Origin of the sequence: Paracoccus limosus (assembly GCF_009711185.1) — a bacterium.
GTDB classification, from domain to species: domain Bacteria; phylum Pseudomonadota; class Alphaproteobacteria; order Rhodobacterales; family Rhodobacteraceae; genus Paracoccus; species Paracoccus limosus.
The window spans coordinates 1-44,760 of the sequence record NZ_WMIF01000030.1; the positions used below are offsets into that span (position 1 = coordinate 1).

Consider the following 44,760-nt stretch of genomic DNA (forward strand, 5'->3'; position numbering starts at 1 on the left):
TCAGCATCCCGTGCTCGGCCTCCGATAATCATCGAAGGCACAATGGACCCAACCCCCGGTCGGTGGGGTCCCTTTTGGACGCCGATCACCCCAGAAGCGGGGTCCTTATTGCAAGCCGTTCAACAGTTCCAGCTCGGCGGCGCGTTGCAGCATGCGAGCCGCGACCCGAAGGCTGGGCTGATGCTGCCGCAGGGAGGGGTGGGACAGGATCTCGCAGATCGCCTCGATGGAGGTCTCGGACAGGGCACGCTTCGCGCCCTCGCGGCGCACGAAGGCCAGCAGTTCCGCAAGGATCAGATGACGCAGCCGGATCGGCGGGCACCGGCTGAGCAAGGGCCCGGGCAGCAGCCGGCAATCGTTCGAGGTCAGCACCCAGATCACCCAGCTCATGTCGAACTTCACCTGGTAATAGGGGCAGCTCCAGCGCTGTGCGGTCAGTGGTTCCAGCAGCGGCAGCAGCGCCTCGGCCAGACCGAAGGCCTGCCCGCTGGTGGATGTGGCCCGACCGGCCTTTTCGACCTCGTCGACCACCATCACCGGATTGGCGATGCGGCTTTGCAGCACCGTTTCGATCAGGCGGCCGGGATACGACCCGCCCCAACCGCGCTGCGAACCGACAATGCCGAACGATGCGTTTTCCCCGGTGGCCTCGATCACGGTGGTGGACGTGGACAGCAGCGCTCCGAGACGCCGGGCCCAATGGCTCTTGCCGATGCCCGGTGGACCGTCGAGCAGGAGCGGCGGCATCCTGAGGCCCGGCCAGCCCTCGCGCACCGAGCGGCGCATCGCGTGCCAAACCATCTCGGTGGCGGGGGCCATCCAGGGCATGTCCTCGTGCAGGGCCGCGGCCAGTTCGTCGGCGTGATGCTCATTCCGGATGGAGATCAGCCGGGCGCCGTCCTTCAGCACCTCAAGCCGCTCAAGGTCATCGCGCTTCAGATGTTCGAGGCCGGAGGCTACCTTGCGACATTCCAGGATCCGCTTGACCCGACGCTTGATGCGGGCCTCGTCGTCATCGCCGAACCTGATGATACCCATCAGATCTGCGTCCGAGATCTTGCCTGGCGCGTCGATCTCGTCGGGCGGGGCCGGAAGGTCCGGAGGGATCCTCCTGCAGCGCAGCTTGCGCAGACGCCGCATGAAGCGAGTTTCGAGCTCGATGCGGCCCTCGGCCGGGTTGAAGAAGCGGGCTTCTATGAAAGGGATGGTGGACATGGGAACACTCCGGGCATGAGGGGGCCATCGGCCGAGAGAGACCCGGCCGGGGAAGAGGGTTGGGGGGAATGGTGGTCAGGTGCCGGGGAAGATCAGGCCGCGCAGGAGAAGTTCGGCCTCACCGCCCTCGGGCACCTTGTCGGGATAGCCGAGCGAGACGTTGACAACCGGCGCGCCGCGGATGCGGGTGGAAAGCGGCCGGTGGGTATGCCCGAAGAACCAGTAATCAGGCCGGTGCGCCTCGATCCAGCCGTCAAGATCCGAGGTGAAGGCCGGGCTGATGCCGGAGATCGGACCGGAGACCGCCGGGCTTGGGGCGTGATGGGTGACGATCACGGTCTGCCCTTGCCAGGGTTTGGTGACCTCCCGCGACAGCCAATCGAGGTGATCTCGGTGAATCTCGACGGTATCCTCGGGGCGGATAAGCCCGCCCTCCGCCCGGCGGATCCGGGCGTAGTCCAGCATCCCCATTCCGGCGCGGACCATGGCCGCCTCCGGATCGCCGGTCAGCGCGAAGTCGGTCCAGAGCGTGCAGCACAGCAGGCGGCAGGTGCCGAAGGTCAGAACCTGCTTCTGGGCAAGGTGCACCCCGGCGGCTTTGGTAAGCTCGTCGAGCGGCCCATCATCGAGCGTGGCACCGTAATAGTCATGGTTGCCGGGGATCACCCAGATCCGGGCGGGCGAAACCAGCCGCGCGATCCGGGACAGCGTCCAGGGCCAATTCCGCTGCGGATCATTGGCCAGATCGCCCGCGATGATCAGCGCGTCGAGGTCACGCAGCACCGGCAGGATTCCGGCGAACGGATCGCGCCCGGCGCGGGCCCAGAGGTCCAGGTGCAGGTCGGCGGTGATCAGGATGGTCATTGGCCTCGTGCCCTTGCGGTCAAAGCGGGGTTGGACACCCCCCAACCCGGGCGTAGCGTGGTCGGCCATGGCCTGCGGAGTGATGGAGACCGGAGCGACAGCCTGGTTGTGCAAATGTTCGGACAGCATGGGATTACCCTTTGAATACAGGCATGATGGATCGGAGCCGTGGCACGAGATGCCCGGCGCTATGTGGATTGGAACCGGAAGGGATCTTCCGGCCTACAGGGTGCTCAGAGGAACGAGGGCTTGCGCACCGATGCCGCCGTCACGGCGCGCCAGTCGATCCCCTCGAACAGCGCGTCGAACTGCACCTTGCTCAGCACCACCGGACCGGCCTGCGGTTTCGGCCAGGTGAACCTCCCGCCGTTCAGGCGCTTCATGGTCAGCACCAGCCCGGTGCCGTCCCAGACCAGCAGTTTCAGCCGGTCGGCGCGGCGGGAGCGGAACACGTAGACGGCGCCATCGAAGGGATCGAGCTCGAAATGGTTGGCGACATGCGCCACCAGCCCGTCTATCCCCTTGCGGAAATCGACCGGCTCAGAGGCCAGAAAGATGCGGAAACGGCCGGCGGGGGAAATCACTGCGAGGCCCTCAAGAGGGTAGGGCGTGGCCGGCAGGCATGCATCAGGCGAACAGTCCGAGCAAATTCCGAAAGCAGACTTTCCAGCATCCTCGGGTCGATGGGCATATAGCCTGCGGCCTCGATCATGCCTATCTGGCGCGCGATGCCGTTCAAATGCGAGGGTGCCCGTGACCGTTGCTGGGCGAAGGAAAGACCCAGGCGGATCAAGCCCTGCAAGCTGCGGGCCCAGCCGTCAGATCGGTCAATCACCAGAAGTCGGGGTGTCAACACAGGGCGGCGCTCGAGGCAGGGATCATCCATCAGCACACCCCAAAGCGCAGGAAACCCTTGCATGGAAAGGCAGGGCTGCCAGGCCTCAAGGACCATCGCGTGTGCGAGATCGTTGGGGCAGGGCGGGTCTGCGCAAAGCAAGGCGAGAATGCGCCCGAAATGCTTCTCGAAGATCGATGCGCGGGCTGTTGTGACCTTTGAGTAACCGTGAAGGGATGGCGGCAGCGGCTCGGCAGCCGGAGCGCGTAAGTTGATAGAACAGGACAGCATCTTCAGCGGACCTTTCACCATAACCTGCCGTTCAGGGAACAAAGATTCTCCGGCGCAGCAGCGACAACATTGTAGCTGGCCAGCCAGTGCTCCGAGGCTATCGCTGGTCAGTGCCTGAGGTGTTGCTGAAATGTTCCCGCTGCGTCAATCGGGCCGAACGAGTATCGCAGTGGCCTCGGCCTCTGGTTGGAAGGGAAAGCGAGAAAGTCGGTCGTGACTGTAAGAGATTGAAATATATCAACATCGATCAGGTCGACGGTCCGATGGTAAACATTTGGCCAACCAATGGTCGCCGAAACGGGCCAAATGGCTTCTTTTTGGCCGTCGGTTCATCATCGGGTGTCAGGGCGGAGGTGATCATTCCACTTTACCTCTACAGATCAAAAACACGATAACCAGAGTTATGTAATCAACCTACCTCCAACCTCGCGATCCCGTCACCCGCACACCCATCCTCATTCACGCCACACGACTCAACCTCCCGTTCCCCGAGAATCATCTGCCCAACCCCGCAGCAGAATCCGCGTGCCCATGCCGCGCAGCGGGCTTCTGTGCCTGTAAACTGGGCCGGAAATGTCCAGCGCGGCATGGAGATCAGCGCATAAAACTTTTCTCTTTAAGAAATCTTGTTTCCTGATAATAATTCCAACAGTGACCTCGCAGCGATGGAGACGAAGATGTGCGGCATCGTTGGCCTTTTCCTCAAGAACGAAGGATTGCGGCCCAAACTCGGTGACATGCTGACCGACATGCTGATCACCATGACCGACCGCGGCCCCGACAGCGCCGGCATTGCGATCTATGGCGATGAGGCTGGCGCGTTGAAAATGACGGTGCAATCGGACACGCCCGATGCCACCTTCCACGGCCTTGATGTGGCGCTGTCGCATGCGCTGGAAGGGCCGGTGAACATGCGCGTGATCGACACCCATGCCGTGCTGACCCTGCCCGAAGGCACCGAGGCGCAGGCCCGCGCCTTCATGGTCGAAAAAGGCATTCGCATCATGGGTGCCGGCCATTCGATGGAGATCTTCAAGGAAGTCGGCCTGCCCAAGGACGTGGCAGCGCGGTTCCACCTGCGCCAGATGGGCGGCAGCCATGGCATCGGCCATACCCGCATGGCGACCGAAAGTGCGGTGACGACCATGGGCGCGCATCCGTTTTCGACCGGCGACGACCAATGCCTTGTGCATAACGGCTCGCTCTCGAACCACAATGCCATGCGCCGCGTGCTGACCGAAAAGGGCTTCGCGCCGCAGACCCATAACGATACCGAGGTCGCCGCCTGCTATATCTCGTCGCGGCTGGCCGAGGGTGCCAATCTGGGCGAGGCGCTGGAAGGCACGCTGGACGATCTGGACGGCTTCTTTACCTTCGTCGTCGGCACCAAGAACGGCTTTGGCGTCGTGCGCGACCCCATCGCCTGCAAACCGGCGGTGATGGCCGAGACCGAGGATTACGTGGCCTTTGGCAGCGAATACCGCGCACTCGCCAACCTGCCCGGCATCGAGACCGCCCGCGTCTGGGAACCCGAGCCCGCCACCGTCTATTTCTGGGAACGCTGAGCATGCAGAGCATCGACCTTGCCACCACGCCGTTGCGTGAACTCAACAGCGCCCTGCAGGCGCAGGCCGCGCTGACCAACCAGACCGAATGGGAAATCCTGAACCCCAAGGGCGCCCATGCCATCGCCGTCGGCCTTGACGCGCCGATCGAAGTCACGGTCAAGGGCTCGACCGGCTATTACTGCGCCGGCATGAACAAGCAGGCGACCGTCAAGGTGACCGGCTCGGCCGGGCCGGGGGTCGCAGAGAACATGATGTCGGGCACCGTCATCATCGACGGCGACGCCAGCCAATATGCGGGCGCCACCGGCCATGGCGGGCTTCTGGTCATCAAGGGCAATGCCTCGTCGCGTTGCGGCATCTCGATGAAGGGCATCGACATCGTCGTGCATGGCAATATCGGCCATATGTCGGCCTTCATGGCGCAATCGGGCAACCTGGTCGTGCTGGGCGATGCCGGCGACGCGCTGGGAGACAGCCTGTATGAGGCGCGGCTGTTCGTGCGCGGTTCGGTGAAATCGCTGGGCTCGGACTGTATCGAAAAAGAGATGCGCCCCGAACATGTCGAGATCCTTCGCGATCTTCTGGACCGCGCCGGGGCCGATGCCGATCCTTCGGAATTCAAACGCTACGGCTCGGCCCGCAAGCTCTACAACTTCCACGTCGACCACGCTGGCGCCTATTGATGAAGGACATCATGGACAAGACCCCGCAGACCAAGCCGCGCGACAGCTGGACCTACAGCCCCGAGATCAACGCCGAGATCCGCCGCGCCGCCGACACCGGCATCTATGACATCCGTGGTGGTGGCGCGAAACGCCGTGTGCCGCATTTCGACGACCTGCTGTTCCTTGGCGCCTCGATTTCGCGCTATCCGCTGGAGGGCTATCGCGAGAAATGTGACACCTCGGTCACGCTGGGCACGCGGTTCGCCAAGAAGCCCATTGAGCTGAAGATCCCCGTGACCATCGCCGGCATGTCCTTTGGCGCGCTGTCGGGTCCGGCGAAAGAGGCGCTGGGACGCGGCGCGACGCTGGCTGGCACCTCGACCACCACCGGCGACGGCGGTATGACCAATGAGGAACGCGGCCATTCGCAAAAGCTGGTCTATCAATACCTGCCCTCGCGTTACGGTATGAACCCCGACGACCTGCGCCGCGCCGATGCCATCGAGATCGTTGTGGGTCAGGGCGCCAAACCCGGCGGCGGCGGCATGCTTCTGGGCCAGAAGATCACCGAGCGCGTGGCGCGCATGCGCAACCTGCCCATGGGCATCGACCAGCGGTCGGCCTGCCGCCATCCCGACTGGACCGGGCCGGATGATCTGGAGATCAAGATCCTTGAAATCCGCGAGATCACCAATTGGGAAAAGCCGATCTATATCAAGATCGGCGGCGCGCGCCCCTATTACGACACCGCGCTGGCGGTCAAGGCCGGGGCCGATGTCGTGGTGCTGGACGGGATGCAGGGTGGCACGGCGGCGACGCAGGACGTGTTCATCGAAAACGTTGGCCAGCCGACGCTGGCCTGTATCCGCCCCGCCGTGAAGGCGCTGCAGGATCTGGGCATGCACCGCAAGGTGCAGCTGGTGGTCTCGGGCGGGATCCGCACCGGCGCGGATGTGGCCAAGGCGCTGGCCCTTGGCGCCGATGCCGTCGCCATCGGCACCGCCGCGCTGGTGGCGCTTGGCGAGAACGATCCGAAATGGGCGTCGGAATATGCCGCGCTTGGCACCACTGCCGATGCCTATGACGACTGGCACGAGGGCAAAGATCCGGCGGGCATCACCACCCAGAACCCCGAGCTGATGCAGCGCTTCGACCCGATCGAGGGCGCCCGGCGGCTGCGCAACTATCTTGCGGTGCTGACGCTGGAATGTCAGACCATCGCGCGTGCCTGCGGCAAGAGCCATGTCCACAATCTGGAACCCGAAGACCTCTGCGCCCTGACCATCGAGGCCGCTGCCATGGCCGGCGTGCCGCTGGCGGGCACCAGCTGGGTCCCCGGCCAGAGCGGTTTCTGAGCCCCCGGCTTCTGACTTGCGGCCAGAGGGCGGGGCCATGCACCCCGCCCCGGCCTGAACCCGAACCAACAGGGAATTCCCATGACGGATCTCGCTGCCTTCGCCCGGGACAAGGGCATCAAATACTTCATGATCTCTTATACCGACCTGTTCGGCGCGCAGCGCGCCAAGCTGGTCCCCGCGCAGGCCATTGCCGATATGCAGGAAAACGGCGCGGGCTTTGCCGGTTTCGCGACATGGCTGGACCTGACGCCGGCGCATCCCGACATGCTGGCGGTGCCGGATCCGACTTCGGTGATCCAGCTGCCGTGGAAACGCGATGTGGCCTGGGTCGCCTCGAACTGCGTCATGGCCGGCGGCGGGCCGCTGGATCAGGCGCCGCGCAACGTGCTGAACCGGCTGGTGGCCGAGGCGGCCGAGCTGGGGCTGGACGTCAAGACCGGGGTCGAGCCGGAGTTCTTTCTGCTGACTCCCGAGGGCACGCAGATTTCCGACCCCGCCGATACCGCCGTGAAGCCCTGCTATGACCAGCAGGCGGTGATGCGCCGCTATGACGTGATCGCCGAGATTTGCGATTACATGCTGGAACTGGGCTGGGAGCCCTATCAGAACGACCACGAGGATGCGAACGGCCAGTTCGAGATGAACTGGAAATACGACAGCGCCCTGGCCACCGCCGACAAGCACAGCTTTTTCAAGTTCATGACCCGGTCTGTCGCCGAAAAGCACGGGCTGCGCGCGACCTTCATGCCCAAACCGATCATGGGCCTGACCGGCAACGGCTGCCATGCCCATATCTCGGTCTGGACCCGCGATGGCAAGAACGCCTTTTCCGATCCGTCCAAGGAACTCAGCCTCTCGGACGAAGGGCGCAATTTCCTGGGCGGGATCATGAAACACGCCTCGGCGCTGGCGGCGATCACCAACCCGACGGTGAACAGCTACAAGCGCATCAACGCGCCGCGCACCACCTCGGGCGCGACATGGGCACCGAACTCGGTCACCTGGACGGGCAACAACCGCACCCATATGGTGCGCGTCCCTGGGCCCGGCCGGTTCGAGCTGCGCCTGCCCGATGGCGCCGTGAACCCCTATCTGCTGCAGGCCGTCATCATCGCCGCCGGTCTTTCGGGGCTGAAATGCAAGGCCGATCCGGGCAAGCGCTGGGACATCGACATGTATGCCGAAGGCCATACCGTCACCGGCGCGCCCAAGCTGCCGCTGAACCTTCTGGATGCGATCCGCGCCTATGACGAGGATCCGGGCCTGAAATCGGCGATGGGCGATGCCTTCTCGGCGGCCTATATCAAGATGAAGACGCAGGAATGGAACGCCTATACCGCGCATCTGACGCAATGGGAGCGCGACACCACTCTGGACATCTAGTGGCCTTTTGGTCGCGGTCTGGATCAGAACTGGATCAATTGGTTCCTTGATGGATGGCACTTCCGGGCCGGGCACGCTATGACAAAGGCGTGCCAGTCCGGGAATGCCGTCTTGTCTTCATTGCCGCAGTTACCGCTTCGCAATCTTGCCGATGCTTCGGCGGGAAGCTCGACCGTGCAGATGGTGGTTGAGGCACTCAGCCGCCGCATCGCCTCAGGCGATTACCCGCAGGGCAGCCGCCTGCCGTCCGAGCGCGCTTTGGCCGCCAGCCTGAACGTTGCGCGAAATACCCTGCGCGAGGCGCTGGAACAGCTTGAGAAAAGCGGCCTGATCCTGCGCCGCGCCGGTGCCGGCTCCTATGTCACCCAGCCCGAACATTGGGACAATGCCGCGCCGGTCATGGCCGCGACCGGGCCGCTGCATCTGCATGTCGTGCGCGGCATCCTTGAACCCGAAATCACCCGGTTGGCGATCCTGAACATGCCGCCGGTGACGCTGGACCTGCTGGCCCGCATCCATGAGCGCATGCAGACCGAAACCGATGCCGCAGGGTTCGCCCGGCTGGAAGAGGATTTTCTGGAGGCCTTGGCGCAGGGCACCGGCAATCCGCTGCTGTCGGCCTGCTACAATCTGGTCATCACCACCCGCCGCCAGCGCCACCGCAGCGCCATGTTGCGCCGCCATATGACGCCCGAACGCATCGACCAGCAGCGGCAGGGCTATGGCGCGCTGCTGTCGGCGCTGGCCGCCCGTGACATTGCCGAGGCCGTCGATCTGGTGCAGCAATTGCTGCTGGAGGAACAGCGCCTGTTTATGCAGGAGGACTGACCGGCCCGCGCTGCTGCCACAGCAGCCCCAGCGCGCGCATCTGCGCGATCAGCTCGGCCTCGTGCCGGTCCAGCCAGCCCAGAACCGAGCCAAAGCTCTGGATTCGCGCCCGTCCTTCGACCACCCGCACCACCGGCCAGCTGCCGACCAGCGCATTGTCGATGCCGAACAGCGCTTCGCCATGCCAGCGCGCCGGGCCAAAGACCTGCATCATCTGGCCGCCGCGCTTCATCGCCTCCAGCACCGTCAGCGGATCTGTGGTGCCTGCAATTTCGACAGCTGCGTGCCAAAGGTCCAAAACGGCGGCATATTCCCAGCTGACCGCCGACCATTGTCCCGGAAAACGGTCGTGATAGCTGGCGTGAAATCCCGCCGGCTGGCGGAAAAAGAACGCCGTGCCGGCCAGCGCCGGATCGTCGAAATCCGGGAAATTGAAGGTGAAATTTTCCATGAAACTGGTTGAAGTTCGCGCGACAAGCCTTTGATAATTATCTGCTGTCGCGCTTAGAATCGGGCCGTCGAACCCGGCGCGCCATGCGGCTTCGGTCAGGGCGTGGACCATATGCGGCTCGGCCGAACACCAGCACAGCACCTCGGGGCGCGCCTCCAGCATGGCCGCGACCATGGCTTCGGCATCGCGCGCGGCGGGGGGATAGCGCAGCTCGCGCACGATCTGCATGTTCTCGGCGGCAAAGGCGGTGCGATAAGTGGCCAGCGAGGGGCGGCCCATCATGTCCTCCTGGCTGCACAGGGCGACGCGGCGCAATTCGGGGCGCTGCCGGGCCAGCCATTCGACGGCGGTGACGACAAAGACCGGATGCACCTCGGAGGGGGCGATCAGGCTGGGTGTCTGCGGCGACAGATCGAATGGCAGCAGCGTCGAAACCAGCGCATGCCGCGCCATCAGCCAGGGCAGCGCCGGCGCAAGGCTGTCGCCACCCAGCGCCAGCACGATGCGCGCCCCGGCGCGGTCCACCAGATCGCGGGCGGCGGCCAGCGTTTCCTGTGGTGACAGCGCGGCGTCGCGGGCGGTGATCTCGACCCTTTGCCGGCGGCCGGCGACGATCATGCCGCCCTGTTCGTTCACCCAATCCGCCCAGATCCGGCAGCCGTCCAGCCCCGGCTTGCCCCATGGCGCCGAAGGTCCGGTCAGTGGCGCAAGAAAGCCGATTCGCACCGCGCCACCGCGCAACTGGCGCGGCAAGGCGCCGCCGACGGCGATTCTCTGGGCTAGGGACATGCTCATTTTCTCATCCTTGGCGGTCAGGATTTTCGCGATCCGGCCCGGAAAAGCAAAGCATCAATATTCATGACAAGAAAAACTCTTGACCTGGAGGCGAACCAGTGCCCGTAATTGGTTCACACCAAATAAATCGGAATCAGAAACTGGTCCGAACCAAACAACCGGGAGAACAGCATGACCCAGCGTGTCGCCGTGATCGGCGCCGGTCCTTCGGGACTGGCCCAGCTGCGCGCCTTTCAATCCGCCGCCCGCAAAGGCGCCGAGATCCCCGAGGTGGTCTGTTTTGAAAAGCAGTCGAACTGGGGTGGGCTGTGGAATTACACGTGGCGCACCGGCACCGATGAACATGGCGAGCCGGTGCATGGCTCGATGTATCGCTATCTGTGGACCAACGGCCCGAAAGAGGGTCTGGAATTCGCCGACTATCCCTTCGAGGAACATTTCGGCAAGCAGATCGCCTCATATCCGCCGCGCGCGGTGATGTTCGACTATATCGAGGGCCGGGTGAAAAAGGCCGGGGTGCGCGACTGGATCCGCTTCAACTCGGTGGTGCGCTGGATCGAATATGACGAAGAGGCGCAGGACTTTACCGTCACCGTCCACGACATGACCCGCGATCATGTCTACAAGGAACGTTTCGACCACGTCATCGTCGCCTCGGGGCATTTCTCCAGCCCCAACGTGCCGGAATATCCCGGTTTCGACCAATTCTATGGCCGCATCACCCATGCCCATGATTTCCGCGACGCGCGTGAATTCAGCGGTCAGGATGTGCTGGTCGTCGGTGCCTCGTATTCGGCCGAGGATATCGGCTCGCAATGCTGGAAATACGGCGCGAAATCGGTGACCTCCTGCTATCGCTCGGCGCCGATGGGCTTTGCATGGCCTGACAATTGGGAAGAAAAGCCGGCGCTGGTCCGGGTCGAGGGCAAGACCGCCTTTTTCACCGACGGCAGCAGCAAGACGATCGACGCGATCATCCTGTGCACCGGCTACCGGCATTATTTCCCCTTCCTGCCCGACGATCTGCGGCTGAAGACCAAGAACCGGCTGGCGGCGGCGGATCTCTACAAGGGCGTGGTCTATGTCGACAATCCGCGCATGTTCTATCTGGGCATGCAGGATCAGTGGTTCACCTTCAACATGTTCGACGCTCAGGCGTGGTATGTGCGCGACATCATCATGAACCGCATCGCCGTGCCCGCCGACAGGCAGGCCCTGATGGCTGACGTGGCCGAACGCGAGGCCCGCGAAGAGGCCAGCGATGACGTGAAATATGCGATCAAATACCAGGGCGACTACGTCAAGGAGCTGATCGCCGACACCGATTATCCCAGCTTTGATGTCGATGGCGCCTGTGAGGCCTTCTTTGAATGGAAGCATCACAAGGTCGATGACATCATGGGCTTCCGCAACCATTCCTACCGCTCGGTCATCACCGGGACCATGGCGCCCCCGCACCATACGCCGTGGAAGGATGCGCTGGACGACAGCATGGAAGCCTATCTGCGCAACTGAACCCCCACTGGGGCGCACGTTCCCCGTCGCCCCTTTTTTATGCGAAGGCCGGCCATGACCAGCATCACCTATCCTCGCCTGCTTCGTCCCGGACCGCCGCAGCCCAGCGGCTTGCGGCTGGCGGGGGCGTCGGGACATGCGCCGGCCCAGGAGCGCCACAGCGTTGCGGGCGGCGGGGCGGTGCTGCTGGCCATGGCGCAGGGCGACCGCCTGACCGTGATCAATGCCGAGGGTGGCCAGCGCGCCGAGCTGATCGGCAGTTTCATGGACGGCCGCCCCGGCCTTCTTGGTCCCGCGGAAGAGGAGCCGCAGGGCCTGCGCCGCGCGCTGGCCGGGAATGACGCAAGCCTGACCCGGCTGGCGCGCGGCATCGCCGCGCGCGGGATCGATCTTGGCCGACCCTGCGCGATCACGCTTTTTGGCGCGGACAGCCCGGCGGGCGACAGCGCCAACTTTACCGCCGAGGCCGCCGGCTGGCTGATCGTCTGCGCCCCGGCCGATCCGATGCCGCCCGAGGCCGGCGATACAGCCAGTCCTCTGACCCTGCTGATCGAACGCGCCAATCCGCAGGTCCGGCAGGGCTTTGATCTGCCCGATCCGCTGGCCGAGCCGATCCTGGACATCCGGGTGAAATCCGCGACCGCGAATGCCTATCTGGTCCGCGCCGGGGAATATATCCAGATCCTTGACGTGGATGGCCGGCAATGCACCGATTTCCAGTGCTTTGACGCGCGCAAGCTGGACCGGGGCATCCAGAACCCGCTGGACGTGACCACGACCCGCACCATTCTTGGCCACAGCTATGCCATGCCCGGCCTGCATGCGAAATATTTCGATCAGGACATGACGGCGCTGGTCGAGGTGGTGCAGGACACCTGCGGGCGGCATGACGCCTTTGCCATGGCCTGCGCGGCCAAATATTACGACGACATCGGCTATCCCGGCCATGCCAATTGCTCGGATAATTTCAACGGCGCGCTGGCGGAATACGGCGTCGATCCGCGCAAGGGCTGGATGGCCGCGAATTTCTTCTTCAACACATGGATCGATGCCCATGGCGTGTTGATGACGGACGAGCCGTGGTCGCGGCCGGGCGATTATGTGCTGCTGCGCGCCCTGACCGATGTGGTCTGCGTCAGCTCGGCCTGCCCCGATGACACCAGCCCCGCCAATGGCTGGCATCTGTCGGACATCCATGTCCGCAGCTATGCCGCCACCGAGAAATTCCAGCGCGCCATCGCATGGCGCCCCCTGCCCGAAAGCCCGCCGATCATGACCCGCCAAACCGCCTTTCACGACGATTTTGCTGCGCTGACCCGCGATTTCATCGAATACAAGGGCTTCTGGCTGCCCAATACCTTCCCGAACTCCTCTCCGGTCGAGGAATACCGCGCCTGCCGCGAGGGCGTGGCCGTCATGGACCTGTCGGCGCTGCGCAAGTTCGAGATCACCGGCCCTGATGCCGAGGCCCTGATGCAATGGGTGCTGACCCGCGACGTGAAAAAGCTGGGCGACGGGCAGGTGGTCTATTCGGCGATGTGCTACCCGCATGGCGGCATGATCGACGACGGCACGCTGTTCCGCATGGGGCCGGACCGGTTCCGCTGGATCGGCGGCAGCGATTTCGGCGGCGAATGGATGCGCGAACAGGCGCAGGCGCTGGGGCTGAAGGTGATGATCCGCGGCTCGACCGATCAGCTGCACAACCTTGCGGTGCAGGGGCCGAAAAGCCGCGCGCTGATGGATCAGGTGGTCTGGACCGCGCCGCATCAGACCGCGATCACCGAACTGGGCTGGTTCCGCTGGACGACGGGCCGCATCGGCGGCCCCGAAGGCGCGCCGGTCGTCGTCTCGCGCACCGGCTATACCGGCGAGCTGGGCTATGAGCTGTTCTGCCACCCCAAGGACGGCGCCGAGGTCTTTGCCGCCATCTCTGCGGCGGGCAAGCCGATGGCACTGCGGCCGATGGGCCTTGCGGCGCTGGATCTGCTGCGCATTGAGGCGGGGCTGGTCTTTGCCGATTACGAATTCACCGACCAGACCGACCCGTTCGAGGCCGGCATCGGCTTTACCGTGCCGTTGAAATCCAAACCCGACGATTTCATCGGCCGCGAGGCGCTGATCCGGCGCAAGGACAATCCACGCTGGAAACTGGTTGGGCTGGAAATCGACAGCCGCATCCCGGCCCATCACGGCGATTGCCTACATATCGGGCGCGCGCAGGTGGGCGAGATCACCTCGGCCATGTGGTCGCCGATCCTTGACCGCCAGATCGCGCTGGCCCGCGTGGACGTGACCCATGCCGCCGAGGGCACCGCGATCGAGGTCGGCAAGCTCGACGGCCAGCAAAAGCGCCTGCCCGCCCGCATCACCGCCTTTCCGCATTACGACCCCAAGAAAGAACGGCCGCGTTCATGACGGCCCGAACGACCAACAGGAGGTAAAGACATGACGAATTCCTGGCGTTTCTCGACGCTTGCCGACCGCCACCGCGCCCTTGGCTCGGATCTGGAGGATTGGAGCGGCATGGCCACCGCCTGGTCCTATACCGCTGGCGACCCGGATGCCGAATATATGGCGATCCGCACCAAGGCCGGGCTGATGGATGTTTCGGGCCTGAAAAAGGTGCATATCACCGGCCCCGCCGCCAGCCATGTGATCGAGCGCGCGACCACGCGCAACATGGAAAAGCTGATGCCGGGCCGCTCGGTCTATGCCTGCATGCTGAACGATGCCGGCAAGTTCATCGACGATTGCGTGATCTATCGCACCGGGCCGAATGCCTTCATGGTGGTGCATGGCTCGGGTCAGGGGTTCGAGCAGCTGACCATGGCGGCTTACGGGCGCGATGTCTCGGTGCGCTTTGACGACAACCTGCACGATCTGTCGCTGCAAGGGCCGCTGGCGGTGGATTATCTGGCGAAGCACGTGCCGGGCATCCGCGACCTGCCCTATTTCGCGCATCTGCAGACCTCGCTGTTCGGCAAGCCGGTGATGATCTCTCGCACCGGCTACACCGGCGAGCGCGGTTATGAGCTGTTCATCCGCGGGCAGGACGCGCCCATGGTCTGGGACCGCATCCTTGAGGAAGGCCGCGACATGGGCATCATCCCCTGCCGCTTTACCACGCTGGATATGCTGCGCACGGAAAGCTATCTGCTGTTCTTCCCCTATGACAACAGCGAGATGTATCCCTTTGACGACCAGCCGGGTGGCGATACCCTGTGGGAGCTGGGTCTGGATTTCACCGTCAGCCCCGGCAAGCAGGGCTTTCGCGGTGCCGAAGAGCATTACCGCCTGAAGGGCAAGGAGCGCTTCAAGATCTGGGGCCTGAAACTTGAGGGATCAGCGGTGCCCGGCAACGGCGCGCCGGTGTTCCGCGATGGCAAGAAGATTGGCGTCGTCACGCAGGCCATGCATTCGCCCCTGAACGGCTGGACCGTCGCCATCGCCCGCCTGCCGGTCGATTGCGCGAACGAGGGCACCAAGCTGGTCGTCAACTGCGCCACCCATGGCGAGATCGCCGCGACCACCGCGTCGATGCCCTTCTTTGATCCCGACAAGAAGCGGCGCACCGCCAAAGGCTGATCGCCCCCCTGGCCGGGGGGTGCCTCCCCTCCCTCCGGCAGCCAATGCAACCTGCCAGGGATGAGTCCATGAGCACCCCCCCGCCCACTTCAACGGGCTTTGCCAGCCGGCCGCTGCACGCGCCGCTGCTGGCTCGGCCCTGCACTGCCGCCTTGATGATCGCCGACGAGGCCGGCGCCAGCGCGCTGCTGGCTCTGGCCGAGGCCACGCCCGAATTGATGCCCCGCACCACGGTCCTGCTGGCCGATGCAGGCGTGATGAATGCCGCCCTGCGCGCCCGCGCGCCCGCCCGGCTGGTCGAAACCCCCTTGGCCGGGCTCGAGCCCGCGCTGGACGCGCTGCTGGCCGAGGCCCGCATGGGCCTGCAGGTCCATGTCGCCGGCAGCGAGGGGCTGATCGGCCGCGCCGTGGCGCGCCTGCTGGCCGCCGGCCTGCCTCTGGGCGCGATCCAGTCCGAGCATCGCGGCTCTCCTGCCCGGCGGATGCAATGCGTCCATTGCAAGACCATCGCCGAAGACATCACCACCGACCCCTATACCTGCCCCGGCTGCGGCCGCGCGCTGTATGTGCGCGAGCATTTCTCGCGCCGGCTGGGGGCATTCCAGGGCGTCTGCATCGATGCCGAAACCCCCGGCGAGGTGCCCGAACCCGTGGAGATCCAGAGCTGATGCAAAGTCTGAAACTGACCCGGAAAGAGCCGCTTTCCCCCCGCATCACCCGCTTTCGCTTTGAACACCCCGAGGGCGCGCCCTTGCCGATCTTTGCCGGCGGCGCCCATGTCATGGTCCAGATGCAGGACGGCGCGGTGCTGCGCCGCAATGCCTATTCGCTGATCTCGGACCCGGCCGATCGCTCGGGCTATGAAATCGCCGTGCAGCGCGAGGATCAGGGCCGCGGCGGCTCGCGCTGGATGCATGAACAGGCGCAGCCCGGCATGGTGATGACCATCGGCGCGCCGGTGAACCTGTTTGCGCTGAACCTGACCGCGAAACGGCATTTGCTGATCGCGGGCGGCGTCGGGATCACGCCGTTTCTGGCGCAGGTGCGCGATCTGGGCCGTATCGGTGCCCCCTATGAGCTGCACCACGCCATCCGCAGCGCGGCCGAGGCCGTGCCCCTGCCCGACGGCGCCCGGCTGCATGTCAGCGATCAGGGCTCGCGCATGGATCTGGACGCGATCCTCTCCGGCCAGCCGCTGGGGACGCATCTTTACGTCTGCGGTTCGGACCGGATGATCCGGGCGGTGCTGGATGCCGCGCGCGGCCTTGGCTGGCCCGCCGATGCCCTGCATTCCGAGGAATTCCTGGCCCCCGCGCCGGGCGAGCCCTTTGCCGTCCATTGCGCGCGCAGCCACAAGACGCTGACCGTGGGCGCGCATCAAAGCCTGCTTGAGGCGCTTGAGGCCGCCGGCATCGACGCGCCATGGCTGTGCCGGGGCGGTGCCTGCGGGCAATGCGAAACCGATGTCATCGCCTGCGATGGCACGATCGACCATCACGACCACTGGCTGGATCCCGACGAGCAGGCGCATAAGATCATGCCCTGTGTCTCGCGCTTTCGCGGCCAGCTTCTGACCATCGACCGATAGGAGCCGGCCATGACACTGACGTTCAACAAGGAAAGCTTTCGCGGCGATTACAGCTATCACAACTCGCCCGCCGCAATCCGCCGCTTTCCCTTTCCCTTCGACCGCGACGAATACATGTATTCGGTCAATATGGAGCCGCACAAAGGCGGCCGCGACGGCAGCGTGTTCCAGCGCCGCTTCGACGTGGACGAACATTACGTGGCCGAGATGGAGGACCGCGCCATCACGCTGGCCCGCGATCCGATGCGCTGCCAGTCGCTGCCGCATATGCGGCTGGCGGGCTGGGATCTGCTGGAACTGATCATGGTCTCGAAATCCGAGGATTATCCCGACTTGTTCCAGCTGACCCGCGACGGCGACCGCTGGCGCTGGGTGAACAAACCCCTTGGCATCGACGACACCTTCACCTTTCTGGACGATGCCACCCTGCCCCATGGGCCGATGGAATATATCACCCGCCAGACGCAGGGCGATTTCGCGGTGCTGGACCAGCGCGAGGGCAATCTGTGGATGGATGCCGGCATGATCACCAGTCAGGCCGACTGGTCGCTGGATTTCGACATCGGCATGAACTTCTTTGAATGGCACGCACCGGTGCCGCGCGCGGCGGAAATGGGCATCTTTCAGCGTGCGCTGAAATTCCTGATGAACGTGCAGGTGGATACGCCGGCGCGGCGGCTGAACTGGACGATGACGGTCAACCCGCGTCTGGATACCTCGCCCGAGACCTATCCCGAATGGGGCCCGGAAAAGCGCAGCCTGACCCCGGACAACATTGGCGAGAAACAATATCTGCGGGTTGAGCTGCAGACCTTCTGGCGGCTGCCGCGCTCGAACGGGCTGGCCTTTCCGATCCGCTGCTACCTGTGTTCGCTGCAAGACATCGTGACGGTGCCGAAATGGGGCCGCCGCCTGCATCGCGTCATCCGCGACCTGCCCGACGATCTGGCCACCTACAAGGGCTTCCTCGTCAACAAGCCGCTGATCGTCGATTATCTGGCACGCTTCGATGACGGCGCGCCGACCTCTCCCGGCATCTGGCCCGACTAAACGGCGCGGACCCGGGGGGGAAATAGGGGCTGGCCCTTGGGCCAGCCCTTTTTCATGTCAGCCCGGCAGGACGAAGAAGCGGTTGGCCCAGAACACGATCCCGGCCCCCAGCAGCAGCGCCAGATAGGGCAGGATGCCGGCGCGGCGCTGGCCCAGATGCTCGCCATCGGCGGGCAGGCCCAGATCCTCCATCGCCTCTGCGGGGAAGCGACCCTTGTCCACGACGTAATGGCGCCAGCAGAACACCGGGATGATCAGCGCGGCAAAGATCACGCCCGAGATCAGCGCATTGGAATAGCCCCAGACCTTGGCGCCCGCGCCCAGAAACAGCGCGTTGACAAAGGCCAGCACGGTGTTCAGCCCGATCAGCCACAGCGGCGCCTTCCACGGCCGGGCCAGATGCGCGCTGTCGATGCGGTGGATCCAGCCGGCATTCAGGTTCAGGAAGTTGAACATGATGTAGCCCACGTTCGAAATCGCCAGCACATAGAAATAGCCGCTGACATCCGAGGCCAGCGCCAGCAGGAACAGGTTGAAGGCGAAATCGGTCCACATGGCGCTGGTCGGCGCGCCCTGTTCGTTCACATGGCCCAGATATTTCGGCAGCCAGCCATCGCGCGAGCCCTGATACAGCGTGCGCGACGATCCCGCCATCGCCGTCATGATCGACAAGAACAGCGCAAGGATCATCAGGATGGTGAACAGCTGCGCCACCACCGGGCCGGCGCCGATCATGCTGCCCAGCACCTCGGCCACGCCGGTGCCATCGACGATGCCCGGCGCCAGCATGCCCTGCAGGCCCAGCACGCCCTGAAAGGCAAAGGGGATCAGCGTGAAGAACACGCAGCAGAGCAGCCCCGAAAAGAAGATCGCCTTGAACGTATCATGGCGCGGGTCGCGCAGCTCGCGCGTATAGCAGACGGCGGTCTCGAACCCATAGGTGGACCATGCGGCGATATAGAGCCCGCCCAGAACCAGTGTCCAGCCGCCGATGCTCCACGATCCGTTCTCGCCCGAATAGGCGGAGGTGGGCGGCACCAGCCCGGTGACATTGGCATAGTCGATGCTGCCGGTCAGGATCGGAACCAGCCCGACCAGCAACAGCGGCACCAGCACGATGATCGCCAGCCATTTCTGCGCCGAGGCGGTCGAGGCGACGCCGCGATGCTGGATGGCGATGATCAGCAGCATCAGCGCGGTGCCGATCAGGAAGGTGGCATTGAAATGCAGCGCGCCAAGGCCCGGAATGGGCAGTTCCAGCGCGGTCCAGCTGCGGATCGCGGGCGTCAGCGCCGCGACCCCGTCCTGCGCCAGCAGCGCCTGCATCGCATCGGTCGCCGCCACGCCCGGATGCGCGGCAAGGTATTCGACCACGCGCGGGCTGTCGGCGGCAAGGCTGGCGGCATGGGCCGTGATCCAGTCCAGCACCGGCTGGCTGCCGGCCAAAGGCACCGGGAACAGCGCGTTCAGGATATAGCCCGCCGCGATGGCGCAGCCCAAGGACAGCACCGGCGACCAGGCGAACCAGTTGCACCAGACCGACAGCGGCGCGATCAGCTTGGAATAGCGCAGCCAGGCGGTGGCGCCATAGACCGAGGTGCCGCCCGACTTGTTGCCGAACATCCCCGCCATCTCGGCATAGGTAAAGGATTGCAGGAATCCCATCAGCATGGACACCGTCCAGACCACGAAGGCGACCTTGCCGGTGGTGCCGGCAATCCCGCCGATCGAGAACAGCACCAGCGGCGGCACCCCCGCCGCAATCCAGAACGCGCCCTTCCAGTCAAGGGCGCGGATCATGGATCCCTGGGCGACATCCCCTTGTTCCGAGGTTTCAGCCGATACGGAAGACATGGATCATACTCCATCAGACCGTTCCCCGTGGTGTCATGAAAATGGGGCCGTAGCCTCTTTGCGATGGGCATGGTTCCCCCTGCTTGGCCGGTCCCTTACCGGCATGTCGACGTTTTTTCCGTCGCGGGCGCCCTGATCGCCCGATGTGCCAAGCTCGCCGCAAAACCGGGCTTCGCGCAAGAAAAATTTACAGGTGGGAAAATAATTTTCTTGGCTTTCCCCGCCCGGCTGTGCGCCGGCACCGGTTTTCGGCCTTGGGCTGCGGCGGGTTGCCCGCCAGCGGGCAGGACGCCGAAACCATGGGCAGCGCCGTCCCTGCCCGATGACGCGGGATCAGGCCGGGGCGTGCCGGGGGCGCCGGGGCGCGAACATCACCAGATTGCCCAGCCCGGTGATCGCCAGCCCCGCGACCGCCGGCGGCGTCCAGACATAGCCCTCATAAAGCGAGGACAGCGTCAGCGCGACCACCGGAAACACCACCGTCGCATAGCCGGCCCGGGCCGAGCCCTGCCGCGACACCAAAAGCAGATAGCAGGTAAAGCCCGCCACCGATCCGATCGCCGCCAGATAGGCCGTGGCCAGCCAGTAATCGGGCTGGCGCGGCAGCGCGAATCCCTGCCCCTGGATCAGGATCAGCCCCGCCAGCAGCGCCGCCCCCATCGGCATGCCCCAGGCATTGGCCGTCACCGGCGTCACGCCCAGCTGGCCGTTGCGGCGCGAGGCCATGTTGCCCAGCGAAAAGCACATCGTCCCCAGCGCCGCCCAGCCGATGCCCTGCAGGCTGGGCGCATCAAAGCTGACCACCAGCCGGTCCCAGAACAGCAGGACCAGCCCCGTCACCCCCAGCGCCGCCGCCAGCAGCGTGCGCGGGTTGATGCGATCGCCGAAAAAGATCCGCGCATTCACCGCGTTGAACACCGAGGCCAGGGCAAAGATCACCGAGACCAGCCCCGAGGGGATCAGCAGCGCCGCATTGTAAAGACAGACGAAATTCAGGCTGAACAGGCACAGCGCCTGCACCAGCACAAAGCGCCATGCCTTGGGCCGCTGCAACCGGCCCATCAGCGCCAGCCCCGGCAGCATCAGCGCCGCCGCCAGCAGAAAGCGGTGAAAGACCGCGACCAGCACCGGCGCGCTTTCGACCTGAACGGCAATACCGATCCATGTCGTGCCCCAGATCAGCACGGTGGCAAGAAACAATGAGACATCAAGCATGGCGGACTCCGGCGTTACCGGCCGAGTCTAGCGCCGCGCGCGCAGGCGGGATTGCACGATCTTGCGGTAATCGGCGCGTGGCCCCTTCGCGCGCGCCGGGTCGGGCGCTAGAATGGGCGCATGCAACGCAGCATTCAGGATTTCCTTGGCGGTTCGGCCAATGCCTTATGCCTTGCCCGGATGGATCTGGGCGGGGGCGGCACCGTCACGATCTGGGAAAACCACGACGACCGCGTGCGCTACGACGGGCCGGCCGGCCATGTCTTCAGCCTGTATCTGCATGGCGGCGAGGCCACGCGCCGCGTCGATCACCGCCCGCGCGCGGGCCATGCCGGCGCAATCTGCATCCTGCCCGAGGGCCACGATTCCACATGGCAGATCGGGGCGCGGTTCCGTTTCGTGCATCTGGCGCTGGGGGATATGTCGCTGCGCGCGGCTTTTGCCCGCATCCATGACCGCGACGCCCGGCTCTTGGACCTGCCCGAGCTGACCTTTGCCGATCAGCCGGCGTTGGCGCGGCCGCTGGCGGGGCTGGCGCGGGCGGCCATGGCCGGGGCGCGGATCGCGGCCGAGGCCGGCGTGGCCGAGCTGATCGCCGCCCTTGGCCCGCGCGCGCTGCGCCTGTCGGGCGGGCTGAGCCCGCATCTGATGCGCCGGCTGACCGACTGGGCCGAGGCGCATCTGGACCAGCCGATCCGGCTGGCCGCCATGGCCGAGCTGGCCGGCATGTCCGAATTCCATTTTCACCGCATGTTCAGCCTGACCGCCGGCTGCACGCCACAGGGCTGGATCACCGCCCGCCGCATCGACCGCGCCCGCCGCCTGCTGGCCGGCCCGCTGCCCATCGCCGAGATCGCGCTGGCCTGCGGCTTTTCCGGCCAAAGCCACCTGACCCGCGCCTTTCGCGCCCAGACCGGACTGACCCCTGCGGCATGGCGCCGGGCGCTTGCGGCCTGATCGCCGTTGCACCAACCCGCCGCAGCGCGCAAGATAGGCTTTCCCACAGAAAGAGGACCGATGACCGAGACCCGCACCAAGCTGAACCAGAACCCCCATGCGCTGCGCGATCTGCCCGAGCGCAATCTGGAGGTGGCCATCGGTCGCGTGGTGCGCGAGCTGCGCAAGCGTCAGCGCATGACCGGCTCGGATCTGGCAGCGCAGACCGGGCTGTCGGTGGGCATGCTCTCCAAGATCGAGAATGGCGTCATCTCGCCCTCGCTCAGCACCTTGCAGGCGCTGGCCAATGCGCTGCGCGTGCCGCTGGTGCAGCTGTTCAACGGCTATGCCGAGCCGCGTGGCGCCATGCATGTGAAATCCGGCATGGGGGTCGAGACCGAGCGTCAGGGCACCCGCGCCGGCCATCAGTATCACCTGCTTGGCCATATCGGCTCGAACAATTCGGGCGTCGTGGTCGAGCCCTATCTGATCGTGCTGACCACCGAAAGCGACCGTTTCCCCACCTTCCAGCACGAGGGCATCGAGATGCTTTACATGCTGGAGGGCACCGTCGGCTATCGCCATGGCGAACAGGTCTATCATCTGGAACCGGGCGACACGCTGCTGTTCGATGCCGATGCGCCGCATGGGCCGGTCGATCTGATCCAGCTGCCGGCGCGCTATCTGTCGGTCATCACCTATCCGCAGGCAAAATAGCAAAGGCCGGGCACAAGTGGCCCGGCCCCGCCGTCATTCTGGCGCGGTCAATGCGCCTTGGCGACCGTCATGGCCGGGCGCGGCACCGGCTGGCCCTCGGCCCCCGCCATGACCAGCGCGCCGCCATAGACGCCATCGCCCAGCCGATAGCCGACCTCGCCATGTTCGGCGATGTCGAGCCCTTCCAGCTCGGCCTCTTCGTCCACGCGCAGCCCGACCAGCGCGCCCGCGATCTTCAGCGCGATCCAGGTCGTCACCACCGAGACCGTCATGCTGAACAGCATGATCAGCACCTGCGGCAGCATCTGCGACAGCATGGTCCGTCCCTCGGCATAGCCGATGCCGCCAAGCGCGGGGGCGGCAAAGATCACCGTCAGGATGCCGCCGACAAAGGCCGCGACACCATGCACGCCGAACACGTCGAAGCTGTCGTCATAGCCAAAGCGGTGCTTGACCACCTCGACGAAGAACACGCAGACCGGCGACACCAGCGCACCGACAAGGATCGCGCCGGCCGGGCCGACAAAGCCGCAGGCCGGCGTGATCGCAACCAGCCCGGCGATGGTGCCCGACAGCAGGCCAAAGGTGCTGGGCTTGCCGCGATGCGCCCATTCCACCGCCATCCATGCCAGCGCGCCGCCCGCGCCCCCCAGCATGGTGTTCAGCATGATCACCATGGCATAGCCATTCGCCGCCAGCGCGCAGCCGCCGCAGAATGCCAGCCACCCGACCCACAGCATGGCGCCGCCGGTATAGGTCATCGTCATGTTGTGCGGCGCCATCATCTGGCTGCCGTAGCCCTTGCGCGGGCCCAGAACCAGCGCGCAGACCAAGGCCGCCATGCCCGCATTCAGGTGCACCACATTGCCGCCGGCGAAATCCTGCACGCCGATGCCAAAGACCCAGCCGCCGCCCCATGCCATATGCGCCATCGGGATATAGTTGATGGTCAGCCAGACGCCCATGAAGATCAGGACGGCGGCGAATTTCATCCGCTCGGCAAAGGCACCGACGATGATCGGCGGCGTGATCGCGGCGAACATCATCATGAACATGACATACAGATATTCCGGGATCGTCCCGACCAGACTGTCGGCATTGACGCCCGACAAGAACAGCTTGGACGTGCCCCCGATCAGCCCCTGCATGCCGCCGCCATCGGCAAAGGTCAGCGAATAGCCGTAAAGGATCCACAACACGCAGATCAGCGAGATCGAGGCGATGATCTGCGTCAGCACCGACAGCACGTTCTTGCTGCGGGTCATGCCGGCATAGAACAGCCCAAGGCCCGGCAGCATCATCAGCATGACGATCAGGGCGCAGGTGGCGACAAAGGCGGTGTCGCCGGCACTCAGCACGGGTTCGGTGTCCTGCGCTTGGGCAAGGCTGGGCAGCAGCGCGGGCAAGATGGCCAAAGACAAGGCCGGGCAGACGGGCTTCAGGTTCATGGCATTCCCCATCATTTCGGTAATGTTCGGCCCATGATCCGTCAGAATCGATTCTGGTAAAGTTTCCGTTCAAGAAACATAGTTGTTATGTGGGAATATTCGCCCGCTGCCGTTTTTCGCGACAGCCTGCCTGTTCCAAGGCCCGGCATCTGCACGATCCGGTCGCGCCTAGCGACGACAGGCCCGCGGGTCCGCAGGCGCGCAGGATCGGGGGCCGGTGCATGCGCCGCCCCCCGATCCCGTCCACCCCGCGCCCTTCAGGCGCCGTAGGGCAGCCAGATCGTCTTGACCTGCGTTGCGCGGTCCAGCCAGTTGCGCCCGCTGGCCTGCCGGTCATCGGCCCAGTCCAGCGCAAGGCCGCCATTGGTCCAGACCTGCTTGAGATTGCCGGCCGACAGCGTCTCGACCCTTGCGGCGCCCTCGGCGCTGCCGTGATACCACAGCGCGTCCACGGCATCATGTTCGGCCAGCACCCCGGCCAGGGCATCGCGGTCACCTGCCACCAGATTGACCACCCCGCCGGGCAGGTCCGAGGTGTCGAAAAGCTGGTAAAGCGGCTGCATGATCAGCGCATGTGCCGGTGAGGGCACGGCCACGACCGTATTGCCCACGGCGATCAGCGGCAGAATCAGTGACATCAGCGCCAGCAGCGGCGCCTCGTCCGGGGCGGCGACGCCGACGACGCCCAGCGGCTCGGGCACCGACAGCGTCAAGTGGCGCGGCTTGGCGGCATGGGTGCGGCCGTCGTCCTTGTCGGCCATGCCGGCATAGTAAAAGATCCGCTCCTGCGTCTTGCGCAACTCTCGTGCGGCCTCGCCCGGCGTGGCGCCCATCTGCACCAGTGCTGCGGTCAGATCGCCAGCCCGCGCCGCCAGATTTTCGGCCAGATAGAACAGCACCTGCGCCCGGCCATGGGCATTGGCCGCCCATCCGCCGGCCTTCAGCGCGGCCTCGACCGCATTGCGGATGTCCTTGCGCCCCGAGATCGGGGCAAGGGCCAGCGCCTCGCCCTTGCGGTTGCGCAGCACATAGCTGGCGCCGCCATCGGGGCGGGCCTGCTTGCCGCCGATATGGTTCTTCATCGTGCGGTCGATGATGGCGGGGGCGATGGGCTCGGTCCCGGTATGCGCGGTCAGATCGACAGGCACGATCCGGGCCGCCACACGGCGCTTGGGCGTGGCCGGGCGCAGATAGGCCGACATCCCCTCATGCGCGCCTTCGCGGCCAAAGCCGCTTTCCTTGACCCCGCCAAAGGGGGCGGCAGCGTCAAAGATATTGGTGGCGTTGATCCAGACCACGCCGGCCTTGATCCGCGCGGCAAGCTCGGTCGCGACATTGATGTTTTCCGACCAGACCGAGGCCGCCAGCCCATAGGCGGTGTTATTGGCAAGGCTGACGGCCTCGTCCACGGTGCGGAAGGTGGTGGTCACGGCAATCGGGCCAAAGATCTCGACCTGCGACACGGTGGCGGCGGGTTCGGTATCGGCAAAAAAGCCCGGCGCCACGAAATGCCCCTTGGCGGGCAGCGGGCATGCGGATTGCTCCAGCGCATAGCCCTGTGCCTGCGCGCCGGCCAGCAGGTCGTGGATCCGCGCTTTTTGCCGGGCCGAGACGATGGCCCCCATGTCGGTCGATTTGTCCAAAGGATCGCCCAGCCGGATCTTTTGCATCCGGGCGCGCAGCCGGGTCAGGAAATCCGTGGCGATCCCTTCTTGCAGCAAAAGCCGCGATCCGGCGCAGCAGACCTCGCCCTGATTGAACCAGACGCCTTCGACCACGCCCTCGACGGCGGCATCCAGATCGGCATCGGCGCAGACGACAAAGGGCGACTTGCCGCCCAGTTCCAGCGTCAGCCGCTTGCCCGAACCGGCGGTGGCACGGCGGATTTCGCGGCCGACGGCGGTCGAGCCGGTAAAGGCGACCTTGGCCACATCCGGGTGGCGCACGATCAGCGCCCCGGTTTCGGCACCGCCATGGACGATATTGACCACGCCCTTGGGCAGGCCGATCTCGGCCAGCAGTTCGGCGAATGCGGCGGCGGTCAGCGGCGTCAGATCGGCCGGTTTCAGCACCACCGTATTGCCGGCCGCCAAGGCCGGCGCGATCTTCCATGCCAGCATCAGCAGCGGAAAGTTCCACGGGATCACCTGACCGCAGACGCCCAGCGGCTCGTGATCGGGAAATTCGCTGTGCAGCGCCGCCGCCCAGCCGGCGTGATGATAGAAATGCCGCACCGCCAGCGGGATGTCAGCGGTGCGCGTCTCGCTGATCGGTTTGCCGTTGTCGAGGCTTTCCAGAACGGCAAAGAAGCGCTCGCGCTTTTGCAGCCCGCGGGCGATGGCATAAAGATATTGCGCCCGTTCAAAGCCGCTTAGCTTGGCCCAGCGGGGAAAGGCGGCCTTGGCTGCCGCCACGGCGGCATCGATCTCGGCGGCGCCGGCGGCGGGAATATGGGCCAGCGTTTCGCCCGTGGCAGGGTTTTCGACCGCGATTGAGGCATTTTCGGCCCCGACGAAGGTGCCGGCGACGAAATGCCCCAGCCGGTGGTCGCGCGCGGCAAGCCAGGCTTTGGCATCGCCCGCCGACTCGGGGGCCGGGCCGTAATCCATGCTGTCCATGATGTCCTTGATGCTCATTTCTCGGGCCTCAGCTCAGGGCGTGGTGGGAGGCGGCGGAATAGCGGCCGGTGACATGGTGTTCGAGCTGACGCTCGATATCCAGAAGCAGCGACGAGGCGCCGATGCGGAAAAGGTCGGGCCGCAGCCAGTCGTTGCCCAGTTCCTCTTTCACCAGCGCCAGCCAGTTCATCGCGTCCTTGGCGGTCCGCAACCCGCCGGCGGGCTTGAAGCCGATGCGATAGCCGGTGCGCGCGCCGTAATCGCGCAGCGCCCGCAGCATGACCAGCGACACCGGCAGCGTGGCGTTCTCGGGTTCCTTGCCGGTCGAGGTCTTGATGAAATCGGCCCCCGCCTGCATCGCCACCATCGAGGCGCGATAGACATTGGTCAGCGTGCCAAGCTCGCCGGTGGCAAGGATCGCTTTCATATGTGCCGCACCGCAGGCCGCGCGCATCTGCGCGATCTCGTCGTAAAGCGCGGCCCAGTTGCCCAGCAGCACATGTTCGCGGGTGATGACGATGTCGATTTCCGCCGCGCCCTGTTCGACGGCATAGGCGATCTCGGCAAGACGCAGGGGCAGCGGCGTCAGCCCGGCGGGAAAGCCCGTCGCGACCGAGGCGACCGGGATCCCCGAACCTTCCAGCGCGCGCACGGCATGGGGCACCATCGTCGGATAGACGCAGACTGCCCCGGTGGTCAGGCCGATATCGGCCACGCCCATTGCCGCCAGCAGATCGGGGCGCAGCGGTTGACGCGCCTTTGCGCATAGCCTGTGCACCTTGCCCGGCGTGTCATCGCCCGCCAACGTGGTCAGGTCGATGCATTGGATCGCGCGCAAAAGCCATGCGGCCTGATGGTCCTTCTTGACCGAGCGGCTGGCGGCCACGGTGGCCGCGCGCCGTTCGGCGGCAGAGCGGTTGACCTGCACATCCTCGAACCAGTCGGGGGCAAGGGGCGTGCCGGGGTTGCGGGGGAAGCTGTCTGACATCACGGCGGCTTTCATGCGGTTTGCGGAAGCGCGCGGCAGAAGGCGTCAAAGTCTGCGGCCGTCGCATAGGATTTCTGGGTGCCCCGGCCGGTGACCGAATGGGCGGCATAGCGGGCGGCCCGGTGCAGGGCATGCTCTATATCGCCGGTCGCGGCCAGGAAATGCGCAAACGCCCCGATAAAGGCATCTCCCGCCCCGGTGGTATCGACCGGGCTCACCCGCACCGGCGCCACCGGCAGCACGCGGTCCTGCGTGACCAGCCGCGCGCCGCGCCCGCCCAGCGTCACGATCACCGTGCCGATCCCGCGTGCGATCAGGTGACGGGCGGCGGCCGCGATCTCGGCCTCGGTCCCGGTGGGCAGGCCCGACAGGACCGCAAGCTCGGTCTCGTTCGGGACCAGAAAGCTGAGGTCGCGCAGATCGTCCACCCGCAGCCCGGCCGAGGCGGGGGCCGGGTTCAGAATCGTGCGCACCCCCCATTCGGCGGCGCGGCGCACGGTATGGGCCACGGTTTCGGGCGGCACCTCCATCTGCATCAGGATCAGGTCGGCGGCGCGCAGCATCGGCTCGGCGGCATCGACATCGGCGGGCGACAGATCGGCATTGGCGCCCTTGACGATCAGGATCGAATTCTCGCCCGAGGGTTCGACAAAGATCGGCGCCACGCCCGAGGATCGCCCCTCGACCCGCGTGACATGGCGGGTGTCGATGCCGTGATCGGCAAGGTTGCGGATCGTGTTCTCGCCAAAGATGTCCGAGCCGACCTTGCTGACCATGCCGACCGACGAGCCAAGCTTCGCGGCCGCGACCGCCTGATTGGCGCCCTTGCCGCCGCAGCCGATCTCGAAATCCGGCGCCTCGACGGTTTCGCCGGCGCCGGGCATGCGGGTGATATAGGTCACCAGATCGACCATGTTCGAGCCGACGACCGCAATCCGGCCGGGTTGAGAATGTGTCATGGTTCAGCCCCTGTTCATGGCGTCGATCCGGGCGCGGGCCGGGGCCAGCTCGGCCCCCGACAGAAGGCCCAGCGTCACGGGAAAGCGCGCCGTCTGGCCCGGTGCCAGCAGCCGGACGTGGCCCTTGGCCTTTTCGGCGGCATAGCCTTCGGGTTCGCAGGTGGCCGGCAAGGCAAAGGCCGCGACCTGCGCATCGCCGTCGTTCAGGATCCAGCGCACGCAGAACGGCAGATCCTCGGGGCGCCAGTCGACCGAAAAGCCGGTGCCGTCGGGCAGTTCCATCAGCATCCCGGTCCGGCCCTCTGCATCGGTGCCGGGGGCGCGGATGTAGAACACCTGTTCGGGCGCATAAAGACCGGGCTCGGACAGCACCTCCATCCGGTCGGGGTTGGCCGCCAGATCGTCGAGCAGCGCCAGAAATTCCGCCGAGGGCGTGACATGGCACGGCACGGTCTTGCGGACCTGCGTGCGCTCGGGGGTAAAGGGCGCGGGCTGCACGATCCGCGCCCCGGCGACGAAATCGAAATTCGCGTGCAGCATATACATCAGCTCCATCGGATGGGCCGACAGGTTCTGGACCTGCATCTCGACCTCGATCAGCGCCGATTGCGGCCGCAGCCGCACGCGCGGGCGGGCGATGTAATGCGCACCAAAACCCATGACATATTCGCAGGCCCCGGTCAGGTCGACATAATCGCCCTGCGCGTCGGCGCCAAAGATCAGCCCGGCGCTGTCCATCCGCGCCACCGGCATTTCGCCATGCAGCGGGTGGGTATCGCTTGGTCCCGGCGTGCCGTTGCGCAAGACGCCCGCGTGATAGGCAAAGGCGCCATAGGTCTGCAGAATCGAGGCCCCCGCCCGCGGCGCGACAAAGCCATTGCCCATGGTCAGCCGCCGCCCGTCGAATTCCGCATCCCAGATCATCTGGCCAAGATAGGGCAACAGCACCACCTGCCCGCGCGCATTGGCGATGCGCAGCGCCTCGATCCCGGTGGGATAGCGAAACCCGGTCACCGTGATGGCGCCGGCGCGGGCGATGACCTGCTCGCCCCGGTCCGGGAAGGCCGCAGGCGTCAGCGCAAGCTCGATCGGGGTCATTTCTGCGACCTCAGGTAATTGATGGCAATGACGATGACCAGAAAACCGCCCCATACGGCATCGATCAGGAAATTCGACATCCGCATGATCTGCAGCCCCGAGGACAGCAGCATCAGCGCGACCAGCGCCAGCAGCACCCCGGTCACCCGGCCCTTGCCGCCAGCCGGGTTGGTGCCACCCAGCACCGCGATCAGCACCGCCTGCAACAGATATGAGGCGCCGAAATCCGCCTTGGCCGAATTGGTGCGCCCCGACAGCAGCACGCCCGCGATGGCCGACAGCACCCCGGTCAGCATGTAGCTGTAAAGGATCATCCGCCCCGAGCGGATGCCGGCGAACAGCGCCGCGCGCGGGTTGGTGCCGATCAGCATCAGATTGACCCCCAGCACCGTGCGCGCCAGCAGGATCGCGACCAGCACCGCCACCACGACCAGCACCCAGAGCGGCGTGGCAAGGCCAAGGATCTTGCCGGTGCCGATCCAGGCCCAGGTCTGGGGAAAGCCCACGATCGCAGGACCGCCGGTCAGCACCAGCGCCAGCCCGGCAAAGACCTGCCCGGTGCCCAGCGTCGCAAGGATCGGGATGATCCGCAGCCGCGCGATCAGGATGCCGTTGACCGCCCCCGCCGCCAGCCCGACCAGAAGCGCGATCAGGACAGCGGCGACGGTGTGAAAGACCATGCCGGTTGCGCCTGCCGCCACCGCCTCTTGCACGGCGGGCAGGCGGAAATACAGCCCGGCCACGATGGCCGCCAGATTGGCGATGCCCACCACCGACAGGTCGATGCCGCCGGTCAGCATGGCGATCATCATGGCGATCGACAGGATGCCCAGCTCGGGCATGATGTAAGAGATCGACTCGAAGTTGTAATAGCGCAGGAACTTGTCGGGGTTCAGCGCCGTCATCACCGCAAAGATCAGCAGCGTGATGACGATCAGCTGCGCCACGGCGGCATCGCGGCCCAGCAGGCGCTGGATCAGGGGGCGGGTCGGGGTTTGCGAGGTCATGGCTTGGCCCTTTCTCACGCCAGCTTCTTGCGGTCGCGCCAGGCGGTGATCGCGGTCGCGGCGACGATGATCAGGCCGACGACCACCCGCTGCCATGTCGTGTCCACCTTCAGCAGGATCAGCGAGTTCTTGACCATCACCAGCATGAACACCCCGATCAGCGTGCCCAGAACCGAGCCCCGGCCGCCAAAGATTGACGCGCCGCCCAGCACCACCGCCGCGATCACGTCGAGCTCCAGCCCCTGAAAATCGCGCGGGTTCGCCTGCCAGATCATCGAGGTGTGCAACATGCCGGCAAACCCCGCCAGCATCCCGGCCGTGCAATAGACGAACCAGATGGTGCGGCGGGTGTTGAAACCCGCGCGCCGCGCCGCCTCGGGGTCGGTGCCATAGGCATAGACGGAACGGCCGATCATGGTGTGGCGCAGCATCAGATGCATTGCCAGCCCCAGCCCCAGATAGACCAGCACCATCGCCGTCAGCCCGTAGGTCGCGCCATTGGCGGCTTCGACCGTAACCAGATCATGCTTGCCAAAGGCGATCAGCTCTTTGGGCATCTTGTTGATATTGACGATGGAGCTGCCCAGAAGCCCCAGCAGCAGCCCGCGCGTGATCGAGGCCGTGCCCAGTGTGACGATCAGCGGGATCATGCGGAAACGCTCGATGATCAGGGCGTTGAAGGCACCCAGGACCAGCCCGATCAGCGCCGCCGCGACAAAGGGCAGGAACACCCCGTCGTAATGCAGCGCCACCATCGCGCGCACGACGATATAAAGCGCCGCCACCGCGAAGGCCGGGAAAGACACGTCGATGCCGCCCGAGATCATCACCAAAAGCACGCCAAGCGCCATGATGCCGATCACGACATTCGACTTGGCAAGGCTGAAAAGGTTGTCAAAGCCCCAGAAGGCCGGGTTCACCAGCCCGATCAGCACCATCGCAAGCAAGAGGACGCAGGCGATGGCGAGTTCCGTGGATTGCAGGATCTTGTTCATCGCGGCCTCAGGTCAGCGTCTTCAGGGTGTCGTTGATCCGGGTCTCGGACATGTCCGCCCCGGTCAGCTCGGCCACGAAACGGCCGCGATGCATGACATGGATGCGGTTGCAGTTCGTGACCAGCTCGGGCACGTCATCGGAAATCATCAGGACCGCCAGCCCCTCGCGCAGCGCAAGGTCGCGGATGATGCGGTGGATCGTGGCCTTGGAGCCCACATCCACCCCCACCGTCGGCCCGTTCAGGATCAGCACCCGCGCACCGGTCAGCAGCCAACGGCCCAGCATCACCCGCTGGGCATTGCCGCCCGACAGATGGCCCACCGGCGTCTCGGCCGAGGGCGCGGCGATCTGCATGGCCGAAAACATCGCATCGGTCCGCTGGCGCAGCGCGCTGCGGTCCAGAAACAGCCCGCGCCGCAGCCGGTCCAGAATCGAAACCGTCAGGTTACGTTCGATGGATTGCGGCAGGAACAGCCCCTCGGTCAGCCGGTCCTCGGGGACATAGGCGATGCCAAGGGCGATGGCTTCTTGCACCGAACGCGGATGCACCGGCGCGCCGTTCAGCAGGATCGTGCCGCGCATCGCCGGCTCCATCCCGAACAGCGCGCGGGCAAGCTCGGTCCGGCCCGAGCCGATCAGCCCGGAAATGCCGACGATCTCGCCCGGACGCAGCACCAGATCGACGCCCTCGACCGCGCCGGGCACGCCAAGGCCACGCGTCTCCAGAACCGCAGGGGCTGTGGGCGGCGCCGGGCGATAGGGTTCGTCGGTCAGCTCAAGGCCGGTCATCGCACGGGTGATCGCGGCCTCGTCGAAATCGCGCATCATGCCTTCGGCGACCTTGCGGCCGTTGCGGAACACCGTCAGGCGTTCGGAAATCTCCAGCATCTCGCGCATCTTGTGGCTGACGAACAGCACGGCGATGCCCTGGGCCTGCAGGTCGCGCGTGATGGCGAACAGGGCATCGACCTCGTGCCGGGTCAGCGCGGTGGTCGGCTCGTCCATGATGATCAGCCGCGCCTTGGCCAGAATGGCGCGGGCAATGGCGACGATCTGGCGCCCCGAGGTGGCAAGGCTGCCGACCTCGGCATCGGGGTCGATGGAAACGCCCAGCCGCGACAGGACCTCGCGCGCCATGCGATGGGCGCGCGCCCAGTCCATGTGCCGGCGCCCCTCCAGCAGATAGGTGTTCAGCGCCAGATTTTCCGCCACGGTCAGGTTCGAGAACAGCGAGAAATCCTGATAGATCACCTGAATGCCGTGCCCGACCGCCTTGATCGGATCCAGCCGCCCGACCGGGTGGCCATCGATGCGGATCTCGCCTTCTTCGGGGGTGTAGATGCCCGAGATGACCTTGATGATGGTCGATTTGCCCGAGCCGTTCTCGCCGGCCAGACAATGGATCTCGCCGGGGCGGATCGCCAGCGACACGCCGTCCAGCGCGCGCACGCCGCCAAAGCGTTTGCCGATATTGTTGAGTTCGATCAGATATTCCGACACGGCGCGCCCAGAATGAAATGCCCCCGGCGGGGCGGGTGAAGGGGCAGGATCCCCCTTCGCGACGGGTTGCGATCAGAAGTCGTAATCTGCCATATTGTCCTTGGTCACGCCGACCCAGCCTGCGCCATAAAGCAGGCCCGGATTGGCCGCGTCCGGCGCGGTCAGGTCGGTATAGCCTTGCAGGCCAAGGTTCAGTCCCGGCTTGATCTGGTCCTTCTTGCCTTCCAGCGCGGCGACGGCCAGCATGTTCATCGCATAGCCCGCGACCGCCGGATCCCAGAACTGGATATACTGGATATCGCCGTTCTGCAGATACTCGCCCGCGACCGAGGGCAGGCCGGTGCCGGCAAAGAACACCTTGTCCTTGAGCCCGCCTTCGGCGATCAGCCGCCCTGCCCCGGCCGAGGTCGGCATCGGCCCGCCAAGGATCCCGGTGATGTCGGGATAGGTGGTCATCGCCTCTTTCAGCTTGGTATAGTCGATGGCGGCATCATCGGCGGTTTCCAGACGGTCGCCGACAAGGCTCATCTGCGGATAATGCTCTTTCTGATAGGCGACGGCGCCGTCGATCCATTCCATCTGGCTTTTCGAGGTCAGCGAGCCGACGGTGGCGACGTATTTGCCCTTTTCGCCGGTGTATTTCGCCAGTTCCTTCATCAGATTGGCGCCGTAAGCGAGGTTGTCGAAGGCTTCGAGGTCGTAATCGGTGTTCTTGATGTTCGAGGCTTCATGCGTGATCACCACGATGCCGCGCTCGCGGGCCTTTTGCAGCACCGGCTCGACCGCCTCGACCGAGAAGGGCACGACCGTGATCGCATCCACGCCCTGCGCGATCAGGTTTTCGATCAGTTGCACCTGCGCGGCCGCATCGGCCTGACTGGGCCCGACCATCCAGACATCGTTGCCGGTGTCGTCCTTGAACTGCTCGATGCCGGCGCGCATCCGGTCGAACCAGGCGATGCCATCGACCTTGACCACAGTGGCGATGGTGTATTTCTTGCCATCCTTGGTCGCGATCAGGTCCGAGTTGACTTTCGAGACGTCAACCACCTGCTCGGCCAGCACCGGCGCAGCCAGAAACGACAGCGTCAGCGCAGCTGACGTCAGCAGAATCTTCATCGAATTTCCTCCCCAATGCCCCGCTGCGCGTTCCTCCCCGCGTCGCGGCGCCTTTGCCCATATTGATCGGATCGATTCAATATGATTGCATTCATTCAAAACCGGCGGCATTCCGTCAACTGAAACTTTCCGGGCGGCGGGTCTGGACGGCGGCAGGCAGCAGAACGGGGTGCGGCATGGCAAGACCATCGGGCAAGGCGCAACGGATCGCGGCGCTGGCCGAGCTGTGTCGCAGCGGCGCCATCGTGCATATCGCCGATGCCGCGCGCCATACCGGCGCCTCGCAGATCACCATCCGGCGCGATCTTGACGAGGGGGCCGAGGGGCTGGTCTGCCTTGGCGGCTATGTCATGCTGGCCCTTGAGGGGGCCGAGGGCTATTCGCTGAGCGCCGCGCAGGACCGCGAGGCCGAGGCCAAGCGGGCCGCTGCCGCCGAGGCTGCGGCGCTGATCGAGCCGGGCGACACGGTGTTCATCGACTGCGGCACGACGACGCCGCATCTGGCGGCGCGGATTCCGCAGGAGGCCCATGTCACCGTGGTGACGCAGGCGCTGAATATCGCCGATGCGGTGGCGCGGCTGGCCGGGGTGAACCTGATCCTGCTGGCCGGGATCTATCACCGGGAAACCGGCAGTTTTTCCTCGGACGAGGCGGTGGCGCTGCTGCAAAGGATCAATCTCACCAAAGGCTTCTTTTCCGCCGCAGGTGTCCATGAAACCGAAGGCGTTACCTGTTTCCATTTCCACGAGGTCGAGGTGAAACGGGCGGCTCTGGCGCGCTCGCGCCAGCGCTATCTGCTTTGCGATCCCTCGAAACTGGGCAAGCTGCGCCCGGCGACCTATGCCCGGCTCGATGCCTTTGACCGCTGGATCGGCCGACCCGCCCTGCCCCGGCGATAAAATCCCGCGGCACAGCCTGCACCGGCCGGCGCAATGCGGCCGGATGTTGGCCCAAGACCGCCATGCCACCGAATTTCCGATGCCCCAAGCAGGGTCAGCCGGCGGAATCTGGCGCAAACCGCCGATGCTTCCATGCAGGTCAATTAGATCTTTAGTATAGTTATGTGCTGGCCTATCCTGCCAATATCTCCAAACTATTCCCATGCTCGTGCTGCCACGGGTCTGCGGGCACATAATTATCGAACATATTTAGCCGATCGAGGATATCATGGCGACTTATACCTATCCCGGCTCGCCCACCACCCTGACCCTGACCGGCCGCCAAGCTGATACCATTGTCGGCAATGGTATCCGTGCCGATTCCAGCGTGACGGTCAGCGTCTCCGGTGGTGGTAAGACGTTGACCATGAACGATGCTTTCGTGACGCTGGACGAAACCGGTGGCAACGGGCGGTTCATTCTGAACAACTCGGCGCTGGTCATCGGCGAGGATGCAAAGCCGCGTTATGTCGACTTTGGCACCGGAAACAGCACCGTCCAGCTGCCCGAAAGCGCCTATACTCAGCACGGGATGGACAACACCAGCTTCAGCGGGTTCAAGGCGGGCGACGGTATCTTCGCCCCCGATGGCTATGTGCTTTCGAATATCGTCTATAGTCCCAAGAACAATTCGCTGGTGATCACGATGACCCCCGAGGGCGGCGGCGCCAGCCATGATGTCCACTTCGGTTCGGTAAGCGATGCCGATGGCCACGATTATCCTGCGGGCTTTTTCCAGATCACCGCAGATGGCACCGCCATTGCCCATGGCCCGATCGTCGGGCCGGTGATCTGCTTTGCCCGCGGCACCCTGATCCAGACGCCAGACGGTCCGCGCGCCATCGAGGATCTGCACCCCGGCGATCTGGTGCTGACGCTGGATCATGGCGCGCAGCCGCTGCGCTGGATCGGCGCGATCCGCGTCGGTGCGACATGGCTGGCGTTGGCGCCCCGGCTGCGGCCAATCCGTATCCGCGCCGGCGCTTTGGGTGCGGGCTTGCCGGCGACCGATCTGGTCGTCTCGCCCCAGCACCGCGTTCTGGTGCGGTCGGCCATCGCGCAGCGCATGTTCGGCGCGACCGAGGTGCTGGTCGCGGCCAAGCAGCTTGTGCAGATCGACGGTATCGACATCGCCACCGACCTGCCCGAGGTGGAATATTTCCACCTGCTCTTTGACCGGCACGAGGTGGTGATCGCCAATGGCGCCCCGACCGAGACGCTGTTCACCGGCCCCCGAGGCGCTGAAGGCTGTCAGCCCCGCCGCGCGCGAGGAAATCCTGACGCTGTTCCCGGAACTGGCCTCGCCCGAGCATATACCGGCCTCGGCGCGGCTGCTGCCCTCGGGGCGCATGGGGCGCAAGCTGGCCTCGCGGCATTTGAAAAAGCGTCGGCCGCTGGTCGATGCCCGGCTGAGTGAAGGTGCGACTGAGAAATAATCTATTGTAGTTAGATGATTGCGATATATTCCTCACCTGGTTTCACAGGTTCAGGACTTGCCCCGCGACATGGCTGCGTGTCGCGCCGCCGACCCAGATCTGGCCGGCGGGATCGCGCGACAGGTGGATGCGGCCAAGGCGGCCCAGACGCGTGCCTTGGGCGGCGACATAATCATCGGTGACAAGGCCGGTCGCATACAGCCATTGCGCGACCGAGGCATTCAGGCTGCCGGTCACCGGGTCCTCGACGATGCCGCCCTGTGGATCGCTGAAAAAGGCGCGCAGCTCGAACGCGGTTTCGCTGCCCGGCGCACAGGGTCCGACCACGCCCACGTCGATGCGCCCGGTCCAGCTGCGCAGCGGCTCCAGCGCCAGCACCCTTTCGGCCGAAGCCAGACGGATTCCCAGCCAGCCTGGGCCGTTGTCGATCCAAGCGGCATCCATGATCTCGCCCGGCTCGATCTGCAACAGGCGCTGCGCTGCGTCCAGTTCCTGCGGCGTGGGAGCGCCCGAGCGGATCAGTGGCGGCGCGGCAAAGGCCAACCCGCCGGGCGTGCGGCGGATTGGCACCAGCCCGGCGCCGCAGTCCTGGACGATCTCGGTCGCGTTCCGGGGCTGACCGCCGGCCGTCAGCCATGCGTGACAGCTGCCCAGCGTGGGATGGCCGGCAAAGGGCATCTCGCGGTCCAGCGTAAAGATCCTGACCCGGTAATCGGCGCGCGGATCGCGGGGCGGCAGCAGAAAGGCAGTCTCGGACAGGTTGAACCAGCGCGTCAGCTGCTGCATCCGCTCGGTGGACATCTCCTCGGCTCCAAGGATGACCGCCAGCGGATTGCCCGACAGCGGCGCGGCGCCAAAGACATCGACCATCTGAAGGGCAAGGGGCATGGGATTTTCCTGTGGTGCGGGGCGACCGATGGCGTGATCTTTCCGCGCTTCACGCCCGCGCCGCAAGGTGGCGCTGCCTGCGGCGCGGATCGACATGACCCGGTTGCTGGCCGGGCTTTAGCGCGCGCCACCTGCAACCTTGGCCCCGTCCCTGGCCTCGCGGCGAAAGGCGGCCGGGGTGGTGCCGATATGTTTCAGGAAGGCGCGGTGAAAGGCGCTGGGTTCGCCATAGCCCAGCCGCTCGGCGATCTCGGCCACGCTGAGCCCGGTGTCGCGCAGCAATTGCCGCGCGCCCTGCAACCGGATCTCGGCCCGGATCGCGGCATAGCCCTGCCCCTCGGCGCGCAGGCGGCGGCGCAGCGTGGCGGGTGACAGCCGCAGATCGGCGGCGAGCCGGTCGAAATCGGGCCAGTCGCGCGGCGCCATCGCCTGCAGCCGCGACCGGATGCGCGCCGTCAGCCCCTGATCGTGGCGATAGCGGATCAGGATATTGGCCGGCGCACCGCGCAGGAAGCCTTGCAGCGCGGTTTCCTGACGGATGATCGGCAAGGCCAGATAGCTTGCGGCAAAGGTCAGCCGGCTGGCGGGCTGGTCGAAATGCACCGGCGCGCCGAAGAACTGGCGATAATCGGCGCGGTCGACCGGCGCCGCGCAGGCGAAATCGACCCGCATCAGGGCGATGCGCCGCCCGATCAGCCAGCACATCAGCCCCAGCAGCAGCAGCCAATAGGTGCGATAGGCAAAGGCCCGGCGCGGTGCGGCGCGGTCGCTCAGCCGGATCTCGGCCAGCCCGTCCTGCACGCTTAGCGTGCCGGTGGGATCGTCCAGCAGCACGCCCAGAAACAGCAGCGCCCGGCGCAGGGCGTTTTCCAGCGTGCCGGCATGGACCGTCGCCTGACACATCAGCTTGAAGCTGCCGGGCCGCATCGGGCGCGCGCCTTCGGCAAAGAACTCGTCGCCGACGGCTTCGGCGATGGCCAGCCACAGCCTGCCATATTTCAGGTTCGACACCGGCTGGCTGCGGTCGTGGATGCCCGCCTGCGCCAGCAGGGGCGCGGGGTCGATGCGCCGCCGCCACAGGCATCCCAGCGCGTCCTCGACGAAGCCGGGCGAGATCATGCGCCGTTCCATGCGCGACCTTTCTCGCAAAACCGATCAAATTATCTGTCCGAGAATGTCATTGTTTGCAATGCCTCCTGCGCTAAGCTGATCGGGAACTCGGAGGAACCGCATCGCGGTGAGTGGGAGGATCAGCATGATGTCCAAGGAACCGGGCCGGGACAGGCCGGGCTATGAACAGGCCGTGGCACGCTTCAGCATCGAGGCGGCCATGGCAGCCCTGCAGGGCGATCTGGCAGAAGGCGTCAACGCCTGCGTCGAATGTTGCGACCGGCATTGCGGCACCGACCGCGTGGCGCTGCGCTGCGTTTCGGCCGAAGGCGCCGAACGCAGCTATACGTTCGAGGAGCTGCGCGAGCTGTCGGCGCGCACCGCGAATCTCTTGCGCGACAAGGGCATCAAGCCGGGCGATGTGGTGGCGGGGCTTTTGCCGCGCACGGTCGAACTGGTCGCGGTCATTCTGGGCGCATGGCGGCTGGGGGCGGTCTATCAGCCGCTGTTCACCGCCTTTGGTCCCAAGGCGATCGAGCACCGGCTGAAGACCAGCGGCGCCAAGATGGTGGTGACCAATACCACCCAGAGGCCCAAGCTGGACGAGATCCCCGATTGCCCGCTGATGGCGACGGTGGGCGACGGCGTGCCGGCCAGCGACGTGGATTTCCGCGCCGGTGTGGCTGCCGCCTCGGATGCGTTCGAGCCGGTGATGCGGCGGGGCGACGATCTGTTCATGATGATGTCCACCTCGGGCACCACGGGCCTGCCCAAGGGTGTGCCGGTGCCGCTGCGCGCGCTGCTGGCCTTTGGCGCCTATATGCGCGACGCCATCGACCTGCGCGACGGCGATGTGTTCTGGAACATCGCCGATCCGGGCTGGGCTTACGGGCTTTACTATGCGCTGACCGGGCCGCTGCTGCTGGGTCAGGCGACGATCATCTACGAGGGCGGCTTCACCGCCGCCTCAACCTTCGATCTGATCGCGCGGCTGGGGGTGACCAACCTTGCCGGCTCGCCCACCGCTTTCCGGCTGCTGATCGCGGCGGGCCCCGAGGCCGCCGCCGGCGTCAAGGGCCGGCTGCGCGTGGTCAGTTCCGCCGGCGAGCCCCTGAACCCCGAAATCATCCGCTGGTTCGAGCAGAATCTGGCCGCGCCCATCCATGACCATTACGGCCAGACCGAAATGGGCATGTGCGTGAACAACCACCACGGGCTGGACCATCCGGTGCGGCCGGGCTCGGCGGGGCTGGCGATGCCGGGTTATCGCGTCGTGGTGCTGGACGAGGCCGGGCGCGAACTGGGTCCGAACCAGCCCGGCATCCTTGCCATCGACCTGCAGCAATCGCCGCTGATGTGGTTTTCGGGCTATCTGCATAAGCCTCCGCTTTCGGGGCGCTATTATTCCACCGGCGATTCCGTCGAATTCGAGCCGGACGGTTCGATCAGCTTCATCGGCCGGGCCGATGACGTGATCACCAGCTCGGGCTATCGCATCGGGCCCTTCGACGTGGAAAGCGCGCTGATCGAGCATCCGGCGGTGGTCGAGGCGGCGGTGGTCGGCGTGCCCGACCCCGAGCGGACCGAGATCGTCAAGGCCTTCGTCATCCTTGCCAAAGGGGCCACGGGCAGCGAGGCGCTGCGCGAGGAATTGCAGGCCCATGTCAAGCGCCGGCTGTCGGCACATGCCTGGCCCAAGCTTCTGGATTTCGTCGAGGAGCTGCCCAAGACGCCCAGCGGCAAGATCCAGCGTTTCCTGTTGCGCAAGGCCGAGGTCGAGAAACAGGCCCAAGGGTAAGGACGGAACATGGATATTCGGGACAAGGTGGTTCTGGTCACCGGCGCGGGCTCGGGCCTTGGGGCGGCGGTGGCGCGGATGGCGGTTGCGGCAGGGGCGCGGGTCGCGGCTCTGGACGTGAATGCCGGCGCCGGGGCGGCCATCGTGGCGGAACTGGGCACGGCGGCGCGCTTTCTGCGCGCCGATGTGACCAGCGCCGACGAGGGCGCGGCGGCGGTCGCGGCCACGGTCGAGGCCTTTGGCCGGCTGGATGTGGCGGTCAGCTGCGCCGGCATCGCACCGGGCGAAAGGATCGTCGGCCGCGATGGTCCGCAGCCGCTGGAAAGCTTTGCCCGCGCCGTCCAGATCAACCTGATCGGCACCTTCAACATCCTGCGGCTGGCCGCCGATGCCATGGCGAAAAACACGCCGGACGCGGGCGGCGAGCGTGGGGTGATCATCAACACCGCCTCGATCGCGGCTTTCGACGGGCAGATCGGTCAGGCGGCCTATGCCGCCTCAAAGGGCGGCGTCGCGGCGCTGACCCTGCCCGCCGCGCGCGAACTGGCCCGGCACGGCATCCGCGTCGTCGCCATCGCACCGGGCATCTTTGCCACGCCGATGATGGCCGGCATGGCCCCTGAGGTGCAGGACAGTCTGGGCCGCACGGTGCCCTTCCCCTCGCGGTTGGGCGATCCGGCGGAATATGCCGGGCTGGTGCGCCATATCGTCGAAAACGCCTATCTGAACGGCGAGGTCATCCGGCTGGATGGCGCGCTGCGCATGGCACCGAAATAAGGAGATGCGGAGATGAGCACCGATCCGACTGTCATCACCGGCGCCGCCCGCACGCCCATGGGGGCGTTTCAGGGCGATCTGGCCGAACTGGCCGCCGCCGATCTGGGCGCGGCCGCGATCCGGGCGGCGCTGACGGGGCTGGACCCGCAGGCGGTAGACGAGATCCTGATGGGCTGTGTGTTGCCCGCGGGGCAAGGTCAGGCCCCGGCACGGCAGGCGGCGCTGATCGCCGGTCTGCCGCTGGCGGCCGGCGCCACGACCGTCAACAAGATGTGCGGCTCGGGCATGAAGGCCGCGATGCTGGGCCATGACCTGATCCTTGCCGGATCGGCGGATGTGGTGGTCGCGGGCGGCATGGAGAGCATGTCGAACGCGCCCTATCTTTTGCCCAAGGCGCGGGCGGGCTACCGCATGGGCCACGGTCAGGTTCTGGATCACATGTTCCTGGACGGGCTGGAAGACGCCTATGACAGGGGCCGCCTGATGGGCACCTTCGCCGAGGATTGCGCCGAGAGCTATGGCTTTAGCCGCGACGAACAGGACGCATTCGCCATCGCCTCGCTGAGCCGCGCGCAGGCGGCCATCGCCGAGGGGCGCTTTGCCGCCGAGATCGCGCCGGTCACCATCGAGGGCCGCACGGGCACCCGGATCGTCACCACCGACGAGTCGCCGGGCAAGGCGCGGCTGGACAAGATCCCGACCCTGAAGCCCGCCTTCCGCAAGGGCGGCACGGTGACGGCGGCGAACTCCAGCTCGATCTCGGACGGGGCGGCGGCGCTGGTGCTGATGCGGCAATCGCAGGCCGAACGCCACGGGCTGGTGCCGCGGGCGCGCATCATCGGGCATGCGACATTTGCCGATGCGCCGAACCTGTTCCCGACCGCCCCCATCGGCGCGGTGCGGCGACTGCTGCAGCGGACCGGCACCACGCTTGGCGATTACGATCTTTTCGAGGTGAACGAGGCCTTTGCCGTCGTCGCCATGGCGGCGATGCGCGACCTTGGCCTTGCGCATGATATGGTGAACGTGAACGGCGGCGCCTGCGCGCTTGGCCATCCGATCGGCGCCTCGGGCGCGCGGGTGCTGGTCACGCTGCTGGCGGCGCTGGAAAACCGGGGACAAAGGCACGGCATCGCCACCCTCTGCATCGGCGGGGGCGAGGCGACGGCCATGGCAATCGAGGTGCTGGCATGATGTTGACCGAAGAACAGGAACAGATCCGCGAGGCCGCCCGCGCCTTTGCCGAGGAGCGTCTGGCCCCCGGGGCCGCCGAGCGTGACCGCGACAGCCGCTTTCCCCGCGCCGAGCTGACCGAGATGGGCGAGCTGGGCTTCTTGGGCATGCTGGTCCCCGAGGCGCATGGCGGCTCAGAGACCGGGATCGTGGCCTATGCGCTGGCGCTGGAGGAGATCGCCGCGGCCGATGGCGCTTGCAGCACCATCATGTCGGTGCACAGCTCGGTCGGCTGCGTGCCGATCCTGCGCTATGGCAGTGACGATCAGAAGGCGCGGTTCCTGCCGAAGCTTGCCTCGGGCGAATGGATCGGCGGCTTTGCCCTGACCGAGCCGCAGGCGGGTTCGGACGCCTCGAACCTGCGCACGCGGGCGCGGCGCGACGGCGGGGATTATGTCATCGACGGTGCCAAGCAGTTTATCACCTCGGGCCAGAACGGCAAGGTGATGATCGTCTTTGCCGTGACCGATCCGGCAGCGGGGAAAAAGGGCATCTCGGCCTTTATCGTGCCGACCGACACGCCCGGCTATGAGGTGATGCGGGTCGAGGAAAAGTTGGGGCTGCACAGTTCCGACACCTGCGCGCTGGCCTTTACCGGGATGCGGGTGCCCGCCGAAAACCTGCTGGGCGCCGAGGGCGAGGGCTACCGGATTGCGCTCTCGAACCTTGAAGGCGGGCGCATTGGCATTGCCGCGCAGGCCGTCGGCATGGCGCGCGGCGCCTATCAGGCGGCCTTGGCCTATGCGCGCGACCGCATCACCTTTGGCAAGCCCATCGCAGAACATCAGGCCATCGGCTTCACGCTGGCCGATATGGCGGTCCAGATCGACGCCGCCCGGCTGCTGGTGCTGCGCGCCGCAGAGTTGCGCGAGGCCGGCAAGCCCTGCCTGACCGAAGCCAGCATGGCCAAGCTTTTCGCCTCGGAAATGGCCGAGAAGGTCTGCTCGGCAGCGATCCAGATCCATGGCGGCTATGGCTACCTGTCCGACTACCCGGTCGAACGCATCTATCGCGACGTGCGGGTGACGCAGATCTACGAGGGCACCAGCGAGGTCCAGCGCCTCGTCATCGCCCGCAATCTCTGAGGTGAACCCATGTCAGACCTGATCCAGATCACGCGTGAGGGCCGCGTGGCCCTGATCCGCCTGAACCGGCCCGAGGCGCTGAACGCCCTGAACTCGGCCTTGGCCGAACAGCTGACGGCGGCGGCGCTGGCGCTTGACGCCGACAAGGGGATCGGCGCCATCGTCATCACCGGCTCGGACCGCGCCTTTGCCGCCGGCGCCGATATTTCGGAAATGACCGAAAAGACCGCCGAAGACATGGTCGAGGCCGATTTCTTTGCCACATGGGACCGGTTCGCGGCGACGCGCACGCCCAAGATCGCGGCGGTGAACGGCTATGCCTTGGGCGGCGGCTGCGAGCTGATGATGATGTGCGATTTCGCCATCGCCGGCGAGGGCGCCAAATTCGGCCAGCCCGAGGTCAAACTGGGCGTGATCGCCGGCATGGGCGGCACGCAGCGCATGACCCGGCTGATCGGGCGGGCGCTGTCGATGGACCTGCATCTGACCGGCCGGATGATGGATGCGGCCGAGGCGCTGCGCGCCGGGCTGGTGGCCCGCGTGGTGCCCGATGATCGCGTCCTGCCCGAGGCGATGGCCGCCGCCACCCAGATCGCCGGCTATTCGCGCCCCGCAACCCGCCTCGCGCGCGAGGCGGTAATGCGCGCCGAAGAGCTGTCGCTGGCCGAGGGCGTGGCCTGGGAGCGGCGGCTGTTCCACCGCCTCTTCGGCACCGCCGACCAGCGCGAGGGCATGCGGGCCTTTGTCGAAAAACGCAAACCGAACTTCCATGACAAACCAAAGGATTAGATGACACCGCCCCGATGGCGGGTGCCCGACCCCGGATGCTTCTTTCGTGCCCAAATATCCCGGGGGACGCTTTCCGACCCCCGTCGAGGGGGGCGGAAAACGGGGGGCAGAGCCCCCGGCAACGCCCGCCATTCGCGCCCTACCCCCCCGGCTTTTTCTGCTTCAGAGGATAGAATGACCGCTATGCTGAATTTGTCTGGCCGCCTCGGATGAGCGGGGTTTCGATCCGCCGCGACCGCCGTGCCGGGCGCATCACC

At 65.8% G+C, this 44,760-nt stretch carries 38 protein-coding genes; 20 read left to right on the forward strand and 18 right to left on the reverse strand.

Features of this window, described 5'->3' with window-relative positions; all coding sequences use genetic code 11:
• Window positions 1–105: 105 nt before the first annotated feature.
• The 4 genes from GL279_RS16265 to GL279_RS19475 form a co-directional block, all read right to left on the reverse strand.
• Window positions 106–1,215 (reverse strand): AAA family ATPase, encoded by a 1,110-nt coding sequence (locus GL279_RS16265; protein WP_155065666.1) that lies wholly within the window; start codon window positions 1,213–1,215, stop codon window positions 106–108.
• A gap of 75 nt (window positions 1,216–1,290) precedes the next feature.
• A complete protein-coding gene (locus tag GL279_RS16270; RefSeq protein ID WP_155065667.1) occupies window positions 1,291–2,079 on the reverse strand; it encodes a metallophosphoesterase in 789 nt (262 codons plus the stop codon).
• Window positions 2,080–2,312: 233 nt separating this feature from the next.
• Window positions 2,313–2,663 carry an IS66 family insertion sequence element accessory protein TnpB gene (gene tnpB / locus GL279_RS16275; protein ID WP_211371348.1) on the reverse strand — a complete coding sequence of 117 codons (351 nt, stop codon included), beginning with the start codon at window positions 2,661–2,663 and terminating at the stop codon, window positions 2,313–2,315.
• A complete protein-coding gene (locus GL279_RS19475; protein WP_246175356.1) occupies window positions 2,660–3,247 on the reverse strand; it encodes a DUF6634 family protein in 588 nt (195 codons plus the stop codon). Before GL279_RS19475 ends, tnpB begins: the two co-directional genes overlap by 4 nt.
• Window positions 3,248–3,882: 635 nt before the next feature.
• Here GL279_RS19475 and GL279_RS16285 point away from each other — a divergent pair.
• The 5 genes from GL279_RS16285 to GL279_RS16305 all read left to right on the forward strand — a co-directional run bounded on the left by GL279_RS16285 (window position 3,883) and on the right by GL279_RS16305 (window position 9,007).
• The gene (locus tag GL279_RS16285; protein WP_155065669.1) at window positions 3,883–4,770 is read left to right on the forward strand and encodes a class II glutamine amidotransferase; all 888 of its coding nucleotides are present in this window, start codon (window positions 3,883–3,885) and stop codon (window positions 4,768–4,770) included.
• 2 nt (window positions 4,771–4,772) lie between these two features.
• Window positions 4,773–5,456: a GltB/FmdC/FwdC-like GXGXG domain-containing protein gene (locus GL279_RS16290; protein ID WP_155065670.1), complete on the forward strand. Its 684-nt coding sequence runs from the start codon at window positions 4,773–4,775 to the stop codon at window positions 5,454–5,456.
• A gap of 11 nt (window positions 5,457–5,467) precedes the next feature.
• Window positions 5,468–6,793 (forward strand): FMN-binding glutamate synthase family protein, encoded by a 1,326-nt coding sequence (locus GL279_RS16295; protein WP_155065671.1) that lies wholly within the window; start codon window positions 5,468–5,470, stop codon window positions 6,791–6,793.
• An 81-nt stretch (window positions 6,794–6,874) separates the two neighbouring features.
• Entirely contained in the window at window positions 6,875–8,179 is a 1,305-nt protein-coding gene (glnT, locus tag GL279_RS16300; protein WP_155065672.1) for a type III glutamate--ammonia ligase, read from the forward strand.
• Window positions 8,180–8,359: 180 nt separating this feature from the next.
• A complete protein-coding gene (locus GL279_RS16305) occupies window positions 8,360–9,007 on the forward strand; it encodes a FadR/GntR family transcriptional regulator (RefSeq protein WP_155065707.1) in 648 nt (215 codons plus the stop codon).
• Here GL279_RS16305 and GL279_RS16310 read toward each other — a convergent pair.
• Complete coding sequence (locus GL279_RS16310; RefSeq protein ID WP_155065673.1) at window positions 8,991–10,253, reverse strand: ABC transporter substrate-binding protein; 1,263 nt, start codon at window positions 10,251–10,253, stop codon at window positions 8,991–8,993. The two genes, GL279_RS16305 and GL279_RS16310, sit on opposite strands and share 17 nt — an antisense overlap.
• 171 nt (window positions 10,254–10,424) lie before the next feature.
• On the opposite strand from GL279_RS16310, the gene GL279_RS16315 reads away from it, so the two are divergent.
• The 6 genes from GL279_RS16315 to GL279_RS16340 all read left to right on the forward strand — a co-directional run bounded on the left by GL279_RS16315 (window position 10,425) and on the right by GL279_RS16340 (window position 17,994).
• On the forward strand, window positions 10,425–11,768 hold the full coding sequence (locus GL279_RS16315) for an NAD(P)-binding domain-containing protein (protein WP_155065674.1): 1,344 nt from the start codon (window positions 10,425–10,427) through the stop codon (window positions 11,766–11,768).
• A gap of 54 nt (window positions 11,769–11,822) precedes the next feature.
• Complete coding sequence (locus GL279_RS16320) at window positions 11,823–14,186, forward strand: trimethylamine N-oxide demethylase (protein ID WP_155065675.1); 2,364 nt, start codon at window positions 11,823–11,825, stop codon at window positions 14,184–14,186.
• Between the two features lie 30 nt (window positions 14,187–14,216).
• Window positions 14,217–15,356, forward strand: coding sequence for an aminomethyl transferase family protein (locus GL279_RS16325; protein ID WP_155065676.1), 1,140 nt, complete (start codon window positions 14,217–14,219; stop codon window positions 15,354–15,356).
• 68 nt (window positions 15,357–15,424) lie between these two features.
• Complete coding sequence (locus GL279_RS16330; RefSeq protein WP_155065677.1) at window positions 15,425–16,024, forward strand: dimethylamine monooxygenase subunit DmmA family protein; 600 nt, start codon at window positions 15,425–15,427, stop codon at window positions 16,022–16,024.
• Window positions 16,024–16,944, forward strand: coding sequence for a PDR/VanB family oxidoreductase (locus GL279_RS16335; protein WP_155065678.1), 921 nt, complete (start codon window positions 16,024–16,026; stop codon window positions 16,942–16,944). The genes GL279_RS16330 and GL279_RS16335 overlap by 1 nt, the downstream gene beginning before the upstream one ends.
• Window positions 16,945–16,953: 9 nt before the next feature.
• Window positions 16,954–17,994, forward strand: a complete 1,041-nt coding sequence (locus GL279_RS16340) for a heme-dependent oxidative N-demethylase family protein (RefSeq protein WP_155065679.1) — start codon at window positions 16,954–16,956, stop codon at window positions 17,992–17,994.
• Window positions 17,995–18,051: 57 nt separating this feature from the next.
• Here the strand turns inward: GL279_RS16340 and GL279_RS16345 are convergent, their stop codons facing one another.
• Both GL279_RS16345 and GL279_RS16350 read right to left on the reverse strand, forming a co-directional pair.
• Window positions 18,052–19,794: a trimethylamine N-oxide permease gene (locus tag GL279_RS16345; RefSeq protein ID WP_246175357.1), complete on the reverse strand. Its 1,743-nt coding sequence runs from the start codon at window positions 19,792–19,794 to the stop codon at window positions 18,052–18,054.
• A 387-nt stretch (window positions 19,795–20,181) separates the two neighbouring features.
• A complete protein-coding gene (locus tag GL279_RS16350) occupies window positions 20,182–21,063 on the reverse strand; it encodes a DMT family transporter (RefSeq protein WP_155065681.1) in 882 nt (293 codons plus the stop codon).
• Window positions 21,064–21,183: 120 nt separating this feature from the next.
• On the opposite strand from GL279_RS16350, the gene GL279_RS16355 reads away from it, so the two are divergent.
• On the forward strand, window positions 21,184–22,020 hold the full coding sequence (locus GL279_RS16355) for an AraC family transcriptional regulator (RefSeq protein WP_155065682.1): 837 nt from the start codon (window positions 21,184–21,186) through the stop codon (window positions 22,018–22,020).
• A gap of 60 nt (window positions 22,021–22,080) precedes the next feature.
• Window positions 22,081–22,716: a helix-turn-helix domain-containing protein gene (locus tag GL279_RS16360; RefSeq protein WP_155065683.1), complete on the forward strand. Its 636-nt coding sequence runs from the start codon at window positions 22,081–22,083 to the stop codon at window positions 22,714–22,716.
• 47 nt (window positions 22,717–22,763) lie between these two features.
• Here GL279_RS16360 and GL279_RS16365 read toward each other — a convergent pair whose 3' ends face one another.
• The 9 genes from GL279_RS16365 to GL279_RS16405 form a co-directional block, all read right to left on the reverse strand.
• Complete coding sequence (locus GL279_RS16365; RefSeq protein ID WP_155065684.1) at window positions 22,764–24,164, reverse strand: ammonium transporter; 1,401 nt, start codon at window positions 24,162–24,164, stop codon at window positions 22,764–22,766.
• Between the two features lie 257 nt (window positions 24,165–24,421).
• The gene (locus tag GL279_RS16370; protein ID WP_155065685.1) at window positions 24,422–26,800 is read right to left on the reverse strand and encodes an aldehyde dehydrogenase family protein; all 2,379 of its coding nucleotides are present in this window, start codon (window positions 26,798–26,800) and stop codon (window positions 24,422–24,424) included.
• Between the two features lie 10 nt (window positions 26,801–26,810).
• The gene (gene deoC, locus GL279_RS16375; RefSeq protein WP_155065686.1) at window positions 26,811–27,785 is read right to left on the reverse strand and encodes a deoxyribose-phosphate aldolase; all 975 of its coding nucleotides are present in this window, start codon (window positions 27,783–27,785) and stop codon (window positions 26,811–26,813) included.
• Window positions 27,782–28,729 carry a ribokinase gene (gene rbsK, locus GL279_RS16380; protein WP_155065687.1) on the reverse strand — a complete coding sequence of 316 codons (948 nt, stop codon included), beginning with the start codon at window positions 28,727–28,729 and terminating at the stop codon, window positions 27,782–27,784. Before rbsK ends, deoC begins: the two co-directional genes overlap by 4 nt.
• A gap of 3 nt (window positions 28,730–28,732) precedes the next feature.
• On the reverse strand, window positions 28,733–29,827 hold the full coding sequence (locus tag GL279_RS16385) for an aldose 1-epimerase family protein (RefSeq protein ID WP_155065688.1): 1,095 nt from the start codon (window positions 29,825–29,827) through the stop codon (window positions 28,733–28,735).
• Entirely contained in the window at window positions 29,824–30,834 is a 1,011-nt protein-coding gene (locus GL279_RS16390) for an ABC transporter permease (protein WP_155065689.1), read from the reverse strand. Before GL279_RS16390 ends, GL279_RS16385 begins: the two co-directional genes overlap by 4 nt.
• 14 nt (window positions 30,835–30,848) lie before the next feature.
• Window positions 30,849–31,829, reverse strand: coding sequence for an ABC transporter permease (locus GL279_RS16395; RefSeq protein WP_155065690.1), 981 nt, complete (start codon window positions 31,827–31,829; stop codon window positions 30,849–30,851).
• A gap of 7 nt (window positions 31,830–31,836) precedes the next feature.
• On the reverse strand, window positions 31,837–33,330 hold the full coding sequence (locus GL279_RS16400) for a sugar ABC transporter ATP-binding protein (protein ID WP_343039837.1): 1,494 nt from the start codon (window positions 33,328–33,330) through the stop codon (window positions 31,837–31,839).
• 72 nt (window positions 33,331–33,402) lie between these two features.
• Window positions 33,403–34,449, reverse strand: a complete 1,047-nt coding sequence (locus GL279_RS16405; RefSeq protein ID WP_155065691.1) for an autoinducer 2 ABC transporter substrate-binding protein — start codon at window positions 34,447–34,449, stop codon at window positions 33,403–33,405.
• 176 nt (window positions 34,450–34,625) lie between these two features.
• Here GL279_RS16405 and GL279_RS16410 point away from each other — a divergent pair, with 176 nt between their 5' ends.
• Together GL279_RS16410 and GL279_RS16415 are read left to right on the forward strand one after the other, a co-directional pair.
• A complete protein-coding gene (locus GL279_RS16410) occupies window positions 34,626–35,348 on the forward strand; it encodes a DeoR/GlpR family DNA-binding transcription regulator (RefSeq protein ID WP_155065692.1) in 723 nt (240 codons plus the stop codon).
• Window positions 35,349–35,616: 268 nt separating this feature from the next.
• Entirely contained in the window at window positions 35,617–36,804 is a 1,188-nt protein-coding gene (locus tag GL279_RS16415; protein ID WP_246175358.1) for a Hint domain-containing protein, read from the forward strand.
• Window positions 36,805–36,865: 61 nt separating this feature from the next.
• On the opposite strand, the gene GL279_RS16420 is transcribed toward GL279_RS16415, so the two are convergent.
• On the reverse strand, window positions 36,866–37,711 hold the full coding sequence (locus tag GL279_RS16420) for a PhzF family phenazine biosynthesis protein (RefSeq protein ID WP_155065694.1): 846 nt from the start codon (window positions 37,709–37,711) through the stop codon (window positions 36,866–36,868).
• A 117-nt stretch (window positions 37,712–37,828) separates the two neighbouring features.
• Window positions 37,829–38,842 (reverse strand): AraC family transcriptional regulator, encoded by a 1,014-nt coding sequence (locus tag GL279_RS16425; protein WP_155065696.1) that lies wholly within the window; start codon window positions 38,840–38,842, stop codon window positions 37,829–37,831.
• A 127-nt stretch (window positions 38,843–38,969) separates the two neighbouring features.
• On the opposite strand from GL279_RS16425, the gene GL279_RS16430 reads away from it, so the two are divergent.
• The 5 genes from GL279_RS16430 to GL279_RS16450 are packed head-to-tail and all read left to right on the forward strand — an operon-like array spanning window position 38,970 to window position 44,503.
• Entirely contained in the window at window positions 38,970–40,619 is a 1,650-nt protein-coding gene (locus GL279_RS16430; protein ID WP_155065697.1) for an AMP-binding protein, read from the forward strand.
• A 9-nt stretch (window positions 40,620–40,628) separates the two neighbouring features.
• On the forward strand, window positions 40,629–41,396 hold the full coding sequence (locus GL279_RS16435; protein ID WP_155065699.1) for an SDR family NAD(P)-dependent oxidoreductase: 768 nt from the start codon (window positions 40,629–40,631) through the stop codon (window positions 41,394–41,396).
• 12 nt (window positions 41,397–41,408) lie between these two features.
• Window positions 41,409–42,590: an acetyl-CoA C-acyltransferase gene (locus GL279_RS16440; RefSeq protein WP_155065700.1), complete on the forward strand. Its 1,182-nt coding sequence runs from the start codon at window positions 41,409–41,411 to the stop codon at window positions 42,588–42,590.
• On the forward strand, window positions 42,587–43,714 hold the full coding sequence (locus tag GL279_RS16445) for an acyl-CoA dehydrogenase family protein (RefSeq protein WP_155065702.1): 1,128 nt from the start codon (window positions 42,587–42,589) through the stop codon (window positions 43,712–43,714). The genes GL279_RS16440 and GL279_RS16445 overlap by 4 nt, the downstream gene beginning before the upstream one ends.
• Before the next feature lie 9 nt (window positions 43,715–43,723).
• Window positions 43,724–44,503: an enoyl-CoA hydratase-related protein gene (locus tag GL279_RS16450; RefSeq protein WP_155065703.1), complete on the forward strand. Its 780-nt coding sequence runs from the start codon at window positions 43,724–43,726 to the stop codon at window positions 44,501–44,503.
• Window positions 44,504–44,760 lie beyond the last annotated feature (257 nt).

What these genes read in the sequence shown, in the direction of transcription:
- GL279_RS16310 (WP_155065673.1), bottom strand. Translation starts at nt 10,253, where the DNA reads ATGAGCATGTCCCTAGCCCAGAGAATCGCCGTCGGCGGCGCCTTGCCG.
- GL279_RS16315 (WP_155065674.1), top strand. Translation starts at nt 10,425, where the DNA reads ATGACCCAGCGTGTCGCCGTGATCGGCGCCGGTCCTTCGGGACTGGCC.
- GL279_RS16325 (WP_155065676.1), top strand. Translation starts at nt 14,217, where the DNA reads ATGACGAATTCCTGGCGTTTCTCGACGCTTGCCGACCGCCACCGCGCC.
- GL279_RS16430 (WP_155065697.1), top strand. Translation starts at nt 38,970, where the DNA reads ATGTCCAAGGAACCGGGCCGGGACAGGCCGGGCTATGAACAGGCCGTG.
- GL279_RS16385 (WP_155065688.1), bottom strand. Translation starts at nt 29,827, where the DNA reads ATGACCCCGATCGAGCTTGCGCTGACGCCTGCGGCCTTCCCGGACCGG.
- GL279_RS16420 (WP_155065694.1), bottom strand. Translation starts at nt 37,711, where the DNA reads ATGCCCCTTGCCCTTCAGATGGTCGATGTCTTTGGCGCCGCGCCGCTG.
- GL279_RS16320 (WP_155065675.1), top strand. Translation starts at nt 11,823, where the DNA reads ATGACCAGCATCACCTATCCTCGCCTGCTTCGTCCCGGACCGCCGCAG.
- GL279_RS16445 (WP_155065702.1), top strand. Translation starts at nt 42,587, where the DNA reads ATGATGTTGACCGAAGAACAGGAACAGATCCGCGAGGCCGCCCGCGCC.
- GL279_RS16425 (WP_155065696.1), bottom strand. Translation starts at nt 38,842, where the DNA reads ATGGAACGGCGCATGATCTCGCCCGGCTTCGTCGAGGACGCGCTGGGA.
- GL279_RS16285 (WP_155065669.1), top strand. Translation starts at nt 3,883, where the DNA reads ATGTGCGGCATCGTTGGCCTTTTCCTCAAGAACGAAGGATTGCGGCCC.
- GL279_RS16405 (WP_155065691.1), bottom strand. Translation starts at nt 34,449, where the DNA reads ATGAAGATTCTGCTGACGTCAGCTGCGCTGACGCTGTCGTTTCTGGCT.
- GL279_RS16440 (WP_155065700.1), top strand. Translation starts at nt 41,409, where the DNA reads ATGAGCACCGATCCGACTGTCATCACCGGCGCCGCCCGCACGCCCATG.
- GL279_RS16450 (WP_155065703.1), top strand. Translation starts at nt 43,724, where the DNA reads ATGTCAGACCTGATCCAGATCACGCGTGAGGGCCGCGTGGCCCTGATC.
- GL279_RS16365 (WP_155065684.1), bottom strand. Translation starts at nt 24,164, where the DNA reads ATGAACCTGAAGCCCGTCTGCCCGGCCTTGTCTTTGGCCATCTTGCCC.
- glnT (WP_155065672.1), top strand. Translation starts at nt 6,875, where the DNA reads ATGACGGATCTCGCTGCCTTCGCCCGGGACAAGGGCATCAAATACTTC.
- deoC (WP_155065686.1), bottom strand. Translation starts at nt 27,785, where the DNA reads ATGAAAGCCGCCGTGATGTCAGACAGCTTCCCCCGCAACCCCGGCACG.
- GL279_RS16295 (WP_155065671.1), top strand. Translation starts at nt 5,468, where the DNA reads ATGGACAAGACCCCGCAGACCAAGCCGCGCGACAGCTGGACCTACAGC.
- GL279_RS16265 (WP_155065666.1), bottom strand. Translation starts at nt 1,215, where the DNA reads ATGTCCACCATCCCTTTCATAGAAGCCCGCTTCTTCAACCCGGCCGAG.
- GL279_RS16360 (WP_155065683.1), top strand. Translation starts at nt 22,081, where the DNA reads ATGACCGAGACCCGCACCAAGCTGAACCAGAACCCCCATGCGCTGCGC.
- GL279_RS16350 (WP_155065681.1), bottom strand. Translation starts at nt 21,063, where the DNA reads ATGCTTGATGTCTCATTGTTTCTTGCCACCGTGCTGATCTGGGGCACG.
- GL279_RS16370 (WP_155065685.1), bottom strand. Translation starts at nt 26,800, where the DNA reads ATGAGCATCAAGGACATCATGGACAGCATGGATTACGGCCCGGCCCCC.
- GL279_RS16395 (WP_155065690.1), bottom strand. Translation starts at nt 31,829, where the DNA reads ATGAACAAGATCCTGCAATCCACGGAACTCGCCATCGCCTGCGTCCTC.
- GL279_RS16330 (WP_155065677.1), top strand. Translation starts at nt 15,425, where the DNA reads ATGAGCACCCCCCCGCCCACTTCAACGGGCTTTGCCAGCCGGCCGCTG.
- GL279_RS16290 (WP_155065670.1), top strand. Translation starts at nt 4,773, where the DNA reads ATGCAGAGCATCGACCTTGCCACCACGCCGTTGCGTGAACTCAACAGC.
- GL279_RS16305 (WP_155065707.1), top strand. Translation starts at nt 8,360, where the DNA reads ATGGTGGTTGAGGCACTCAGCCGCCGCATCGCCTCAGGCGATTACCCG.
- GL279_RS16345 (WP_246175357.1), bottom strand. Translation starts at nt 19,794, where the DNA reads ATGATCCGCGCCCTTGACTGGAAGGGCGCGTTCTGGATTGCGGCGGGG.
- GL279_RS16415 (WP_246175358.1), top strand. Translation starts at nt 35,617, where the DNA reads ATGGCGACTTATACCTATCCCGGCTCGCCCACCACCCTGACCCTGACC.
- rbsK (WP_155065687.1), bottom strand. Translation starts at nt 28,729, where the DNA reads ATGACACATTCTCAACCCGGCCGGATTGCGGTCGTCGGCTCGAACATG.
- GL279_RS16410 (WP_155065692.1), top strand. Translation starts at nt 34,626, where the DNA reads ATGGCAAGACCATCGGGCAAGGCGCAACGGATCGCGGCGCTGGCCGAG.
- GL279_RS16340 (WP_155065679.1), top strand. Translation starts at nt 16,954, where the DNA reads ATGACACTGACGTTCAACAAGGAAAGCTTTCGCGGCGATTACAGCTAT.
- GL279_RS16335 (WP_155065678.1), top strand. Translation starts at nt 16,024, where the DNA reads ATGCAAAGTCTGAAACTGACCCGGAAAGAGCCGCTTTCCCCCCGCATC.
- GL279_RS16390 (WP_155065689.1), bottom strand. Translation starts at nt 30,834, where the DNA reads ATGACCTCGCAAACCCCGACCCGCCCCCTGATCCAGCGCCTGCTGGGC.
- GL279_RS16435 (WP_155065699.1), top strand. Translation starts at nt 40,629, where the DNA reads ATGGATATTCGGGACAAGGTGGTTCTGGTCACCGGCGCGGGCTCGGGC.
- GL279_RS16355 (WP_155065682.1), top strand. Translation starts at nt 21,184, where the DNA reads ATGCAACGCAGCATTCAGGATTTCCTTGGCGGTTCGGCCAATGCCTTA.
- GL279_RS16270 (WP_155065667.1), bottom strand. Translation starts at nt 2,079, where the DNA reads ATGACCATCCTGATCACCGCCGACCTGCACCTGGACCTCTGGGCCCGC.